The sequence below is a fragment of the Kocuria nitroreducens genome (assembly GCF_042879195.1).
GTDB classification, from domain to species: Bacteria; Actinomycetota; Actinomycetes; order Actinomycetales; family Micrococcaceae; genus Kocuria; species Kocuria nitroreducens.
The window spans coordinates 1-55,242 of sequence record NZ_JBHZTC010000006.1; the positions used below are offsets into that span (position 1 = coordinate 1).

Here is a 55,242-nt window from a genome sequence, read left to right on the forward strand (position 1 = left end):
GATCTCCTGGATGTTCTCCCCCACCACGGGCAGCGTGGCCCTCACGACGGGGTAAGCGGTGTCCGACAGCACAGTGACTCCTTCGCGAGTGCCGGCGGCGTCGACGGCGCTCTGGTCGCGTTCCGTCAAGCTAGCACCGCCCCTCGGCGCGGGACCAGACATGACGGGCGGTGCACGGCACGAAGTGGGCCAGAATGGGAGGGACGCACCGACCGGGAGAGCTGAAGGGGACCGAACCGACATGACCGAGCAGCAGCAGAGCCTCACGCACCTCCGGGCGGACGGGTCCGCGCACATGGTGGACGTCTCGGCGAAGGACGTGACCACCCGCGAGGCCACCGCGACGGCCACGCTGCGCACCCGCCCCGACGTCGTGGAGCAGGTGTTCGCCGCGGACCTCCCCAAGGGGGACGCCCTGCCGGTCGCCCGGGTGGCGGGGATCATGGCGGCCAAGAAGACCCCGGAGCTGGTCCCGCTGTGCCACCCCCTGCCGATCAGCAGGGCGACCGTGGACTTCGAGCGACTGGCGGACGGCGTGCGGATCACCGCAACGGTGCGGACCCGCGGGGTGACCGGCGTGGAGATGGAGGCGCTGACGGCAGCCTCGGTGGCCGCCCTGACGCTCTACGACATGATCAAGGCGGTGGACAAGCTCGCCGAGATCGACCGGGTCAGGGTGCTCGCGAAGTCCGGCGGCAAGTCCGGGGACTGGGCGCGGACCGACGGGGACGCCGCATGAGGAGCGCCGCCGTCATCGTCGCCTCCACCCGCGCCGCCGCCGGGGTCTACCAGGACCGGAGCGGGCGGATCGCCGCCGACTGGTTCGGCTCCCACGGCTTCGAGGTCGAAGGCCCGTTCGTGGTGGCCGACGGCGCGGACGTGCGCGCCGAGCTCGAGAGGCTGCTCGTGGCCCGCGACCCCGCGGACCGCCCCCGGGTGGTCGTCACCAGCGGGGGGACCGGTCTCGCCCCGGACGACCTCACGCCCGAGGTCACTCGCCCCTTCCTCGACCGTGAGCTGCCCGGCATCATGGAGGCACTGTGGGCGGAGGGCCGGAGGACCACGCCTCTGGCGGTGCTCAGCCGAGGGCACGCCGGGGTCAGCGGCGCCACGTTCGTGGTCAACCTGCCCGGCTCCACCGGCGGGGTCTGGGACGGGCTGAAGGTGCTCGAACCGCTCCTCGACCACATCTGCGACCAGCTCGAGGGCCACCGCGACCGCGGGCACGACCGCCCCCACCCCGACCCCCGACCGCACGAGGAGACCGACCGATGAGCACACCCGGACCGATCCGGGCGGAGACCGCCGTGGTCGGCGCCTTCGTCACCGAGGAGCCCCTGGACCACGCCCGGGCCGTGACAGCCGTGCAGGACGAGCGCACCGGCGCCGTGGTCTGCTTCAGCGGTGTCATCCGCGACCACGACGGCGGCCGCCCCGTCACCAGCCTCGACTACACCTGCCACCCCGGCGCGGACCGGGCCATCCAGGACGTGGCCGGACGGGTCGCCGAGGAGTTCCCCGGGGTGCGGATCTGGGCCGCCCACCGGATCGGCCACCTGCGCGTCGGGGACTCCGCCCTGGAGGCCGCCGTGGCCGCCGCCCACCGCAAGCTCGCCTTCGCCGCCTGTGACGCGCTCGTGGACCGGATCAAGACCGAGGTGCCCATCTGGAAGGAGCAGCGGTTCGCGGACGGCTCCACCGAGTGGGTCGGACTGGACGTCTGAGCGCCGTGGACCTGCCCCCGCTCGTCGAGCCCGCCGCGGAGCTCACCGACGCCGAGCTGCGCCGCTACGCCCGCCACCTGACCGTCCCCGAGATCGGCGAGGAGGGCCAGCGGCGGATCAAGAACGCCCGGGTGCTGTGCGTGGGCGCGGGCGGTCTCGGCTCCCCGGCCCTGCTCTACCTCGCCGCCGCGGGCGTCGGGACCCTCGGCGTCGTCGACGACGACCTCGTGGAGGCCTCCAATCTGCAGCGCCAGGTGATCCACGGCGGGACGACGCTGGGCGCGCCCAAGACCGCCTCGGCCGCCGCGCGGATCGCCGACCTCAACCCGCTGGTGCGCGTCGTGGAGCACCGCGAGCGGCTCACCGCGGGCAACGCGGAGGAGATCCTGTCCGGCTATGACCTCGTGCTGGACGGCACGGACAACTTCGAGACCCGCTACCTCGTCTCCGACGCCTGCGAGCTGGCGGGCCTTCCGCACGTCTGGGGCTCGATCCTGCGCTTCGACGGCCAGTACTCGGTGTTCTGGGGCGCGCTCGGGCCCACCTACCGCGACCTCTACCCCGTGTCCCCGGCGCCGGGGACGGTGCCCGACTGCGCCGAGGCCGGGGTGCTCGGCGTGCTGCCGGGCCTGCTGGGCACCGCCATGGCGGTCGAGGCCGTCAAGCTCGTCACCGGGATCGGCACCACGATGCTCGGCCGGGTCGCCACCTACGACGCCCTCTCGGCGCGCTGGTGGGAGATCCCGCTGTCGCCCACGCCGGGCCGTCCGGCCGTGACGGTCCTGACGGCGGCCGACGACGGTGCTCCCGCCTGCTCGGCGCCCGGCCCCGACCGGCTGCCGGAAAACGTCCCGACCGTGACGGCGCCCGAGCTCGCGCAGCTGCTGGCGGCCCGGGAGCGCGGCGCCGCGGACTTCGAGCTCGTCGACGTCCGGGAGCCCTACGAGGCCCGGCTCGCGGCGATCCCCGGTGCACGGCTGCTCCCGCTCGCGCAGTTCGAGTCCGGGGACGCCTTCGCCCGGATCGCCCCGGGTCGCCGGGTCGTGCTGCACTGCAAGGCCGGGGCGCGCTCCGAGCGGGCCCTGCACCTCCTGCGGGCCGCAGGACACGCCGACGTCGCGCACCTCGAGGGCGGGGTGCTGGCGTGGATCGAGCAGGTGGACCCGTCCCAGCAGCCCTACTGACCGATCCGCACGGCCCCTGCTGCGCGCCTCCCGGGCTACGCGGGGAGCGGACGCCCTGGCCAGGGACCGGTCCCGTCTGCCTACGGTGGGACCGTACCGTCGCCGACGAAAGGATCCACCCGTGTCCCAGAACAGCCTCTCCGCCAGCCGCGTCATCGACGCCCCCGCCGACGCCATCTTCGACGTCCTCAGCCTGCCCTCGCGCCACCAGCAGATCGACGGCTCCGGCACGGTCGTCTCCGGCGACGACCAGCGCATCCAGAAGGTCGGCCAGGTGTTCGTGATGAACATGAACGGCGAGCACATGGGCGGCGACTACGTCATGGAGAACACCGTCTCCGGCTACGACGAGAACAAGCTCCTCGCCTGGAAGCCCAAGCCGCAGGGCGCGGAGCTGGAGGGCTGGGAGTGGATCTGGGAGCTCGAGCCCCAGGGTCCCGGCGCCACGCTGGTCACCGAGACCTACTCGTGGGAGCACGCGACCCCGGAGGCCAGGAAGGCCGTGTCCTTCCCGCTCTTCGAGGAGGGCGCCCTGGAGCACTCTCTCGAGCGGCTCGCGGCGGCCGTCTCCGAGAAGTGAGCGCCTGAGCCGCCACGGCAGGACGGAGCCCGGTCACCGGTGGTGACCGGGCTCCGTCGCGCCCGCGGTCACTGCTGCCGGCGGGCGGCGCGGGCGGAGGCCGCCGCGGGATCGACCCACAGGATCTCCCACTGGTGTCCGTCGGGGTCCCGGAAGCAGCGCGAGCGCAGGAAGCCGTAGTCCTGGGCGTCGCCCTCGGCCCCGCCGGCGCGGACGGCCCGGTCCACGATGGTGTCGATCTCGTCGGGGGAGTCGACGCTGAGCGCGTTGACGACGGAGGCGTCGGCCGGGGTGCCGGGCGTCGCGGGGCCCACCAGGCGCAGGTGGCGGTCCTCGCTCAGGACCATGACGTGCTCGTCCTCGTGGATCTCGACCGTCCCGGCGCCGGTGCCCTCGAAAGCCGGGTGCAGGCGCCAGCCGAGACAGGAGTAGAACCGTTTCGATCTCTCCAGGTCCGAGACGGGAAGGGTGATGAAGTCTGTCGGTGCCATGGTGTTCCCCTTCGTGGTGCGGCGGGACCCGCCCTCAGGATGGCCCTCGGCCGGTGCATCCGCAACGGTGTGACGGAATCCTCGCCCGCGTGTCAGGATCGCATCGGAACGGCATCGGGTCGAGACCGGAATGGGTTCGCGCGCCCCGGGGTTGGAACGGGCATGCGAGTCATCGGAGTCGAGTCGTTCGGAGGGCCCGAGGCCCTCGCCGTGCACGAGGTGCCGGACCCCCACCCCGGCCCCGGGGAGGCGCGGATCCGGGTCCGGGCGGCCGCCGTCAGCCCCACGGACACCGTGCTGCGGGCCGGCGGCCAGCCGCTGGAGCACCTGCGGCCGCCGTACGTGCCGGGGATGGACGCGGCCGGGACCGTCGACGAGGTCGGGGAGGGCAGCGCCTGGCGCGTGGGGGAGGCGGTCATGGCCATCGCCCTGCCGCGCGGGGAGCACGGGGGCGCCTACGCGGAGCTCCTGGTCGCCCCCGACGACTCGATCGCCCGCCTCCCGGCGGACACGGACTTCGCCACGGCGTCCACGCTGCCCATGAACGGCCTCACGGCCCTGCAGATCCTCGAGGTGCTGGATCTGCAGCCCGAGCAGACCCTGGCCGTCACGGGGGCCGCCGGGACCCTGGGCAACTACGTGGTGGAGCTCGCCAAGCACGAGGGCCTGACCGTCGTGGCCGACGCGTCGGTCCACGACCTGGAGCTCGTGGAGAGCCTGGGCGCCGACCACGTGGTCGCCCGCGGTGACGACGTCGCGGAGCGGATCCGTGAGTTCTTCCCCGACGGGGTCGACGCCCTCGTGGACGCCGCCGTGCTCGACGAGAAGGCGGCCCCCGCCGTCCGGGACGGCGGCGGCTTCGCGACCGTGCGGCACTGGACGGGGGATCCGGGCCGCGGGATCACCATGCACCGGATCAGCGTGCCCCACGAGTACCACTCGGGCCGGAAGCTCGACCGGCTGCGCCGGTACGTGGAGGAGGGCGTGCTGTCCTTGCGCGTGGCCGCCGTCCTGCCCGCCGCGGACGCCGCCGAGGCGCACCGACGGCTCGAGGCCGGAGGCGTGCGGGGGCGGCTCGTCCTGGAGTTCTGACGCTCGGCACCCGGAGGGCCGGTCTCGGCCACCGGACCTAGAAGTGGGACCGGTACTGGTGGTCGATGCCGACCTGGTCCACCTTCCGGTGGAAGCGCATCCCGGCCAGGCCGCCCAGGATCGCCGCGAGCAGCGGGATCAGGACGGCGATCACCAGGGCGATGATGCCGCCCGTGGTCAGGGTGCCCTCACCGATCGGGATCCGGGGGAAGCTGTTGAGGTCGCGCAGCACGTTGAACTGCTCGCCCGCGACCGCGCCCAGGACCGCGAGGACGATCGCGATGAGGATCGCCCAGACCCACACGGCCACCCCCTGCTTGGCGCCGTCGAACCGGGCCATGCGCCCGGCCACGTAGCCCCCGGCGAAGTAGGCGATGAAGAGGACCAGGGCGAGGGCGATGCCGCTGACGAGGCCCACGGTGCCGGCGTCCTGGGCCACCTGCTCCGCGATCTCGCCCGGATCCGTGCTGGTCGCCACCCCCACGCCCGCGCCGATCGCGGTGAGCAGGGCGGTGAGCAGCACGGCGATGCCCGTGGCGGTCATCCAGCCGAAGAACGCCGAGCCGAACTTCACGCCCCCGAACTCCCGCTTCTCCGCGGCGACCACCTCCTGCCGCCGCCCCCGTGGGGTGGAGGCGCCCGGCCGGTCCCCCCGGGGCTCCTCGGGGACGGTCGATCCTGACGAATCCTGGCGTGCCATGGTGCTCTCCTCGTCTCCGACCATCAGCTTGCTTAACATGCTCCTCTCCTCGACCTCGGTCCGCAATGGCTGCGGCCGCCTTCCGCAGGGCGTGCGCCACGTCACCACGGGGCATAGGCTGATGCCTCCGGGCCGCCCAGCACGGCGGTCCGCGCGCTGCACGGAGGAAGGGCCACGATCATGGAGAACACTCCCGACTTCAGTCCCCGCACGGCCGTGGTGACCGGATCCGACTCCGGCATCGGGCGTGCGACCGCCGTGGCGCTCGCGGCGGCCGGCATGGACGTGGGGATCACCTGGCACCGGGACGAGCAGGGCGCCGAAAGGACGGCGGAGGAGGTCCGGTCCTACGACCGCCGGGCCGTGGTGGCGCGGCTGGACACGACGGAGCTGGAGAGCTGCGGTGCCGTCGTCGACGGCCTGGTGGAGCGGCTGGGCAGCCTGGACGTGTTCGTGAACAACTCGGGCACGGGGGCCAACGTCCCGTTCCTGGAGACGTCACTGGGCACGTGGCGCAAGGTGCTGGCCACCGATCTCGACGGCGCGTTCCTGTGCCTCCAGGCGGCGGCACGGCACATGGTGGCCGCCGGCCGGGGCGGCCGGCTGATCGCCGTCACGAGCGTCCACGAGCACGTGCCCCGGGTCGGCTCGAGCGCCTACGACGCCGCCAAGCACGGCCTCGGCGGACTCGTGAAGACCATCGCGCTGGAGCTGGGGGAGCACGGGATCACCGCGAACTCGGTGGCGCCGGGGGAGATCGCGACCCCGATGACGGGGCAGGAGGACGAGAACCCGCGGGCCACCCACCGTCCCGGCGTGCCGCTGGGCCGGCCCGGGGACGCCCGCGAGATCGCCTCGGTCATCGCGTTTCTCGCGTCCCCGGCCTCCGCCTACGTCACCGGGGCGTCCTGGGTCGTCGACGGCGGCATGGTGCAGATGGGGCCGCAGGCGGGCTCCCACCTGACGAGCGACGAGTGGCGGAAGGGCTAGCCGCTCCCGCGCCGCAGGACGACCCGGTTCCCCGGCGGACCGGAGCACCGACCGGAGCACCCGCCGGAGGGCACCGGCACGCCGCCCGTGGCCGCCCGTCCGCGCCTGCCGGTCGGGGGACGGGCCCTCACTGATCGAAGTGGGTGGCGGCCGGGCCCTGGCCGACGGTGGGGACCAGCTCCGCGGCCAGGTAGCGCAGCTTGACGTTGCGGTGGCTGGAGGCGGCCCGGAGGATGTCGAAGGCCTGCTCCTGGGAGCAGCGGTTCTGGCCCATGACGATGCCCACGGCCAGGTCGATGGCGGTGCGCGACGCCATGGCCGCCTTCAGGTCCGCCTCGGTGTCCCGGTGCTTCTCCATCCGCACCGCCAGGCGCAGCGCGCTGGACGCGGAGGCCACCTCGCGCTGGATGACCTCGATCGTCGCCGGGTCGAACTTGTGGGGGCGGTCGGCGTAGACGTCCAGGGCGGCGGCGGCCTCGCCGGCGAGCTCCAGGGGCACCCCCAGGGCGGAGCGGATGCCGTTGGCGGCGGCGGCCCGGCCGTACTCGGGCCACCGAGGGTCGGAGCGGGTGTCCGCGACGTGGACCAGCCGGTGCTCGCGGCAGGCCGTCAGGCACGGCCCGTCGCCGTAGTGGTACTGGATCTCGTCCAAAGCCTCGGCCGCGGGGCTGGAGGAGGCCACGGTGGAGGACCTCTTCGGCCGCAGCAGGGTGACCGCGCACCACACCTCGTCCCCGCCGGTGGACAGGGCCTGGGCGATGACGGCCGTGAGGCCGTCGAGGAAGGACGTGATGTCCTCGCTCTCGAGCAGCAGCTCGTGCGGGGGTGCCGCGGGCGAGCCGCCCGTCTCGTGCTCCGTCATGGTCGTCCTCCGGTGGTCGCAGCGGGCACGCGGTGCGGGTGCCGTCGGCCCTGGCCGTCGCGAGACCTCGCAGTTCTCAGGATCCATCATGCCGTGTTCCCGGGGCGTCCGCTCCCGCCGCCGGAGCGGCCGCGGGAGGGGTGAGCGGCTCCGGGGCACCCCGCGGCAGGCCGGAAAACGCACGGACCGGTGGCCGGGCCGGAAGGGGAGACCTACTCTGGACAGAGGTCGAGCAGACGGCCGTGCGGCTGATGGCATGCGACGAAGGATGCTCTCGTGGACCACAAGCTCTCCGTGCTCGTCCAGGTCGATCTGGACGGTGCCTACGTGCGCCTGGCCGTCACCGGGTGCCTGACCGAGGCCAACCAGCACGCCCTGTATCCGCTGGTGCGCCGGGCCCGGACGCTGATCCCCCCGGTGACCGTCAGCGTCGATCTCACCGCCGCGGGCCATGTCGAGGAGATCGCGGTGGACCTGCTGCGCTGGGCCGTCGACCACGACGCGGCCCCCGACGGGTCCGGTCGCGTGGAGGTGCTGGTCCCCGACGCCCTTCCTGCCCACCGGCCCGCCGCGACCTCCGTCGTGCGCCGCCTGGAGGCCTCGGGATGGGGCGGTTGACCGGGACCACCGGCCGGACCCGCAGCTGAGGGGCCCACGGACCAGGACGGGGCCGGGCTGGCCTAGAGTGGGGGCCGCAACCTCCGCCTGCGTCCGCTCCTGCACGCACCGACCCGAGAACTGAGGCCCCGGTGAGCGTTTCGTCCACCGCCGTCGCGTCCCGCACCGGACGCACGTCGGCGCTGACCGGTCTGGTGTGGCTGCTGCTGGTGGGCGTGCTGGTGCGGTCCGTGTGGCTGGTCTTCGACGGCAGCATCGACCTGGAGGTCTACCGGCTCGGCGGCATGGCCGTGGTGGACCGGCACGGGTTCGACGACGAGCTCTACGGCCCCGGGCTCAGTCAGCACGACGACGGCGGACTGCCCTTCACCTACCCGCCGTTCGCGGCGCTGCTGTTCGTGCCGCTCGCCTATCTCCCCCAGTGGCTCACCGAACTCGCCCTGGGGCTCGCCACGATGGGCCTCGCAGGGATCCTCTCGGCCGTGCTCCTGCGCTACGCGGCCGTCCGCGGCCGCCCGCTGCCCCTGCAGACCCTGCTGGGCCCGGCCACCGCCGTGGCCGCGGGCACCGCCGTGCTGCTGTGGTCGGGGCCCTGGATGCGCAACGTCGGTCTGGGGCAGATCAACGCGCTGCTCCTCGCACTGGTGCTGTACGACCTGCTGCGCACCCGCGACGACACCCTGCTGGGCAGGGTCCCCCGCGGGTTCTGGATCGGGCTGGCCGCCGGCATCAAGCTGACCCCTCTGGCGTTCGGGCTGGTGTTCCTCGTGCGCGGGCAGCTGCGGCCGATCCTCACGATGGGCCTCACGTTCGCCGCGACCGTCCTGATCGGCTTCCTGGTGCTGCCGCGGGACGCGGTGGTGTTCTGGTCCGAGGCCGTGGTCAGCGACGAACGCGTCGGCAGCACCGCGTACGTCGACAACACGTCGCTGCAGGGGGTGCTCCTCCACCTCGGCGTCCCGGGGGTGGTGGAGCCCCTGCTGCGCTGGGCGCTGATTCTCGCCATGGTCGTCGGCGTCGCCCTGCTCATCCGGGTCCTCGCCGCCCGGGGGATGATCCTCTCCGTGGTGGTGGTCAACGCCCTCGTCATGCTCTACATGTCCCCGGTCACCTGGTCCCACCACCACCTGTGGTGGGGCCTCGTGTTCACGGCGCTGTGGGTCGAGGCCTGGCCGGCGTTCCTCCGGGACGGTCCGCGCCGGTCCGCCCTGGTGCTGGGCGGGGTCGCCCTCGTGGGCCTGTACGTCGGACCGATCCGCTGGGACGCGTGGCTGCGCCCCCTGGGGGTCTCCGGGCCCGTGATCGACGCCGTGGCCGCGATGTCCTATCTCGCCCTGTTCCTGCTCCTGGCCCTGTGGGTGGTCGCGGGGCTCCGCGCGGGGGCCCGGGACGCCGGTGGCGCGGGTCGTGCCTGAGCCCGGCGCCTGGACCGGCTACGACCGCGGCAGCCGCGGCTACCGCCGGGTGCTGCTGGCCCTGCTCTGCGCCGGGGTGGCGACGTTCGCCCAGCTCTACTCCGTGCAGGGCGTGCTGCCGCTCATGGCCGCGGACCTCGGGATCGACGCCGCGAAGGCGTCCCTGGGCGTCTCCGCCGCGACCTTCGGCCTCGCCGTGGGCGTCCTGCCGTGGTCCGTGGTCTCCGACCGGTGGGGCCGGCTGCGGACCATGGTGATGGCCGTCGTGTCCGCCACGGTCCTGGGGCTCGTGATGCCCCTGGCGCCGAGCTTCGAGACGGTGGTGGCGCTGCGCTTCGCGGAGGGAGTCGCCCTGGGCGGGATCCCCGCCGTGGCCATGGCCTACCTCGCGGAGGAGCTCGACCGCCGGCACGCCGCCGTGGCCGCCGGCACCTACGTGGCGGGCACCAGCCTGGGCGGCCTCGCCGGGCGCATCATCGCCGCGCCCGTGGGCGACGCGTTCGGCTGGCGGACCGGCACGATCACGGTGAGCGTGCTCGCCGCCCTCGCCGCCGTGGTCTTCATCGTCATCGCCCCGCGCCAGCGCGGTTTCGTGCGCCAGACCGTCCGGCTCGCCGGGCCGGCCGGTCTGCTGGGGCGTCTGCGCGCCAACCTCGCCGACCGCGGTCTGTGGGTGCTCTACCTGCAGGGCTTCCTGCTCATGGGCGGGTTCGTGGCGATCTACAACTACCTGGGCTTCCACCTCGGCGAGGAGCCGTTCGGGGTGTCCCAGACCGTGGTGAGCCTCCTGTTCCTCGCCTACCTCTCGGGCACCTGGTCCTCCGGGACCGCTGGACGGATCGCGGCGGCCCACGGGCGCCGGGTGGTACTGGCGAGCAGCGGGATCGTCATGCTCGCCGGGCTGCTGGCCACGCTCGTCCCGTCGATCCCCGTGATCGTGCTGGGGCTGCTGCTGTTCACCGCCGGCTTCTTCGCCGCGCACGCCGTGGCCTCCGGGTGGGTGCCGGTGCGCTCCCGCACCGGCAAGGCGCAGGCCTCGTCCCTCTACACGCTCTTCTACTACGCCGGCTCGTCCGTGCTGGGCACGGCCGGCGGGGTCTTCTACACGGCTGTCGGCTGGGGCGGGGCCGTCGGTTTCGTGGCGGCCCTCGTGGTCCTCGCCGTGCTCCTGGTGCTCACGGTCCTGCGGGAGCCCGAGCCGGCCTGAGCGCCCCGCTGGGGGAGCGGGCTCAGTCCTCGGTGCCGCCCCACTGCAGGGGGAGCACCTCGAAGGAGCTCGCGAGCGGCACTCCGAGCCGCTCGCCCACGGCGGCGGCGTTGCCCCGCAGGAAGGCGTCCGGGTCGAAGTCGGTCCAGCCCAGGCCCTCGAGGTAGGCGCGGTGGGCGCGCAGGGACTCCACGCCGGCGTCGAAGGTCTCCGTGACGTCCGCCGCGTGCCGGGCACCGGGCGAGGCCGCCGCCCACACCGCCAGCACGTCGGGCCACGGCTGCAGGCCCTCCTCGACCTGCTCCGCGAAGACCCACCGGTTGCCGGCGTCCCGCACGGCGTCCAGGGTGGCCCGGCCCGTGGCGATGTGGTCCGCCTGGTTCAGGTTGGTGGCGTTGTCCCAGGTGTCGCGGAAGTTGTTGGTGATCACCACGTCCGGGCGGTGCCGGCGGACCACCTCCGCGATCCGCCGCCGCAGCGCGACCCCGTACTCGAGCACCCCGTCCGGCTGGTGCAGGAACTCCACCTGCTCCACGCCCACGATCCGGCACGACTCCCGCTGCTCCGCCTCCCGGAGCGGCCCGCACTGCTGCGGCTCGAGCCCGTCGATGCCGGCCTCCCCGCTCGTGACGAGGCAGTAGACCACGTCCTTGCCCTGTCCGGTCCAGCGGGCCACGGCCGCGGCGGCGCCGAACTCCATGTCGTCCGGGTGCGCGACCACCACCAGGGCGCGCTGCCAGTTCTCGTCGACGTGCGTGAGCGGAGTCTCAGTCATGGTCCCCATCATGGCCCCGGCGCCACGGACCGGCAACGCGACGGCCCTGCCGGTGCCGACAGGCCGGGAGGACGCGCCGTCCCCGCAGGAGCGGTGGTGCAGCTCAGCGGCCGGGGGCGGCGGGCACGACCGGCAGCGTCTCCGTCCGCGCCTCCGCCGGCGACACCGGCTCCGCGGCCTCGGCCGGGGCCTGGTCCGCGACCCGGGCCGTGACCTCGTGCGCCACCTCGTCCGGGCGCCGTCCGCGGTCCCGGACCGCGCCCGCGAGCTGCCACAGTGCGTAGCCGAACAGGGCCGCGGCGACCAGCAGGACCCCGCCGCGCTTCTGCTCCGCGTCCAGGAGCGTGGCGGCGTAGCCGGCCCAGGGCACGTGGTATTTCACCAGGCCGCGCAGCTGGGTGGCGGTGACCGGGTCCGCGTCCGGGGCGGCGTTGGCGTCGCCCTGGGTCGTGAAGCTGCGCCGTCCCTCGCCGTCCACGGCGACGCCCACGATCCGGTGGGTGACCAGGGTCGGATCGTCCGGACGGGGCATGAACGTCACGACGTCCCCGGTGCTCAGCCCCGCGGCGTCGTCCTCGCCCTCGAGAGGGGCGACCACGACCTGGCTGCCGGTCGGGACGGTCGGCCCCATCGAGCCGGAGAGCACCGTCAGCGGCACCCAGCCCAGGGCGAGCGGCACGACGACGACGGCGAGCAGCAGCGCGGCCACCGCGGTCAGGGCGATCACGAGCAGCGGATGGACGGTCTTGCGGAGCGCGGTGCTCATGACGGGAGTCCTTCACAGTTGATGTGGCCGCTTCCGCCCGGAGTCTTGATCCTCCACGCGTAGGCGCTGTCCACGTGGGGGGTGCCTCCGGTGGCGAACACGGCCCGGACGAGAACCTCGTGATCCTGGCTGGGGCGGAGGTGCGACGGCTTCAGCAGGTCGGAGGCGGTGACCTGAGCCGTTCGCGCCGCGCCGTCCCGCACGGTCTGCACCTGTGTGGGCGCCCCGGTGGTGCCGGCTGGGCGCACCCAGATCTGCCACTCGGTGACGGCCGGAACGCCGGAGCGCTCGGTCCATTCCCACCGGAGCAGCGCGGCGCTCTTGTCCGCACCGCACTGCGCCGCGTCCTGCACCACCGGGCGGGCCGCAGCGGTCGCGGGCGGTTGCTCCACCGGCGGCTGTTCCACGGCCGGCAGCTCCACCGTGAACGGCGCCGTCCAGGAGCGGGTCGTCGACCACGTGCCGTCCCCGAGGGAGGCTGCCTCCACCTGGGTGACGACCTGCAGCACCTGCCCGTCCAGCGGACGCAGCGCGTCCTCGGCGACGGCGTCGGTCGAGACGGTCAGGCACATTCCGGCGGGCCGGTCCCGATCCAGGGGCGCCCAGGTTCCGCCGCCGACGGCCACCGGGGCGGGCCCGCCCGGCGCGACAGCCGTCCACTGCGCCGGGGACTCCGCGGCGGCGCAGTCCGCGCCGGCGCGGTAGGCGAAGCGCATGCCCTGCGGCGGAGCCACGGACCCCCCGCTGGAGTCCAGGAGGGCGACCTGCAGCGGCCGGTACCGGACGCCGAACCCGGAGGTGTTGGTGAGGGTCGCCGAGTCCTGGACGCCGCCGACCTCGAAGCCGACCCGGCCCGTGGTCAGGGCGGGCACCGCGGCCTGTGCGGAGGCGGACCAGCGCGCCTGGGTCCCGCCGTTCGGGGTCGTGAGAACGATGGCGGCCAGCAGGACGAGGACGCCGAGCACGTAGGCCGTGGGGGTGCGGTACTGGCGCAAGGTAACTCCTGGGGGATCAGTTCTGGGTGAGGGCGACCGTGAGGGAGCCCGGGTCGACGGCTGCGCCCTGGGCAGAGGGGTCCGGGGAGACCTCGTAGGTGACGGTGACGTCGTAGGCCGCGCCGTCGTGGGCCGCGGTCACCGTCCACGAGGACGGCCCGGGACCGGGGGACGCCGGCAGCACTCCGGAGGCCGGCACCAGCTCGACGCGCGGCACGACCGCACTGCCGGCCGGCACGCCGGGATCGACCGTGAGGGTCGCGGTGAGGTTCGTGCCCTCGACGTCGAGGGTCGCCCGGCTCGTGACGACGACGGCGTCGCCGGCGGCCAGTGCGGACAGGGTGGCCGCCGCTCCGGTGAGGTCGGTGGCCTCGCGCCGGACCGCACCCGTGACCGGATCGAAGTCGGCGTGGTGGAGGGTCGCCCGTGCGGGCTCCAGCGCCACGTCGAGGGCGCCGGTGCTGACGGCCTGCGTCTCGAGCGGAGCCACGTCGGACCAGCGGGCGGCCGTGCCGAGACCGTTGCCGAGCAGCGTGAGGGCCAGGAGCGAGGCCGCGGCGGCGGCGAGGGTGCGGCCGGCGGTCGAGGGTCGGGGTCGGTCGGTGCGCGTCATGGGAGCCTCTGAGGGATGAGACGGAGCGAGACGGGGTGCGAGGGGTGGAGCGCCCCGGTGCGGCGTCGTCGCCGCACCGGGGTCTTCCGGAACCTTCCGGGGCCGATCGGCCCCGCGCGGTCACTGTTGGGCGAGGACGAGCTTGGTGCCGCTCAGCGACTTGGACACGTTCTCGCCGTCGTTGCCGGTGGTCTTGTCCGCGTCCCAGGTGAACGTGGCGACGGCCTTTACGACATCCCCGTTGTCCCTCTCGGTGATCGGGTAGGAGTCCTCGGCTGACTTGTCGCCACTGGTCAGGGAGACGTTGTAAGTCACGTAGCCGGCCCGTTCGAGTGCGTCGATCTCCTGCTGGAGCTGTGCCGGGAGCTGCAGCTTCAGGGACCCGTTCAGGTTGTCGCCCTTCGCGATCACCTTGGTGGCGGCGTGGAGCGCGATGGTGTCACCGGGAACCATCCGGTACTTGGCCGGATCGATGGTGTTCCCGGCACCGTCCTTCCAGGACACGGTCGTGCTCTCCATGGAGAGCTCTCCGGCCGTGACGATGTCTCCCGAGGCAATGGCCTGCTCCTCGGACCACTTCGAGAAGGTGCCGCCACCGGCGGCGAGGAGGCCGACGGCCACGGCGCCGGCCAGGACGGCCTTGCCGGCGCGCCGGTTCTTGCCACCCTGCGCGGGGGACTCGGACAGGTGGGTCTGCGATGCAGTGTTCATGGTTCCGCCTTCGAGCGAGAGAGGGGTGAGAGAAAGGAACGTGCGGGATCGGTGCGCGTGTCGTGCCGGGCATCCGGTGGGGTGTCCGCGGAGGCGGCGGTGACCCGGTCTCCTCCGGATGACGGAGGGACGGGGAGCCCGCTGCGACGGCCGCGCCTCGGCGCGCCGGCCCGGGGAACCGCAGTGGATCGCCCGGGGAGTTCGCCGGCAGCCCTGCCGCCGAATTCCCTTGACACGTCAACCCTAGACAAAAGTCTATGAATTCGAACAGGCTTGTCCTGTCCCCACTTCACCTGACGTTACTACCCGGTAATGTCCCCGGTTCGGCCTGCATCGAGGGTGGCCCTAGGATGCCGGGGAGGCCTCCCGCCCGGAGGGGCCGGGACCGGAGGACCGCCATGACCCGTGCTTCCCAGCGGCGCCGCGTGCACCGGTACACCGCCGACGGCGACGGGACCGGGCGGGCGGACACCCTGGCCGGCGAGGAGCCCCTGGAGATCCGGCTCGACGGGAGCCCGTTCACCGTGACCATGCGCACGCCCGGCCACGACTTCGACCTCGTGGCCGGATTCCTCGTCTCCGAGGGCGTGGTGCGCGCGCCGTCCGAGATCGTGCAGATGGACTACCGCAGCGGCATCGGCCCGGACGGGCAGCGGACCTACAACGTGGTGGAGGTGCGGCTCGCGCCCGGGGTCGCCCTGCCGGACACCTCCATGGAGCGGCACGTCTACACGTCGTCGTCGTGCGGGGTCTGCGGCACGGCGTCCATCGAGGCCGTCACCAAGGTCTCCTCCTTCGACCCGGCCGCGGACCGGACCCCGCTGTCCGTGCCCGCGCTCCTCGCCCTGCCGGACCGGCTGCGCACCGGGCAGAAGCTGTTCTCCACGACCGGGGGCGTCCACGCCGCGGGCCTCTTCCGTTTCCCGGACGGTCCGGCCAGGACCGGCGAAGGGGCCGCTGAGGGTGCCGGTTCCGGAGAGCCGGAGCTGCTGTGCGTGCGCGAGGACGTGGGCCGGCACAACGCCGTGGACAAGGTGGTGGGCTGGGCGCTGCGCGAGAACCTCCTGCCCCTGAGCTCCACCGTCCTGCAGGTCTCGGGCCGCGCCTCGTTCGAACTGGTGCAGAAGGCGTACATGGCCGGCATCCCGGCGCTCGCGGCCGTCTCGGCGCCCTCGGCCCTCGCCGTGGACCTCGCGGACCAGGCGGGTCTCACCCTGCTCGGTTTCAGCCGTGGGACCTCGTTCAACGCCTACGCCCACCGGGAGCGCCTCGTCCCCTGAGCGGGCAAGGGAGCGCCCCGGTGCTGGCTACGATGGGGTCATGAAGCCCTTCCTGCTGCTCGCCACCCGCGCCGAGGACGACGTCGCGGACGAGGAGTACGAGACCATCTGCCGCTTCAGCGGCCTGCAGGAGAGCCACCTCCACCGGGTGAGGCTGGAGGCCGGGCCCATGCCGCCGATCGACCTCGAGCGCTACTCCGGGGTCATCATCGGCGGATCCCCGTTCAACTCCTCCGATCCGCCGCAGCTGAAGTCCGAGGTGCAGCGACGGGCCGAGTCGGAGATGCGGGGCCTGCTCGACGAGGTCGTCGCCCGGGACTTCCCCTTCCTCGGCGCCTGCTACGGCGTCGGCACCCTGGGCACGCACCAGGGCGGGATCGTGGACCGCACCCGCGGCGAGGAGATCGGCGTCATCGAGGTCACCCTCACCGAGGAAGGGCGGCAGGACCCGCTGCTCCGGGAGTTCCCGCCCGCGTTCCACGGGTTCGTGGGGCACAAGGAGGGCACGCGCACCCTGGCGCCCGCCGCCGTCCTGCTGGCGACCGGCACGGGGTGCCCCGTCCAGATGTTCCGGGTCAAGCAGAACCTCTACGCGACCCAGTTCCACCCGGAGCTCGACGCCCCCGCGCTGCTCAACCGGATCGAGGCGTACAAGGAGCACGGGTACTTCCCGCTCGCCGAGGCCGAGGACGTCAAGGACCGCGTCCGCACGGGGCCGCCCGTGACCGAGCCCGCGAAGATCCTCGCCGCGTTCGTGGACCGCTACGTCCGGTGAGTCCCCGGCGGACCGGGGCTCGCACCCCCGAACTGTCGCGTGTCCGGAAAAGGCGGCGGCGGATACCGTGGGAGGCATGACCACGCGCACCGCCCCCTGGAGGCAGGGATCCCTCGACGACCAGCCCTCGGGCCCCGGTCCCCGACTCCTGCCGTACCACCGGCTCGGCCACGCCGACCCCGACCACCGGTGGTGGAAGCCGCTCGTGGAGCTGCTGCTCTTCGGGGCCTTCTACCTGGTGCTGACCATCGTGTTCGGCATCGTGTGGGCCGTGGGGCTCATGGCCGTGCGCGGCGAGGAGGCCCTGGACGAGGTCTTCCTCGGGGGCACGGAGCTGGACATCATGGACCCGGCGATCTTCTTCATGCTGTTCTTCTCCCTGGTCCTCATGATCCCGGCGCTCCTCGCGGCCCGGGCCATCATGGGCCCCCGGCCCCTCGGGCTGCTGCTGTCCGTGACGGGGCGGCTGCGCTGGGCCTTCCTCGGCCGGTGCCTCCTCGTGGCCCTGGCGATCTACGTGGTGGGCCACGCTGCCGCCGCCCTCGCGGAGTACGCCCTGCTCGGCTCGCTGACCGCCCCGCAGCCGGTGGAGGGCTTCTGGTGGCTGATCGCGATGATCGTGCTGGTGGTCCCGCTGCAGTGCGCGGCGGAGGAGCTCGTCTTCCGGGGCTACCTGATGCAGACCGTGGGACGGTGGCTGCGCCGGCCCGTGTTCGCGATCCTGCTGCCGGTGCCCCTGTTCACGTTCGGGCACCTGTACGACACCTGGGGGCTGCTGGCGGTGGCGGTCATGGCGGTCGTCGCCGGCTACCTGACCTGGCGCACCGGCGGACTCGAGGCGGCGATCGCCCTGCACGTGGTCAACAACGTGATCGCCACGCTCTTCGGGGCCCTCGGCCTGTCCGACCCCGATGCCGAGGAGTCGACCTGGGTGGCCCTCGCCATCTCGGCGGTCATGCAGCTGCTCTTCGCGTGGCTCGTGGTCCGCGGCGCGCGCCGGCGCGGCGTGGAGGTGACCCGGACCGTGCACCCGCCTCGGCCGCCCGTCCTCCTCGCGTCCGGCCCCGGACCCGGCCGGACGGGCCACGAGACCGGTGCCTGGGTGTGCCCGGGCCCGCCGGCCTGTCCCGGCCACTGGGCGGGTCAGGTGCCCGGACCCGCGCCCCAGCCCCTTTCGTAGACTGACCGCATGGAACCGAGCACCGCTGTCGACCCCCGGTCCGCCGTCGAGGACCTCGGCCGCTACGTGATGGAGTCGCCGAGCTCCTTCCACGCCGCGCACGCCGCCGCCGCCCGGCTGGAGCAGGCGGGCTTCGTCCGCCTCGACGAGACGGAGGACTGGGCCCGGGCCGGCGTCCGCGGGCGGCGCTACGTGCTGCGCGACGGGGCTGTCATCGCGTGGGCCACCCCCGCGGAGGTCCCGCCGGCGGCGGGGTTCCGGATCCTCGGCGCGCACACCGACTCGCCGGGCTTCAAGCTCAAGCCGAGGCCCACCAGCACGGCCCACAGCTGGCACCAGGCCGGGGTCGAGACCTACGGGGGAGCGCTGCTGAACTCGTGGCTGGACCGCGAGCTGCGCCTGGCGGGCCGGCTCGTGGTCCGCGGGGCGGACGGCGCCCCGGTCGAGCACCTGACCGCCACCGGCCCCGTGGCCCGCATCCCGCAGCTCGCCATCCACCTGGACCGCGACGCCAACCAGGGCCTGCAGCTCGACCGGCAGCAGCACGTGCAGCCGGTCTGGGGCGTGGGGCAGCCGGAGGACGCGGACGTCCTCGCGCTGCTGGCCGAGCACGCGGACGGCAGGTTCGTGGACCCCGCCCGGATCGTCGGCTACGACGTGGTGCTGGCGGACGCGCAGCCCCCCTCCGTGTTCGGGCGGGGCGGGACGCTGTTCGCCTCCGGGCGGCTGGACAACCTGTCCTCCGTGCACGCCGGGCTGAGCGCCCTGGCCCGCGAGGCGGAGACGGTCGAGCAGGGCCGGCACATCGCGGTGCTCGCCGCGTTCGACCACGAGGAGATCGGCTCCCGCACCCGCTCCGGCGCGGCGGGGCCGTTCCTCGAGGACGTGCTGGTGCGCATCGCCGAGGGCCTGGGCCGTTCTGCCGCCGAGCACCGGCGCTCCCTGGCCGGGTCCGTGTGCCTGTCCGCCGACGCCGGGCACCTGGTGCACCCCAACTACCAGGGCCACCACGACCCCGTGAACCGGCCGGTGCCGGGGGCCGGGCCACTCCTGAAGATCAACGCGGACCAGCACTACGCCACGGACGCCGTGGGCGCCGGGATCTGGGCCGAGGCCTGCGCGCGCGCCGGTGTGGGCTACCAGGAGTTCGTCTCCAACAACCGGGTGCCGTGCGGGTCCACGATCGGGCCCATCACCGCCGCCCGGCTGGGCGTGCGCACCATCGACGTCGGCATCGGCCTGCTGTCGATGCACTCCGCCCGGGAACTGTGCCACGTGGACGACGTCGCGGCCCTCGGGGCCGTCGTGGGAGCCTTCTGGACCCCTTGACCGGCCGGTCCCGCCGCGCGGTCCCCGTCCGGTGCTCCGCCACGCCGAAGGGGCGCGTCCGGACGAGGATCGGGTGACGATCCGTCCGGACGCGCCCCTTCGGCGGTGCCCTGCCGCAGGAGGCGCCCCCTGGTGGGGGCCCGGACTCAGCCGGAGACGGCGCCGACCGCGACCCGCTCGGCCGGGAACTGCGGCATGGCGATGTCGGCCATCCGGGCGAGCACCCGCACGACCTGGCAGGAGTAGCCGAACTCGTTGTCGTACCAGACGTAGAGCACCAGCGAGCTGCCGTTGACGATGGTCGCGAGACCGTCGACGACGCCCGCGCGGCGGGAGCCCACGAAGTCGGTGGACACGATCTCGGGGGAGTCGGTGTAGTCGATCTGCTTGCGCAGGGACGAGTTCAGGGAGATGTCCTTCAGGTACTCGTTGACCGCGTCCTTGGACTCCGGGGCCCGGTCGAGCTGCAGGTTGAGGATGGCCATCGACACGTCCGGGGTGGGGACGCGGATGGCGTTGCCCGTCAGCTTCCCGGCCATCTCCGGCAACGCCTTGGCCACGGCCTTCGCCGCGCCGGTCTCGGTGATGACCATGTTCAGGGCGGCGGAGCGGCCCCTCCGGTCGCCCTTGTGCCAGTTGTCGATGAGGTTCTGGTCGTTGGTGTAGGAGTGCACGGTCTCCACGTGGCCCTGCGCGATGCCGTACTTCTCGTGGAGCACCTTGACCACGGGGGTGATCGCGTTGGTGGTGCAGGACGCGGCGGACAGGATGGTGTCCTCCGGCGTGATGACGTCGTCGTTGACGCCGCACACGATGTTCTTCAGGTCGCCCTTGCCCGGCGCCGTGAGCAGCACCTTGGCCACGCCCTTGGACTGCAGGTGCTTGGACAGGCCGGTCTCGTCGCGCCACACGCCCGTGTTGTCCACGACGATCGCGTTGTCGATCCCGTAGGCGGTGTAGTCGATCTCGGCCGGGTCGCCGGCGTAGATGAACTTGATCGCCACGCCGTTGGCCGTGATGACGTCGTTCTCCTCGTCCACGTGGATCGTCCCGTCGAACCTGCCGTGCACCGAGTCGCGGCGCAGGAGGGAGGCGCGCTTGACCAGGTCGTTGCCCGGCTTCTTGCGCACCACGACGGCGCGCAGGTTCAGGCCGGTGCCGTCGTTGCGGTTGATCAGGATCCGGGCGAGGAGGCGGCCGATGCGGCCGAACCCGTAGAGGACCACGTCCTGGGTCTCCGGGAAGTTCTGCTCCCTGCGGTCCACGACGGGGGCGAGCTCGTCCCGCAGGAACGCCTCGAGGTCCTGGTCCGAGGCCTGGGCGAGCCGGTTGAGCTTGCCGAGGTCCACGGCGCAGGTGCCGAGGTTCAGCCCGGACATGGCCTCGAGGAGGCGGGTCGTGTCCTCGATCGGCAGCTCCTGGCCGTCGATGCGGCGGGCGAAGCGGTGGGCCTTGATGATCTGCGTGACGGACTTGTGGACCAGCGAGCGGCCGTAGACCGTCGGCACGACCTTGTTCTCACGGTGCAGGCGTCCGACCAGGGGAACGATGGCCTCGGCGAGTGCCTCGCGGTCGGACCAGCTTTCAGGAGTGCTCAAGAGTGACTCTCTTCCTCGGCCGGGGACGTCATCGTGTCCGGCCGTGACGTGCCGCGCCTCGTTGCGCGATCGGGTGCGCGCTCCGCTGTGGTTCACGCAGGACGCCGCACTCCATTCTAGGGGCACCCGGGCGCGGGAAGGGCTTCCGTGACAGGCCCGGTGGACCGGTCGGGCGCCCGGGACGGCTGACCGGCGGGTGCTACCGTGAGGACATGCTGACGGTCATCGGTGAAGCGCTCGTCGACGTGGTCTCGAAGCGCGGCCAGGAGCCCCGAGCGCACGCCGGGGGAAGCCCCATGAACGTGGCCGTGGGCCTGGCCCGGCTCGGCCACGAGGTGCAGTTCCTCGGCCGCTACGGCGAGGACGAGTACGGCACGCAGGTCGAGGCGCACCTGCGGGACAACGGCGTCCTCCTGCCCTTCGAGGCCGACGCGCGTCCCACGTCCGTGGCGGAGGCCGTGATCGGGGACGACGGCGCCGCGACCTACGACTTCCAGCTCGACTGGTCCCTCGACCTCTCGGACGAGCAGCTGGGCGAGCTGCTCCGGGACACCTCCCTGCTGCACGTCGGCTCGATCGGCGCGATGCTCGAGCCCGGCGCCTCGAGGGTCCTGCACGCCGTGGAGCAGGCCCACCGCTCGGCCCTGATCTCGTACGACCCCAACTGCCGGCCGTCCATCATCCCCGACTCCTCGGACGCGCGGGCCCGGGCCGAGCAGCTCGTGGCCCTCGCCGACGTCGTGAAGGCGTCGGACGAGGACCTCCTGTGGCTCTACCCCCACCGCAGCGTCGAGGAGAGCGCCGGCGCCTGGCTCAAGGCCGGCGCGGAGCTCGTCGTCGTCACCCGGGGGCCCCTGGGACCCTGGGCCCGCACCCGCGCGACCGGTCCGCGCGGGGTGGAGGTGCCCGCCGCCCGCACCACGGTCGTGGACACCGTGGGGGCCGGGGACTCCTTCATGGCCGCGCTGCTCGCCTGGCTCACCGACCACGGCTACACGGGCGCGCCGGCCCGCGAGCGGATCGACAACCTGGACGAGGAGCAGGTGGGCGAGCTGCTGCGCTACGCCGCCGCGGCGGCCGGCGTCACGGTCTCCCGCGCCGGCGCCGACCTGCCCCGCAAGGACGAGCTGCCCGTGCCCTGACCCGCCCGTCCCGATCCGCGCTCCGACCCGTTCTTCACTCCACCCACCCGACCCGAAGGAGAGCCCGTGCTCGACCGCGACCCGTACGCAGACCTGCCCGACCTGCCGAGCTTCACCCTCACCTCGGAGGACGTCTCCGACGGCGGACCGCTCGCCCAGCCCCAGCTCTCGGGCATCATGGGCGCCGGCGGCCAGGACGTGTCCCCGCAGCTGAACTGGTCCGGGGCCCCGGAAGGCACGAAGAGCTACGTGGTCACGGTCTTCGACCCGGACGCCCCCACTCCCAGCGGCTTCTGGCACTGGTGCCTGTCCAACATCCCCGCCGACGTCACGTCCCTCGAGCGCGGCGCGGCGACCGACCCGCCGGCCGGGGCGGTCAAGCACCGCAACGACGGGGGCACCGACGAGTACGTGGGCGCCGCTCCGCCCCCCGGCCACGGGGCGCACCGCTACGTCGTGTGCGTGACCGCGGTGGCCGAGGAGCAGATCGAGGTCGACGAGACCGCAAGCCCCGCCGTCGTGAACTTCCAGCTGTTCAGCTCCGGGATCGCCCGCGCCTGCCTCACCGGGATCCACGAGGCGTAGGTGGCAGAACACCCGTGAGCCCGACTCCGGAGGTTCCCGGGGCGGCGCCGATCAGGATGATCGCCAGCGACCTCGACGGCACCGTCCTGGGGCACGACTTCCGCTTCCGCCCGCGCACCGTCGACGCGATCCGGGCTGCTCAGGACACCGGCATCCACGTGGTGTTCGTGACGGGCCGGCCCATGCGCTGGCTCGACCCCCTGCGCGAGCAGCTCGGCCACGAGGGCGTGGTCATCTGCTCGAACGGGGCCGTGGTCTACGACCTCAGCGCCGACCTGGTCGTGGAGTCGAGCCTGTTCCCGGCCCGGGACGCCTTCGCGGTCATGGACGAGGTCGCGGCCCGGCACCCCGGCACGCTGTTCGCGGCGGAGACGCTCGAGGGCGTCTTCACGGACCACGGGTGGGCCCGGACCGACCGGATGGAGATCGGCGCCCCCCTGGTCGGGGCGCTGCGGGACCGGGTGCCGGAGGACCGGGGGCTCGTGAAGTTCCTGGCCAAGCTGGACACCGCCGAACCGCAGGAGTACGTCCGGGCGCTCACCGAGCTCGTGGCCGGGCGGCTGTCCGTGACGCACTCCGTGGCGGCGGCCCCGCTCGTGGAGATGGGTCAGAAGGGGCTCACCAAGGCGCGCACCCTCGAGCAGTACGCCGCCCAGCGCGGCATCCGCCCGCACGAGGTGATGGCCTTCGGCGACATGCCCAACGACCTCGAGATGCTCACCTGGGCCGCGCACGGGTACGCGATGGCCAGCGGGCACCCCGCGGTCGCGCGCGCCGTCGGCCGCGTGGCCCCGCCCTTCGAGGAGGACGGGGTGGCCCAGGTGATCGAGGGGCTGCTGCGCCGCGGCCGACCCGGTGCGTCATGGGCGGGACAATCCGCTACCACGGGGTAACAATAGGAGGGTGGACCCTTCAGCGCGCCGGCGCGGCACCCCCGCAGCCCTGGCCCACCGCGGTTTCTGCCGGGACGGGGCCGAGAACACCCTCGACGCGTTCCGCGCGGCCCGGGACCTCGGCTACGAGTGGATCGAGACTGACGTCAACACGACGGCCGACGGCGTGGTCCTGTCCTTCCACGACGAGACCCTCGATCGCGTCACCGGTGGCACCGGGAGGGTCTCGTCGCTGACCTGGGCGCAGATCGGGGCCGAGCGCGTCGCCGGGGCCGGGCGCATCCCGCGCTTCTCGGACCTGCTGACGGAGCTCCCCGAGCTGAAGTTCAACGTGGACGTCAAGGACGAGGCGTCCGTGGCGGCCCTGCCGGCGCTGCTCCACGAGCTCGGCGCCGCGGACCGGGTGCGGGTGACCTCCTTCTCCGAGAGCCGCCGGCGCCGCACGCTGCGGCGGATCCGCGAGCTCGACGGCCGGACCGTGCCCACGTCCTCCGGCAAGGAGGGGATGCGCCTGCTGCTCGTGTGCTCATGGCTGGGCGGGCCCAGCTGGCGTCTCGCCCGGCGGGCGGCCGCCCGGTGGATCGAGCCGTTCGACACCGTGCAGATCCCCCGCTGCTACCGGATGCGGGGCGGGGCGGAGGTCCAGCTCGTGACCCCCCGCTTCCTGGGCTTCGCCCACCGGCACGGCATCGACGTGCACGTGTGGACCGTCAACGAGACCGCCGAGATGACGGAGCTGCTCGAGCTCGGGGTCGACGGGATCGTCACCGACCGCGCCGACCTGCTCGCCGCGGTCCTCGCGCAGCGGGGACAGTGGCCGCCCTCGGGCGTGTGAGCCATGACACGGCGTCCGTGCCCGTGGCAAGGTGGGAGCCATGACCGACACCGCCACGACCGGCACCGCGCAGCACGTCCTGACCGAGGTCCGCAACGGCACCGGGCACGTCGTGCTCAACCGGCCCCGCCAGCTCAACGCGCTGACCGCGCAGATGTACCGGGATCTCAAGGCCGCGCTCGACGCGTGGCGGGACGACGACGCCGTGCGTCACGTGCTCGTCACCTCGGCCTCTCCGCGGGCGTGGTGCGCCGGCGGCGACATCCGGGAGGTCCGCGACGCCGTGCTCGGCGGGCGGACGGAGGAGGCCACCGGGGTGTTCGCCGTCGAGTACGCCCTCGACTGCCTGATCGCGGACTACCCGAAGCCCTACGTGGCGCTCATGAACGGGATCTGCATGGGCGGCGGCATGGGCATCTCCGTGCACGGGTCCCACCGCGTGGTGGGACCGTCGACGGTCATGGCGATGCCCGAGACGAAGATCGGCTTCTTCACGGACATCGGCGCCTCCTGGTTCCTGCCGCGCGTCTCGAGGCCGGACCGCCGCGGGGAGCAGGGCCTGGCCGTGGGCCGCTGGCTCGCCCTCGGCGGGCAGCGGGTCAGCGGCGCGGACGCCGTCGCCCTCGGGCTGGCCGACGTCCTCGTGGCGGACGAGGACTTCGAGGCCCTCGCCGGGGCCGTCGTGGAGGAGGGCCCGGAGGACGCGCTGGTCCGTTTCGCGCGCGAGCCCGAGCCGTCCTCCGTGGTGGCGCGGTGGGACCGGATCGAGGAGCGCTACGGCGCCCCGACCCTCGAGGAGATCGTCGCCGCCGCACCGGAGGACCTCGCGGGGATGAGCCCCTCCTCGCTGGTGCGCACCTTCGAGCTGCTCGAGCGCGGGGCGGCCGACGAGGGCGTGCGCTCCTGCCTCGAGCGGGAGCTGCGCCTCGCCGCGGACACGATCGCGAGGCCCGACTTCTCCGAGGGCGTGCGGGCGGTCCTCGTGGACAAGGACAACCAGCCGGCCTGGGAGCACGCCTCCATCACGGACGTCGACGTCGAGGCCGTGCGGGCCGTGCTCGACGAGAAGCTGCCGCTGCCACTCTGACCGGGCGGCACGTGTCCGGTCCGCTCAGCGGCGGGACGGGTGCTTCCCGTTGTCGCTGACCACCACGGGGGGCGGACCCGGGCGGTCACCGGTCTCGGTGGGCCGGTCCACGAACCGGCGGTAGCCGAGGTACAGCACCACGACCAGCGCCACGGTGACCACGGCGAACGCGGCGACGGTGTCCTGCGAGATCAGGCTGCGGACCACGCTGTGGAACAGCGTGAACAGGCCTCCGAGCAGCACGCCGTGGGCGAGCACCGGTCTGCGCCGTTCCACAGCCAGGCTCACGGCCACCAGCACGAGGGAGGCGGCCAGGGCGAACAGGCCGACGTCGCGGCTGTGCCGCATGGACTCTTCCTCCCACGCCTCCCGCTCGCGCTCGTGCGACGCCCACTGCTGCTGCTCCTCCGGGGCGAGCTCGCGGGACTCCCGCGCCATCGCGATCGCCGGGGGCGGCGCGGGCTCCTCCGGGCCGGGGTGGACCGTGGCGACGCCGAGACCCACGAATAGGGCCAGCAGCAGCCCCAGGAAAAACGTGTAGACGGACCGCAGGATCCTGCCGCCGGTGCGGTCCTCAGCGCTGCCCTTCCTGCGGTCCTTCATGCGGCGTGCTCCGTTCTCCCGCCCGTGCGGGACGTCCGTCCGGGGCGCCCGGGACACGGCCGGCCGCCGGGGCGTGCTCACATTGTGGGTCGGGCCAGGGGCGTTGTCCACGGCCGTCACCTGGCCCCCGGGCCTTCCACGGCGTTCCCCGCCTGCCTACGCTGGAGTCCTCCACCGCGGTCCGCGGGACCCGAGGGCGTGGGCGGAGCCGGGGGAGCACCGGAGGGGCGGTGGGCCGCGCGCCCGCCGGAGAGGCGGTGGGGACCATGGTGGTCTTCGAGAACAGGGTCGAGGCCGGGCGGCAGCTGGGAAAGCGCCTGAGGTCCCTGCGCGCGCAGGACGTGGTGGTGCTGGGTCTGCCCCGCGGCGGGGTGCCCGTGGCCCACGAGGTGGCCCACATCCTCGACGCGCCGCTGGACGTCATCGTGGTGCGCAAACTGGGGGTCCCCTCCCAGCCGGAGCTGGCCATGGGCGCCATCGGGGAGGAGGGCGCCCGCGTGCTCGACGAGCGGACCCTGCAGTACTTCGGGGTGACGGACGCACAGCTCGAGCAGATCGAGGCGCGGGAGCGGGCCGTGCTCGAGGCCCGGACGGCGCGCTTCCGGGAGGGCCGGGAACGGGTCGATCTCACCGGGCGGACCGCACTGGTCGTCGACGACGGCATCGCCACCGGCTCCACGGCCCGCGTGGCCTGCCGGATCGCCCGCCAGCTGGGTGCCGCGCGCGTGATGCTGGCCGTCCCGGTGGCCCCGCAGGAGGCCCTGGGCCGGGTGGTCGAGGCTGACGAGGTGGTCTGCCTCGCAACCCCTCCGTACTTCACGGCCGTCGGCTACCACTACCGGGACTTCTCCGCCACGGAGGACGACGAGGTGGTGGCGCTGCTCGACGCCGCCCGGCGCCGCCACCAGCCGGAGCTGCCCCCGCCGTCCCGCCCGGGGCAGACCGCGCACGGGTTTCCGGTCGACGCCGACGTGCGCATCCCGGCCGGCGCAGAGCAGCTGGCGGCGCACCTGCACCTGCCGGGGCCCGGCGCCGGGGTGGTCGTCTTCGCCCACGGCAGCGGCAGCAGCCGGCACAGCCCGCGGAACCAGTACGTGGCCTCCGTGCTGCAGCAGGCAGGGCTCGGCACCCTGCTGCTCGACCTGCTCACGCCAGGGGAGGAGACGGACCGCGGCAACGTCTTCGACATCGGCCTGCTCGCCGAGCGGCTGCTCCTGGCCACGGCCTGGCTGCGCGAGCAGCCGGGATCCGCGGCGTCCCCGGTCGGGTACTTCGGGGCGAGCACGGGCGCCGGCGCCGCCCTGTGGGCCGCGGCCGAGCCCGGCGCGTCGATCGCGGCCGTGGTCTCCCGCGGCGGCCGCCCCGACCTGGCGGACGAGCGGCTGCGCTCGGTGCAGGCGCCCACCCTGATGATCGTCGGCAGCGAGGACTCCGAGGTGCTCGGCCTCAACCGGTGGGCGCAGGAGTCGATGCACTGTCCCACCAGGCTGGCGGTCGTGGAGGGCGCCACGCACCTCTTCGAGGAGCCCGGCACGCTCGCCGAGGCCGCCGGTCTGGCCCGGGACTGGTTCCTGCGCCACCTCCACCCGGCCGGGGAGCGCGGCGACGGGACGGCCCGGTGAGCCCGCGAGGGCGCGGGCCCGCTCGGGAGGCCGGGATCCTCGCGGAGATCCGCTCCCTCGCGCAGCCGCTGGAGGGGGCGCAGGATCTCGACCCGCTCGTCGAGCGCTGCGCCGGCGCCCGGTTCGTGTGCGTGGGGGAGGCGTCCCACGGCACGCACGAGTACTACCGGTGGCGGGCGCTGCTCAGCCGCCGGCTCATCGAGGAGCACGGCTTCACCTGGATCGGGGTCGAGGGGGACTGGCCGGACTGCTGGCGGCTCAACCGGTGGGTGCGCGGCGAGGCGGACCAGGACCTCGACGCGCGCGGCGTCCTCGCGGGCTTCGGGCGCTGGCCCACGTGGATGTGGGCGAACGAGGAGGTCGCCGAGTTCCTCGACTGGCTCCGGGAGGAGAACGCCCGACGGGCCGGCCACGAGCAGGTGGGCTTCTACGGCCTGGACGTCTACTCGCTGTGGGACTCGCTGCGGGAGATCATCGGCTGGCTCGAGGCCACCGCCCCCGAGGCTCTGCCCGCCGCGCTGCAGGCGTGGCAGTGCTTCGTCCCCTTCCACGAGGACCCGCACCGGTACGCGCGGCGGACGCGGATCGTGCCCGAGGGGTGCGAGGCCGACGTCGTCGCCCTCCTGGCCGAGGTGCGCCGGCGCGCCATGGACCGGATGGCCGGGGACCCCGCCGCGTTCGACGCCGCCCTCAACGCCATGGTCGCGGTCGACGCCGAGCGCTACTACCGGACCATGGTGCGCGGCGACCGGCAGTCCTGGAACGTGCGGGACGAGCACATGGCGGACACCGCCGGCCTGCTCTCCCGCCACCACGGGCCCGGCGCCAAGGGCCTGGTGTGGGAGCACAACTCCCACGTGGGGGACGCCCGGGCCACCGACATGTTCGACGCCGGGCTGGTCAACGTGGGCCAGCTGCTGCGCGAGCGCCACGCCGCGCACGAGGTGGTGCTCGTGGGTCTCGCCTCCTGGGCCGGCACGGTGGTCGCGGCGGAGTCGTGGGGCGCGGCCGAGGAGGTCGTCGCCGTCCCGGAGGCGCGTCCCGGCAGCCACGAGGACCTCCTGCACCGGGCCCTGGAGGAGGCCTCGCTGCTCGTCTTCGGCCGCGACCGCTCCGGGCCCTGGCTCTCCGGGAGGTTCGGCCACCGGGCCATCGGGGTGGTGTACCACCCGTGGCGCGAGGCGGGCAACTACGTCCCCACCCGCATGGGAGAGCGCTACGACGCACTGCTGTGGTTCGGGACGACCGCCGCACTGAGGCCCCTGCACCACGAGGGCCCGCCCGAGGAGCCCGAGCTGGAGACCGAGCCGACAGGCTTCTGAGGCGTCCAGGCGGGGCAGAGCGCCGGACGGCGGCGGACCCGTGGGATGCCGCGCTCATCGCCCTGTCACACCTGCGGATCCAGTGCTCCGCGGGGCCGTCGGCGCGTGCCCTCGTCATCATGCGTCCCGGACCCCGCGGCTCTTACGCGTCCGGTCGGGGGTGTCTACGCTGGAAGGGTCGAGGCGGACCGCACCCGTCCTCCCGGCCGGCCGGGCCGACGCCCCCGGTCCCGCCGCGGAGCGGGTGCCACGGGAAGGAGTCAGGTCATGGCCGGATTGATGCGCAGGGAGGGCCTGGAGATGCTCGAGCCCATCCGACGCCTCCTGGAGGGGGACGTCGAGGCGTCCTGGCCGCGTGTGGAGGAGTACCGGGACGGTGACACCGTGGTGATCCGGGCGGAGCTGCCCGGCATCGATCCCGAGCAGGACGTGGAGCTCACCGTGGCCGACGACGTGCTCCACCTGCGGGCCGAGCGCAGGGAGCGGACCGAGCACAAGGACAAGGGCAGCTACCGCTCCGAGTTCCGCTACGGCTCGTTCTCCCGCACCCTGCCACTGCCCGCCGGGTGCCTGGACGAGGACATCAGCGCCGCCTACCGTGACGGCGTGCTCGAGGTCCGCGTCCCCGTCGCCGGGTACGTCGAGCCGCCGGCGACCAAGAAGATCCAGGTGACCCGCGGCTGAGCAGGCCGCGCGCCACCCGTGCGACGGCGGGCGGACCGGGTCGTTCCCTCCCTCCGGCGGTCACGCAGGTTCCGGGACCGAGGGGCCGTTGTGACGTACCTCGCCGGGTCCTATCGTGGAGGCAGGTGGACCGGCAGGCCCGCCGGGAACAAGGGGGAACACCATGGGCGATTCCTCGTCCGGAGACCGGATCGTCGTGGGGGTCGACGGCTCCGGCTCGTCCAAGGCCGCCCTCCGGGAGGGAGTGCGGCTCGCCGAGGCCCTGGGCGCCCCGCTCGAGGCCATCATGTGCTGGGAGGACCCACTGCTCTACGAGAGCTATCGCGTGGTGGACCCCGAGGAGTTCCGCCGCGGCAGCGAGCAGCTGTTCGAGAGCACGCTCGCCGAGGTGTTCGGGGAGCAGCGCCCGGCGAACCTGACCGCCCGGCTCCTGCGCGGGCAGGCCGCCGCCCGGCTCATCGAGGAGAGCGAGCAGGCCCGGATGCTGGTGGTGGGGCGGCGGGGCACGGGCGGGGTGCTCGGGATGATCCTCGGCTCCGTCTCCTCGGCCCTCGTCTCCCACGCCAAGTGCCCCGTCCTCGTGGTGCGGCACTGAGCAGTCCGCCGGGTTCCTGGTGGAGGGAACGCGCCCGGGCACGGCCCGCGGGCGCCGGAACGAAGGAGTTCGACCATGGACGCCCCATCGCAGCAGCGGATCCTCGTCGGCATCGACGGATCGGAGTCCTCGAAGGAGGCCCTCCGCACGGGGGACAGGATCGCCCGGGCCCTGGACGTCCCGCTGGTCGCCCTCATGTTCTGGCAGGGACCGCCCCTCTACGAGGGCTGGGCGACCGTCGACCCTGACAGGCCGCCGGCCGGCAGCGAGGAGCAGCTCCGGTCGACGGTCGCCGACGTGTTCGGTGCGGACATTCCGGCGCACGTGCGCGCCGAGCTGCTCCACGGGCGGGCCGCGGCCCGTCTCGTCGAGGAGAGCGAGGACGCCCTGATGCTGGTGCTCGGCCGACGCGGCCACGGCGGCCTGCGCGGCTCGGCCCTGGGCTCCGTCTCCAACGCGTGCATCGCCCACGCCCACTGCCCGGTGCTGGTCGTCCGGCACTGACCGGCCGGCGCCGGCCACCCGGCGCGGGCCACGCGGCACCGACAGGCCGGCTCCAGGCAGCCGGCCCGGACAAGGAGGTTCGGTCATGAGTGCACCGACGGACCAGCGGATCCTCGTGGGGATCGACGGCTCGGAGTCCTCGATGGAGGCCCTGCGGCTCGCGGCGAGACTCGCGGAGGCCCTCGACGCCCCGGTGGAGGCGATCGCGTGCGCGGGGGACCCCACCGTGCTGGACGCCGAGCTCCTCGTCGACGAGGAGGCGCTGCGCGCCAACCACGAGCGGATCCTCGCGCGCACGGTCGCGGCCGTCTTCGGGGAGGACGTCCCCGGCCGCCTGACCACCACGGTCACGCACGGCCGCCCGGCCGGGCGGCTCATCGCGGAGAGCGAGACCGCGCAGCTGCTCGTGCTCGGCCGGCGCGGCCGCGGCGGGCTGCTCGGCTCGGCCCTGGGCTCGGTGTCCCACGCGTGCATCTCCTACGCCCACTGCCCGGTGCTCGTGGTCCGGCACTGAAGCGGCCCGCGTCCCCGGCACGGCTCGCTCCGGGGGCGGCGTCCAGGTCAGCTTCTCCGGGCCGGCAGGTCCGCGACGGCGTCCTCCTCCACGCAGGCGTCGGCGCCGATCCGCCAGATCTGGGCGGCGTCCAGGCACACCTCGATGCACCCGGCCTCGGCCGCCCGCTCCTCGCGCGTGAGCTCGGGGGCGGCGGGGTGCGCCATCAGGGCTCAGCTGATCGTGCTCACGAGGTGACCTCCCTCTGAGGGGGCCGGTACGGGTCGGTTCAGCCCGCGAGGCGGGGCTCCGGGGCGGCCACCGACCCTGCGCCCCCGCGTGCGGGTTCGGGGGCTCCTGGGCGGCGCCGGGCGCCCCTCCAGCCGGCGAGCCGGGTCACGGCGCCGTGGCCGGGCAGCTCGGCGGGGAGCACGAAGTCGACGGCGGGCGTGCCGCGCACGGCGTCCTCGTGCTCCGCGGCCCAGCGCAGCAGATCCACGGCGGCCGGCTCGACGTGGTGGGCGGTGGTGAGGTCCACGACCACGGCGATGCCAGGCACCAGGGTGCGGGCCCGGCGCACCAGGGGGCACAGGGCCCGGTGGTTGAGCTCGGTGACGCAGCCGCTGACCACTAGTCTGATGTGCCTGCCGTCGAGGTCGACCTGGACGAGGACGGACGGTTTGTGGTGCATGTTCTCTCCCCTGCAGCTCGTGGTGCGCGGCCGGCTGCTCGGCCCTCCCGCAATCCACGCTAGGGGAAAGGAGGCGTGGGTCCTCGGGAATGGTGGCCTCTCGTCGGCACATTTCGTCTACCGACGAGTAGCAGGACGCCCCGCGGACTCAGCCCAGGGGGGAGGGCAGCCGCGTGGTGTCGGGGGCGAGCGGGTCGCTGCTCACCGTCCCCCGCACGCGGGCCACGGCCGACATGAGGTGGTAGACCACGAGCGTGGCCGCCGTGCCGAGGGCGATGCCCGCGAACTGCAGCCCGGAGGCCTCCCACGTGTAGTCGGCGACCCCGATGATCATGGCCACCGCGGCGGTGGTGAGGTTGACCGGGTTCGAGAAGTCCACGCGGTTCTGCACCCAGATCCGCACGCCGAGCATGCCGATCATCCCGTACAGCACCGTGGCGGCCCCGCCCAGGACCCCCGCGGGAACGGTGGCCACTGCGGCGCCGAAGACCGGGAAGACGCTCAGCAGGATCGCCACGACGGCGGCGACCCAGTAGGCCGCCGTCGAGTAGACGCGCGTGGCCGCCATGACGCCGATGTTCTCGGCGTAGGTCGTGGTGCCCGAGCCGCCGCCCGAGCCGGCGATCACGGTGGCCAGCCCGTCGGACATGATCGCGCGCCCCATGTACGGGTCGAGGTCGTCGCCGGTCATGAGGGCCACGGACTTCACGTGCCCGATGTTCTCGGCCACCAGCACGAGGATGACGGGGACGAACAGGCCCATCAGGGGAAGGTGGAACTCGGGGGTCTGGAACGGGGGCAGCCCGAAGAGCCCCTGCGCCTGCCACGCGGCGCCGACCGCGGCGAAGTCCACCTCGCCCCGGACCACTGCCGTCAGGTAGCCGATCAGCACGCCGAGCAGGATCGACAGCCGGCCGGGCAGGCCGCGGAAGACCACCGAGATCAGCACGATGGACGCCAGGGTCACGAACCCGGTGACCGGGGCGGCCATGAAGTTGTCCTTCGCGGACGGCGCCAGGTTGAACCCGATGAGCGCCACGATGGTGCCCGTGACCAGCGGAGGCATGAGCTTCTGGAGCCAGGCCGTGCCCGCGACCTGCACCACCAGGCCGATGAGGAACAGCGCCGCGCCCGCCATGAGGACGCCGCCCAGCGCGCCACCGGGGCCGTACTGGTTCATCGAGGCGGTGATGGGGGCGATGAACGCGAAGGACGAGCCGAGGTAGGACGGCACCCGGCCGGCGGTGACCACCAGGAAGAGGATCGTGCCCACGCCGGAGAAGAACAGCGTGGTGGAGGGCGGGAAGCCCGTGATCAGCGGCACCAGGAACGTGGCGCCGAACATGGCGACCACGTGCTGCGCGCCGATGGTGACCGTGCGGGGCCAGGTGAGCCGCTCCCGCGGCCTGACGACCTCCCCGGCGGTGACGGTGCGGCCGTCGCCGTGGAGGCGCCAGCCGAGGCCGAGGCGGGTGGCGATGGTGCGTCCGGGCACGGGGGAACTCATGCGGGTCTCCTCGACGGCGGGGTGGAGGCCCGGATCCGGGCCTCCACCACTGTACTCGGTGCCTCCGCGGGGCGGAGAGGGGGACCCGGGCCCGGCGTCCGGGCGGTGTCGGACGACGTCCATATGATCAGCACGGTGATGGAAACTATGATGGGGCGCGATCAGCCGCACCGTCCGGACAGGAGTCGACACATGCGTCAGCCACAGCCACGAGGGCCGCTCGGAGAGGACCTCCTCGCGGTGCTCCAGGAGGAGCCCGGCACCCCCGGGGCCGAGGCGCGGGCCGGGGCGTTGCCGGCGGCGGCCCGTGCCGCCGTGTCCCGCGCGGACGGCGTGCTCGCCGACGACGACGTCCAGCTCAGCCTGTTCGTCCTCCACTGCCTGCACTACCAGGGCGTCGACGGGGTCGACGACCGCTGGGAGAGCGACCCCGAGCTGCTGCGCGCGCGGGAGGTCCTCTCCGGCGCGCTCGAGGCGCAGCTGCGCGCGGAGCTGCCCGCCGACACCGTGCCCGGCACGCCGCAGTCGGTCGCCGACGCCCTGTTCGCCATGGCCGCCGACGACGACGGGCCCAGCCTGGCACGCCACCTCTCCGGCCGGGCGGACGGCGAGCAGGCACGGGAGTTCCTGCAGCTCAAGTCCGTCTACCAGCTCATGGAGGGCGATCCGCACACCTGGGGCATCCCGCGGCTGAGCGGCCGGGCCAAGGCCGGGCTGATCGAGATCCAGGTCGACGAGTACGGCGGCGGCAACGCCCTGCGCATGCACTCGGCGCTGTTCGCGGCCGGGATGCGCGAGGCGGGCCTCGACGACTCCTACGGCAGCGCCGTGGACCGGGTGCCCGCCGAGTGGCTCGCCGGGATCAACACCGTCACGATGTTCGGTCTGCACCGACGGCTGCGCGGCGCCGTGGTGGGGCACCTGGCGATGTACGAGATGACGTCCTCCGTGCCCTCCAAGTTCCTGGCGCGCGGCTTCCACCGCCTGGGGCTGCCCGCCGCGGCCGCGTTCTACGACGAGCACGTCGAGGCCGACGCCGCCCACGAGCAGATCGCGGCCCGGGACATGGCCGGGGGCCTCGTGGTCGAGGACACCGCCGTCGCCGCGGACGTCTTCTTCGGCGCGCGCTGCGTCCTGCACCTGGACGCGCTCGCCGCCCACCAGGCGCTCGCGCGGTGGGAGGCGGGGGAGTCCGCGCTGCGCCCGGCCACGGCGGAGCCGTCCCGGCGCGGCGCCGCGGAGCTCGTCCGGTGAGCGCGGAGCACCGTTCCGGGGACTCCGTGCCGGGCCCCGCCCCCGGTCCGGCACCTCTCCCCGACTCCGGGTCCGGTGAGCCGGTGACGATCACCGTGTGCCCCGACGGCCCGCTGCTGGTGCGCGGAGGCTACGAACTGCTGGACGGCGACGACCGGCCCATCGACCCGGGGCGCGCCACCGTGGCGCTGTGCCGCTGCGGGGCGTCGTCCATCAAGCCGTTCTGCGACGGCTCGCACAAGCGGGCCCGCTTCCGGGCCCGCTGAGGCTCAGCGGCGCGGGCCCGGTTCGCGCAGCAGCCACTGCGCGAGCTGGTCGAGCGCCATGCCCAGCAGGCCGATGACGAGGATCACCACGAGCATCTCGTCGTAGGCCAGCCGGTCACGGGCGTTGAGGATCTCGTAGCCCAGGCCGCTGCTGACCCCGAGCATCTCGGCCGGGACGATGACCACCCAGGAGATCCCCAGGGCCAGCCGCACCCCGGTCATGACGAACGGCCGGATGCTGGGCAACACCACGGTGCGCAGCCGCTCGACCGGGGTGGCCCCGAGCGTCTCGGCGACCCGCAGGTGCAGCGGGTCCAGGGCCTTGACGCCGGCGGCCGTGTTCATCGTGATCGGCCAGACCGCGGCGGCGGCCACGAGGAAGACGACCGGGGCGTTGCCCACCCCCAGCAGCGCCACGGCCACCGGCGCCCAGGACAGCGGGGAGACCATCCGCAGGAACTGCACCACCGGGGCGCTGGTCCACCGGAAACGATGGTAGGAGCCGATGAGCAGGCCCAGCGGAACGCCCAGGCCCGTGGCGACGGCCAGCCCGCACAGCAGGCGCCACAGGCTCGTCAGACCGTCCTGGACCACCACCCCCCGCTCGATCAGCGAGGCCACGGCGCCGGGCATGCGCTCCGGCTGGAAGGAGGCGACCATGGTGTTCGCCCCGGCCGCGGCGTGGGTGAACGCCCACCACACGGCGATCGTGACCAGCACCCCGAAGACTCCCCAGGCCGGGCCGGTCCAGCGGGACCCGGAGCGCCGGGTCGTCCGCACCGGAGCGGACCCGGCCGGTCCGGTCCGGGACGGGTCGGCGCGGGCGACGTCGTCGAGGTCGGTGGGGGTCCCCGGGGCGTCCTGCGGGGCTGGGTGCGGCGCGCTCATGCGCTGATCTCCTCGGTCCGGGTGGTGCTGTTCAGGCCGAAGGCGCCGAGGCCGCCGGCCTTCTCGATGCTGCGGATCACGAGCCTGTCGTCGACGAGCTCGCGGTGGACGAGCGCCGGGTCCAGTCCGTCGAGGAACCCCGCCGGCGCGTCGACGACGGTGTCCTGCATGGCGCGCACCAGTTCCTCGGTGAAGCTCGCGTACGGGTAGGGGCGGAAGTCCAGGCGCTCGCCGTGCCAGCCCGGGTGCTGGAGCGCGTCCTCGTGCTCGGCTGCGGAGTAGGTCAGGGCCTGCTCGATCACGGGCCGGGGCTGAGGAAGGTAGCCGGCGGCCAGCAGCGCCGCGGTCTCGGGGCGGTTCTGCCGGGCCCAGGCCTGCGCCCGGACGAGGGCGTCCATGAAACCTGCGGCGTGCGCGGGACGGTTGCGGAGGAGCTCGCCGCGCATCATGGTCACGCAGCACGCGTGGTCGCGCCACACGTCGCCGAGGAACCGGTGGATGTGCCCCACCTGCCGCGCCTCGGCGGCGGCGTTGAACGGGTCGGCCACCACGTACCCGCCGATGACGCCGTTGTTCAGCGCGGGGAGCATGTCCGAGGGGGCCATGGGCAGCAGGGACACCGTCCGCCGCGCCCGGGACGGACCTTCCCGCATCACCGGGGTCAGGCCCGCGGCGCGCAGCAGCTTCTGGACCACCACGTTGTGCACGGACCACCACGCCGGGATCGCCACGGACTCCCCGGCCAGGTCGGCAACCTCGGCCACGTCCGGACGGACCGTCAGCGCGGAGCCGTTGGTGTGGTTCCACGCGGTGATGCGCACGTCGGCCCGCAGCCCGTAGCGCATGTACAGGGCCATGGGCATCAGCAGGTGGATCGCGTCCACCTTGCCCGCCACGAACGCCTCGGACAGCGACGACCAGCTGCGGAAGAGCACGGGGTCGGCCACCGGGACGGCGGCGTCGTCGTAGTACCCGTTGGCGTGGGCGACCAGCAGGGGAGAGGCGTCCGTGATCGGGAGGTACCCGATCCGCAGGGGGCGCCCGGGGTCGGCCGCGCCGCGGGCGTCCTGCTGGCTGCCCGCGTAGAGGGAGCCCGCGCCCCAGCCGAGTCCGGTGAGGGCCGCGGCCCCCGCCCCGGCCCGCAGCAGGACCCGCCGGCTCGGTCCGCCGGCGCTCATATGACCCAGTTCCCGAGGCCGTCGTCGGCCCCGCGGTAGTGGGCCAGGATCTGCTCGGCCGTCGTGCCGTCCTGCGCCGGGACCCACTGCTGCCGGAACCCGCGCGGACCGGCGAAGAAGCCGATCCGGTCGCCGAGGGTGATGGCCTCGTCGACGTCGTGGGTCACCAGGAAGATCGTCAGGTCGAGCTCGGTCGCCAGGGCGCGCAGCCACAGCTGGAGGTCCTTGCGGGTCGCCGGGTCCAGGGCGCTGAACGGCTCGTCGAGCAGCAGCACGTCGGGGCGCACCGCGAGCGCGCGGCCCACCGACACGCGCTGGGCCTGCCCGCCGGAGAGCTCCTGCACGGGGGTGTGGGCGAGCGGGCCGAGGCCGAGGATCTCGAGCAGGTCGTCCACGCGGGAGTCCTCGAAGCGGTCGCGGTTGCGCCGGTACCGGCCGCCGAGGGCGATGTTCTGGCGCACCGACAGCCAGGGGAACAGCCCGGGGTCCTGGAAGACGACGGCGAAGCGCTCGTCGGCGTTCCCGAACTCGATGCTGCCCCCGTCCAGGGGCTCGAGCCCGGCGATCGCCCGCAGCAGCGTCGACTTCCCGGATCCGCTGGGACCCAGCACCGCGAAGGTCTCGCCGTTGCGCAGGGTCAGGTCCACTCCGTCGAGGGCGGGGGCGGAGGATCCCGGATAGCTCTTGCGCAGCCCGCGGACGGTGAGTGCGGGCCGGGAAGCGGGGACGGCGCGGCTCAGGCCAGGTTCTGCAGCACCCACCGCAGGTGTCCTTCCGTGGGGGACTGGACGGGCAGGAACGCGGCCTCGCGGGCCCGGCGCGCCGTGGGGGAGGACATGGCGTAGCCGCGCCCGCCCACGACCTTGCCCTCGATCCGGGTGGCCCGGCCCGTGAGCAGCGCGGCGTCCAGCCGGAGGGAGAACAGCTCCCGGGGGCCGGTCTCCCGGGGCGCCTCCGCGAGGCGCAGCAGGTCGGCGCGCAGGCGCCGGTGTTCGGCGGTGGCCTCCTCGAGCTCCTCCCGGAACACCTCGGCGACGCCCTGCATGGCCTCGTGCGCGGCTGTCAGCGCGGCGGCCGAGAGGCCGAGGCAGAACGCGCTCTGCAGCAGCAGGAACGGGCCGCGGACGGCCGCCAGGAAGGACGGGACGTCCTCGCTCAGCAGGTCCTCGGCGGGGTCGACGGCCACGTCCTCGAGGACGAGCACGCCCGAGGCCGTCGCGTTGAGCGCCATCAGGTTCTCGAGCAGCCGCACCGTGACGCCGGGCGCCGACACCCGGGTCCGGACCACCACGCGCGTGCCGTCCTCCCGGACGGCGGGCAGCACCACGACGCCCTCGGGGTAAAGGTTGGAGGCCCAGGGGACGGTGCCGTCGAGGACCGGTCCCGATGCGCCGGCGCTCAGCGTCACGGGGATCTCCCCGATGCCGGCCGCGTCCTTGAAGGCCGGCGCCATCGCCGAGCAGCCGGGCACGGCCCCGGACCGCACGTCAGCGGGGATCTGCGTCCCCGTGGCCGCGAGGTACTCGACGGTCGCCCGGTGGGCCCACAGGGAGAACGCCGTGGCGGTGCACTCGGTGGCGAGGTCGAACACGACGGCGGCCTGCGGGGCCAGAGACCCGGTCAGGCCGAGGTCCAGAAGCCCCCGGGCGCCCAGCTCGCGCAGGGTCTCCAGCGGGGAGGCCGCGGCCGTGTCGACGTCGCGGGCCCGGGCCGCGGCGGTGCGGCGGACGAGGTCGTGGTCCGGGTAGTCGACGAGCGGGGCGAGCAGCGGCCGGTCCTCGGGGGCCGGCCCGCCGGCCGGGGACGGGGAGCGAGTGGACTGGGTCATGGTGGTCCGTTCTGCCGGGGGAGTGCGGGGCGGGGCCGGTCCGCACGGCGGGCGGGCCCGGGGCGGGAAGCACGACACGGCGGCCCCCGGTTCGGGGGACCGCCGTGTCGTCGAGTGCTGCGGCCCCTCAGACGTTGAGCTTGAACAGCCGGTCGAACGGGGTGCCCACGGCCTGGCGGGCGCGCTCCACGGAGGCCTCGTCGGGGGCATTGTAGAAGCACAGGCACTTGGCGGTGTCCTCGCGCACGTAGGTGCGCAGGAAGGAGACCTCGGGGACCTCGGCGTACTTCGGGGAGTTGGCTTTCTTGCGCGCCAGGTACTGCTCCATGGTGATCTCGGCGGGGATGTCCCACTCCACCAGGAACTGGGCGTCGCCCTTGAGCTTCTTGATGTCGTCGAGCTCGGCGCCCACGAGGCGGACGGCGTCGGGGCCGGTGACCTCCGCGGCGGCGTCCCCGGCGGCGGTGCGGACCGTCTGGGCGAGATCCTCCGCGCTGTCGGCCTCGACGATCACGAACACCCGTCCGTGGTCGGCCGTGACCTGGGATTCGATGAACTCGGCGCCTGCCGCGGAGACGGTCTCGGAGACCGTGGCGATGAGCTGGGTCACGGCGTCCTTGGACGCGGAGGCGGGAACGATCTCGAGCAGGTGGAGAGACATGGAGTTCCTTCCGGAAGGGGCGGGGCCGCGACGTCGGAGCCGCTCGGGCACTGGTTCCAGGCTAGGCTCCCGACTCCGGGGCGTCCCGATGATCGTCACACTGTGAAACATTGGGATTCCCCGCTGGTTCTGCTCACTTCCAGGACCGGTCCGGTGGAAAATGCGTCCCGTCCGTCCCGGGACGGCCGCCCCTGGCGCCGTGGACCCGGGCCGCTAGCCTGGTGGCGTGCGCGCGGAAGAACTGAACCGGTCCGTCCAGGACTGCCTCAAGACGGTCTGGCTGGCCCAGGAGTGGTCCTCGGACGCCGTGACCACCACCGGGCTGGCCCAGCGGCTGGGACTGTCCCCGTCCACCGTGTCGGAGGCCGTCAAGAAGCTCACGGCCCAGGGGCTGCTGAGCCGGCCGGTCCACGGTGGCATCGTCCTCACCGCCCGCGGACGGGACGTCGCCGTCCAGATGGTGCGGCGCCACCGGATCCTCGAGGCGTTCCTCACCGGACACCTCGGCTACTCCTGGGACGAGGTGCACGAGGAGGCCGAGGTCCTCGAGCACGCCGTGAGCGAGAAGTTCGTCGCCCGGCTGGACTCCCTCCTGGGCCATCCCGAGCGGGACCCGCACGGCGACCCGATCCCGCGGCAGGACGGCACCGTGCCGACCGCCCCGGCCGTGCTCCTCGCCGACGTCCCACCGGGCAGTCCCGTGGTGGTGGCCCGGGTCTCGGACGCGGATCCGGGCGTGCTGCGCCGGCTCGGCACCGCCGGCATCCGGCCCGGGACGGAGCTCGTGCTCGGCGAGCACCGGTCCCGCGCGGTGCCCGTGGTGGTGGACGGGGACGTCGTCGAGGTCGACGTCCTCGCCGCGGAGGCGGTCTGGGTCCTGCCCCGGGACCGGCCCGGACCGCCTCCGGGCCCCGTCAGGAGATGACGCCGTCCACCAGCGCCTTGGCCTCCTGCTGGACCTGCTGCAGGTGCTCCTCGCCGAGGAACGACTCCGCGTAGATCTTGTAGACGTCCTCCGTGCCGGACGGCCGGGCCGCGAACCACGCGTTCTTCGTGCTGACCTTCAGCCCGCCGATCGCTGCGCCGTTGCCGGGGGCGTTGGTCAGCTTCGCCGTGATCTGCTCACCGGCCAGGGTGTCCGCCTCCACCTGGGCCGGGGAGAGCTTCTTCAGGGCGGCCTTCTGCTCCCGGCTCGCCGGGGCGTCGATGCGCTGGTACACGGGGGCGCCGAACTCCTGGGTGAGCTCCGCGTAGCGCTGGGACGGGGTCTTCCCGGTGCGGGCCGTGATCTCGGAGGCCAGCAGGGCCAGGATGATCCCGTCCTTGTCGGTGGACCACACGGAGCCGTCCCGGCGCAGGAAGGACGCGCCCGCGGACTCCTCGCCGCCGAAGCCGATCGAGCCGTCCATCAGCCCGGGCACGAACCACTTGAAGCCCACCGGCACCTCCACGAGCTCGCGGCCCAGGGAGGCCGCCACCCGGTCGATGATCGAGGAGGACACCAGCGTCTTGCCGACCCCGGCGTCCGGGGACCAGCCCGTGCGCTCGCGGAAGAGGTAGTCGATCGCCACCGCCAGGTAGTGGTTGGGGTTCATCAGGCCCGCGTCCGGGGTCACGATCCCGTGGCGGTCCGTGTCGGCGTCGTTGCCGGTGGCGATGTCGTACTTGTCCCGGTTGCCGATGAGCGAGGCCATGGCGGACGGGGAGGAGCAGTCCATCCGGATCTTCTCGTCCCAGTCGAGGGTCATGAACGCCCACTGCGGGTCCACGGCCGGGTTCACCACGGTCATGTTCAACCCGAAGCGCTGGGCGATCTCGCCCCAGTAGGCCACGGAGGCCGAGCCCATGGGGTCCGCGCCGATGTGCAGGCCGGAGTCGCGGATCACGTCCAGGTCGACGACCTCCGGCAGCGTCCGCACGTACTCCTCAAGGAAGTCGTAGCCGCCGGTGGTCTCCGCGGCGCGCGCCTGCGCCAGCGGGACCCTGCGGACCCCGGACATGCCGTTCTCGAGGAACTGGTTGGCGCGCTGGGCGATCCACTCGGTGGCGTCGGAGTCCGCCGGGCCGCCGTTGGGCGGGTTGTACTTGAAGCCGCCGTCGCCGGGCGGGTTGTGCGAGGGGGTGATGACGATCCCGTCGGCCATTCCCTCCGCCCGGCCCGTGTTGTGAGTCAGGATCGCGTGGGACAGCGCCGGGGTGGGCACGTAGCCGTCGCGGGAGTCCAGCAGGACGGTGACGCCGTTGGCGGCCAGCACCTCGAGGGCGGTGTCCTGCGCGGGCCCGGACAGGGCGTGGGTGTCCTTCCCCATGAACAGCGGGCCCGTGATCCGCTGGCCGGCGCGGTACTCCACGATGGCCTGCGTGATCGCCGCGATGTGCTGCTCGTTGAACGACGCCTTGAGGGACGAGCCCCGGTGCCCGGACGTGCCGAACGCCACGCGCTGGTCCGGGTCGGACGGGTCGGGCGCGACGTCGGTGTAGGCGTCGAGGAGTTTGCCGAGGTCGACGAGGTCACTGGGTTGGGCGACGGTGCCCGCACGGTTGGTCATGGCGCCCAACCTACCGCCGGGCGGCGGGTGCGTGGGGGCTGGCACGCGATCGGGTCGCCAGGTTTCGTGGTCCGTGCCGGGCGGGAGGTCCGCGCGGGGGGCTGGAGGAATCGTGGCCGGTGGGACAGGATGAGGGCATCAGACAGGGCAGGACCGAACGAGGAGGCCGGCACCATGAGCGACGCACCCGACGAGACCACCGAGGGCTCGGGCAAGGGCCCGGAGGGCACCGTCCCGGACAACGACCAGGGCATCGGGCTGACCACCGACGAGAACGCCACCGGTTTCGAGCCGGAGGAGGACCCCGAGGCGGCCACCGACCCGGACGACCCCGACGCGGAGGAGGAGGCCCTGGGCCACTCCTAGGCCGCGGGGCGGGGGCCGGTGAGGCCCTGGTCCTCGAGCTGGGCGACGACGGCGAGCAGTTGCGCCTCCGCGCTCGGACGGCCGATGAGCTGGACGCCCATGGGCACGACCGGCCCGTCGTCCGCGGCACGGGCCCACAGCGTCGGGACGGTCACGGCGGGCAGGCCCACGACGTTCACGATCGAGGTCCACGGCGTGTATCCGCACTGGCGCCGGTAGTCCTGGTCGGCGCCCGCGGCGTCCGCGAGGTCGTAGCCCTCCCAGTACCAGCCCAGCGGTCGCGGCGTCATGGCGAGCGCAGGCGTCAGGACCACGTCCCAGGCGCCGTACGCACGCACCACGTCCTGCTCGATGCGGCGCAGGACGCTCACGGCCCGCGCCAGCTCGACCGCCGACCGGCGCAGGGCGCGGGCCCGGAAGGCCCCCGCGAGGCCGGCCAGTCTCCCCGCCTGGTCGTCGTCCAGCGGGGCCGTGCCCATCGACGTGGTCCACACATCGAAGAAGGCCCCGGGGTACTCGGGGTCGTAGGACAGCTCGGCCTCCTCGACCTCGTGCCCGGCGGCCCGCAGCCGGGCGACGCCCGCGTCGAGGGCGGCGCGAGCCTCCGGGGCGACCTCGATGTCCTGCACGGCGTCGAACGGGGAGCCGGTGCTCACCCCGATCCGCAGCGGCCGGTCCCCCCACGGGAGGTCGCCCCGCCGCGCCGCGCGCACGCCCTCGAGGAACGACGACTGCGGGGCGGCGCGGACCGCCCGCCGCACCACGTTGCCGTGCGCCGGGCCGGGGGCGGGGGAGCACAGGACGTCGAGCAGCAGTGCCGCGTCCTCGGCCGTGCGGGCGAGGGGTCCGTTCACCACGAGCTGGGCGGCGTCCGCCTGCGCGTCCGCGGTGGGCACCCGGCCGCGGTTGGGCTTGAGCCCGACGAGCCCGCAGACCGCCGCCGGGATGCGCACCGATCCTCCGCCGTCGGAGCCCGGCGCCACCGGGAGCAGTCCCGCCGCCACGGCCGCCGCCTGGCCGCCCGACGAGCCGCCGGCCCCCGTCGACGGGTCGTGCGGGTTCCGGGCCGGCGGGGCCACGAGGTTCTCGGAGTAGCAGTTGAGGCCGAACTCGGGCACCTGGGTCTTGCCCAGGAGCACCGCACCGGACGCGCTGAGCACGGCCGCGAGGTCGTCGTCGGTCTCCGCCACGGGCGCACCGCCGCGCCGCCCGGCCACGGCGGCGGAACCGTAGGTGGTGGGCATTCCCGCGACGTCGTGCAGGTCCTTCACCGCGAGCGGCACCCCGTGCAGCGGGCCGCGCGCGGCCCCGGCGGGCAGGGCGTCGAGCGCGCGTGCCCGGTCGAGGGCGAGGTGCGCCGCCACGTGGACGAACGCCCCCAGCGCCGGATTGCGATCCTCGATCCTGACCAGGAAGTGCTCGGCGGTCTCGACCGCGCTCAGCTCGCCGCGCGCGAGCGCGTCGCGCAGCTGCACGGCGCTGAGGTCTCCGATCGGGGTCACGGTGGCTCCTGTCCGGGGTCGTGCGGCACCCGTCCGGGGCCCGCGGGGCGCTGAGCCCAGGCTAGTAGGCTGGCAGCTGTCCGGTCGCCCCCGGTTCCTCGACCCCGCAGGAGGTCTCCGTGCCGACAGCCCGTGCGCCCCGTCCCGCGGTGAGCCGCGCGGCGACGGCGGCCGTCCTGCTCCTGGCCCTCACCGGCTGCTCCTCCTCCGCCGACGGGGACGCCGCGGCCGGCGCCGGGCAGGACGACGCGCCGGCGTCCACCGCCCCGAGCTCCCCCACGACCTCCGGCAACGCCTCGAGCGCCCCCACGACTTCCGGCGACGCCTCGACCGCCACCGTCCAGGAGACGTGCGCCCGCGTGCTCGAGACCGTGCGCACCGCCCCGCAGCAGCTGCGGGAGGATCCCGCCGGACTGTTCGCTGAGGTCGACGAGCTCGCCGCCACCGCCCCGGACGAGGTCTCCGGGCAGCTCACCTCGGTCCGGGAGGCCGTCGCAGGCTTCCGGCGGGGCGAGCGCTCCTTCTTCGGCGTGGTCCAGGAGGTCAGAGGTCTGCAGGAGCGCTGCTCCGGCTGACGTCCGGCACAGGGAGGAGTCGCGTTCGGCGCTCCCCGGCCGCGACACCGAGGGGCCCGCCCGGACGGACGAAGTCCGTCCGGGCGGGCCCCTCGGCGGGGTGGAGCGGGTGGTCGGCGGCCCGGCCGGGGCGCGGCCGGGCGCGGGCGCCGCTACGCCGCGGCGTTGCGGACGGCCTGCGCGAGCACCCGCAGGCCGTCGCGCAGCAGCTCCTCGCCGATGACGAGCGGGGGCAGCAGGCGCACGATGTTGCCGAAGGATCCGCAGGTCAGGACGATGACGCCCTGAGCGAGGCACTCCGCGGCGATGGCCTTGGCGGCGTCGGCGTCGGGCTCCGTGCCGCCGCGCCGGACGAACTCGAGCGCCATCATGGCGCCGCGGCCGCGGATCTCGCCCACGATCCCGGTCTCCTCGGCCACCGGGGCCAGTTCTTCGCGGATGATCTCCTCGACCCGGCGGGCGCGGGCGACGAGGTCCCACTCCTGGATGGTCTCCAGGGCGCCGAGGGCGGCGGCGCAGGCCACGGGGTTGCCGCCGTAGGTGCCGCCGAGGCCGCCGGCGTGGACGGAGTCCATGATCTCGGCGCGGCCGACCACGCCGGACAGCGGCATGCCGCCGGCCACGCCCTTGGCCACGGTGATCAGGTCGGGGACGACGCCCTCGTGGTCCACGGCGAACCACTCGCCGGTGCGCGCGATGCCGGACTGCACCTCGTCGACGACGAACACGGCGCCGTGCTCGGTGCACCACTCGGACAGCGCCGGCAGGAATCCGTCGGCCGGCACGATGAACCCGCCCTCGCCCTGGATGGGCTCGATCACGACGGCGGCCACGTTCTCCGCGCCGACCTGCTTCTCCACCTGGAGCAGCGCGCGGCGGGCGGCCTCGGCGCCGGTCATGCCGTCGGGGTCCCGGAAGGGGTAGGACACGGGCACGCGGTAGACCTCGCCGGCGAACGGGCCGAAGCCCTGCTTGTAGGGCATGACCTTGGCGGTCATCGCGAGCGTCATGTTCGTGCGGCCGTGGTAGGCGTGGTCGAACACGACGACGGCCTGGCGGCCGGTGTGCACGCGAGAGATCTTCACGGCGTTCTCGACGGCCTCGGAGCCGGAGTTGAACAGCGCCGCCTTCTTCGGGTGGTCGCCGGGGGAGAGCTCGGCGAGCTTCTCCGCGACGGCCACGTAGCCCTCGTAGGGGGTGACCATGAAGCAGGTGTGCGTGAAGTGCGCCACGGCCTCCTGCACCTTGGCGACCACGGCGGGGGCGGAGGCGCCCACGGTGGTCACGGCGATGCCGGCGCCGAGGTCGACGAGCTGGTTGCCGTCGACGTCGAGCACGATCCCGCCGTCGACGTCAGCGGCGTAGGCGGGCACGGAGGACGCGACTCCGGAGGCGACGGCCGCGGCACGCCGCTCGGACAGCTCGCGGGACTTGGGGCCCGGGAGGGCGTCGTCGACGCGACGGACCTGCTCGAGCCGGTACTGGATCTCGGTCACGACGAGATCTCCTTTCGGTGGGACGGGACGGTGGGTGTCAGACGGTGGGGACGAGGACGCCGAGCGGGCGCGCTCCGGCACGGGACGGCGGTCGCCGCAGCTGCCTGCGACGACCGCCGTCCCGGGGCCGGGATCGCGGGTCAGGTCCTCAGGCGGGGGTGCCGGTACCGGGGTTGGGGACGTTGGCCCAAGGGTTCTCCACGCCGATGTACTGGGTGGTGGTGTACTCGGCCAGGCCCTCGGCCCCGCCCTCCCTACCCAGCCCGGACTGCTTGACCCCGCCGAAGGGGGCGGCCGCATTCGAGATCACCCCGACGTTGAGGCCCATGAGGCCGAACTCGATGCGGTCCCCGATCCGCAGGCCGCGGGAGATGTTCTCGGTGAACACGTAGGAGGCCAGCCCGTACTCGGTGGCATTCGCCAGCGCCACGGCCTCGTCCTCGTCTCTGAACGTCACGACGGGGGCGACGGGGCCGAAGATCTCCTCGGTCACCGCCCGGGCGTCGGTGGGGACGTCGCGCAGCAGGGTGGGCTCGAAGAAGTAGCCGGGCCCGTCCACGCGCTTGCCCCCCACGACGACCTTCGCCCCGCGCGCCACGGCGTCGGTGACGAACTCCTCGACGGAGTCCCTAGCCTTGGCCTCGACCATCGGGCCCACGGACACCCCGTCGTCCACACCGTTGCCCACGGTCAGCGCCGACATCTTGGCGGCCATCTTCGCCACGAACTCGTCCACCACGTCCTCGTGGACGAGCAGCCGGTTGGCGGCCGTGCAGGCCTCGCCCATGTTGCGCATCTTCGCGGCCATGGCACCGGTCACGGCCTTGTCCACATCGGCGTCCTCGAAGACGATCAGCGGCCCGTTGCCGCCGAGCTCCATGGAGGTGCGCAGCACGTTGTCGGTGGCGGTCTTCATCAGCTGCTTGCCCACCGGGGTGGAGCCGGTGAAGGAGACCTTGCGCAGGCGCGGGTCGGCCATGATCGGCTCGGACACGTCAGAGGCGGAGGCGGAGGAGACCACGTTGAGCACTCCGGCCGGCAGGCCCGCGTCCAGCATGAGCTGGGCGAAGTACTGGGAGGTGAGCGGGGTCAGCCGGGCGGGCTTGAGCACCATGGTGCACCCGGCGGCCACGGCCGGGGCGACCTTGCGGGTGGCCATCGCCAGCGGGAAGTTCCACGGGGTGATCAGCAGGCACGGGCCCACGGGCTTGTGCGTGACCAGCATCCGCAGGTTGCCCTCGGGGGACTCCAGGTAGCGGCCGTAGTCGCGCACGGCCTCCTCGGCGAACCAGCGCAGGAACTCCCCGCCGTACTTCACCTCCCCGGCCGCCTCGGCCAGCGGCTTGCCCATCTCCAGGGTCATCAGCAGGGCGAGGTCATCGGCCCGGGCCTGCACCAGGTCGAAGGCCCGGCGCAGGATCTCCGACCGGACCCTCGCCGGGGTGCGGGCCCAGGACTTCTGAGCCTCGGCGGCGGCGTCCATCGCGGCCTGGGAGTCCGCCCGGGTGGCCGAGGCCATCGTGGCCAGTACCTGCCCGGTGGCCGGGTTCTCCACCTCGAAGGTCCCCCCGTCCGAGGCGGCCCGCCACGCACCGTTGATCAGCAGCCCCGTGGGGGTGGCGGCCAGGACCGCCTCGATGCGGTCCTTCATGCCGGGGCCCGCGGGGGCCTTGTCCGTGATGCTCATGTATCAGCCTCTCTGGTCGACGCGGCCACGCCACCGGGCGCCGGTGGCCTGCGCTGCGTCAAGGGATTCGTCGGACGGGCGGGCGACAGCACTGGGCCCGCCCGTCCATCGTAGGACTCCGGGCGGGCTCCCCCGCGGGGACGTCGTCACCGTGTGACGTGGAACCGGGGCGGAGCTCGTGTCGAGGGGCCGCCGCGGTTCCCCGACTGCTCCAGGCTAGCGCCCGGAGAGCCCAGCAGGATGCTGAATTCTTGTGGGAGTACTGTGCATGTTGAACAAGGAAGGGTGACGCCGGGCTACGGCGCCGAGCGGTCGGGACGGTCGGACAGGCGCAGGGCGATCCACAGCTCAGCGCGCAGCTGCGGGTCGTCCACGGACCGGCCGAGCGCCTCCTCGATCTCCTGCAGCCGCTGCTGCAGGGTGTTGCGGTGGATGCCCAGGGCCTCGGCCGTCCCGCTCCGGTTGCCGTTGTGCGCGAGGAACGTGCGCAGCAGGGACAGCCGCCCGGGCCGGTCGACGGGCCGCAGCAGCTGCCGCGCCCAGGCCCGGGCGGTCTCGGGCGGCAGCAGTCCGGCGATGCCGCCCGCCACGAGGTCGTCCCACGTGCCGACGCGCTGACGGTCCGTGGTGCGCTCCAGGGCCTCGCGGGCCTCTCGGTCGCTCGCGTGCGTCTCGTGCACGGCCGACGGGCCGCCGATGCCGGCCCGCAGCCCGGAGGCCTCGACGGCGGCACGCACCTCGGCCAGCTGTTCCGGAAGGTCCTCCAGCAGCACCGCAGCGGTCTGCTCGCCGTCGGGCTCCGTGGCAGGTGCCCCGACGAGCAGGGGTCTCGTGCCGTGGGTGGTGCGCGACTCGAGGCGTCGCACTCCGTCCTGGAGCTCCTCGGCGCCGCCGCGCAGACGGGCCACCCGCACCCGGGGCGCCGTCGACCACGTCGTGTCGTCCGCCACCCCCAGCAGCGCGTCCGCCGACCGCACCTCGCCGTTGAGCAGGAGGGCGAGGGCTCCCGCACGGACGCGGCGCCGGAACAGCGCCTGCTCCGCGGCGCGCTCCGCGTGCAGCGAGAGCAGGGCCACGGCGGTGGCGATCACGCCGGTCCGGACGGGGTCGACCGGACGGGGCAGCACCACCACGAGGTAGCTCTGGGGGACGCCGTCCACCCCGAGGGGATGGACGACCACCGCGCCCGCCGGGCCGGACTCGCTCAGCGAACCGCGCAGCCCGGCCGGGCGCAGCCGGTCGAGGAGCTCGGGGAGCGTCCGGCCCGCGGGCAGCTCGGGCAGCCCGGGGCCGGAGCGCTCCACGATCCGGGCGTCCGCCCCGCAGACGCCCGCCCATCCGCCGCCGAGCACCGACACCAGCGTGCGGACCACGCGGGCCGGACCGTCGCGCCCCACGGCCGCCCGCGTCAGGCTCCGCTGCTCCGACAGCATCGTCTCGAGGGCGGTGCGCGCCTCGGCCGCCCGCATCTCGGCCGCGGCGCGGATGATGCCCAGGAAGGGCGTGTGCTCGGGCACCCTGAACAGGGTCAGTCCGGCGTCCCGGCACGCGGCGACGAGAGCGTCCGGCACGCGGAGGTAGGACAGCTGCCCGCCCACGCCCAGGCCCAGCGCCACGACGCCCCGGTCCGTGAGCCGGTGAACGTACTCCGTCCAGGAGTGCGCCCGGGCGGAGGTGTGGATGCCGGTCAGCAGGAGGACCTCGCCGCCCTCGAGGTACGGGGTGGGGTCGGCGAGCTCGCTCGTCACCACCCAGGTCACCGGCAGGTCGGTGGCCGCCTCGACGACGGGCTCCAGTCCGAGCCCGGGAAGGCCGAGCACCTGGGCGACCGTGACCATGGGCAGTCCTCCTCTTCCTCGGCGCGCCGGGGACAGCCTAGGGCAGCGATGCCCGGCGCGGCGGCCGCCTCAGCTCCGCTGCCTGCGGCGCTCGACCTCGGCGACGAGCCGGTGCTCGGCGTCGGGGCCCGGCTGGATCCCGGTGGGGATGCGCAGCAGGAACACGAGCCCGAGCAGCCACCACAGCCCGAAGATCGTCCAGGCGGGCGCGCTCAGGAAGGCCGGCATCCCGGGCAGGTACAGGCTGATCAGCGCGAGGCACAGCACGACCGAGAGCACGCCGATCGCCGTGCCGCCGTGGCCGCGGCCGCCGATCCGGAAGGGACGTTCCATGCCCGGCTCGCGACGGCGCAGGAGCACGAAGACCACGGACACCAGGGCGTAGGCGATCACGATGGACGGAGAGCCGGAGTCGACGAGCCAGCCGAGCATCTCCGCACCGAAGAACGGCGCGACGAAGGACACGGCGCCCACGAAGAGCAACGCGTTGGCCGGGGTGCCGTACTTCGGGTGCAGGCGGCCGAACCACCGCGGCACCATCCGGGAGTTGCCGAGCGCCCACAGCAGGCGGGACGCGCCCATGAGGAGGGAGTTCCAGGAGGTCAGGATGCCGGCGAGGCCGCCGGCGATGAGCAGGTTGGCCACGACCGTGCTGTCGAAGGCGGAGCCCATGGCGTCGGCCACGGCGATGTCCGCACCGGAGAGGTCCTCGGCGGACATGGACGCAGAGGTGGTGAGCACGACCATCACGTACCAGCCGGCGGCGAGCAGCACGGAGACGATGATGGTGCCGCCGAGCTTCTTCGGCGGCAGGTGCATCTCCTCCGACACCTGGGGGATGACGTCGAAGCCGACGAACAGGAACGGGACGGTCACGAGCACGAGGAAGAAGCCCGCGGTGCCGGGGGTGAAGAACGGTTCCATGGTGGCCGCGGAGCCCTTCGTGAAGGCGCCGAAGAGCATCATGATCCCCACGATCAGCAGGAAGAGGATCACGAACATCTGCACCATGGAGGCGTGCTTGACCCCGCGGATGTTGATCCCGGTGATGAGGAGGGCCGTCAGCGACCCCACCAGCGCCCAGGTCAGGTTCACCTCGAAGCCGGCCACCGTCCACAGCGGGATCTGGCTCAGGCCCGGGAAGATGTACTGCGCGGTGCGGGGCACCGCGACGGCCTCGAAGGCCACGATGGTGATGTAGCCGCCCGTGATGGCCCAGGAGCCCACGAACGCCCAGCGCGCGCCCATGCCGCGCAGGAGGTAGTTGTGCTCCCCGCCCGCGTAGGGCATGGCGGAGACGAGCTCGCCGTAGACGAGGCCGACGACGACCATGATGAGCCCGCCGCTGACGAGGGCCAGCACGGCGCCCATGGTCCCGGCCTCGGCGAGCCAGTCACCGGTGAGGATGACCCAGCCGAAGCCGATCATCGCGCCGAAGCCGAGGGCGATCGCGTCGAGGCGCCCGAGGACCTTCTTGAAGCCGTGGTCCTCGCGGTCCGGTGCCTCGGGCCCCGTGCTGCGGGGTTCGGTGGTGCTCATGGGAGTTCTTCCTTCTGTCGAGGGCACCGCGACGAGGTGCCTGGTCGGAACCGCCGCACGGCACTCCCGGCGACGAGAGCACAATCTATACGCGTTTGTTCCGTTCCTGTGCGCCACCTGGGCGCCCGGGCCTCCCACGGCGCCCACGAGCCGGATCAGGCGGTGGAGCGCAGCCGTTCCAGCGCGTACCCCCACCCGATGCGCTCCTGCTCCAGCCGGAGATCGCCGCCGTCACGCAGCAGACGGAGCGACTGCTCCTCCTGCAGGGTGAGCAGGGGGAACGGCCCACGGGCCGGTCTGGGCTCGGTGCCGCACAGGTCCCGGTGCGCCTCGAGCGTGGCCGCGTCCATCAGCACCGACGAGGCGTCGACCCCCGCCGTCCGGAAGCGGTGCAGGATGCTCAGCCCGTGCGAGTCCAGGTCACCCCAGTACTGCAGGCGCCCCGTCCGGAACCACGGCACCCGTGCCAGATCGCCGGGGGCGTAGCCGCCGCCGTGCACCGCCACGGTCCCCGGCAGGTCCGGCAGCGCGAGCAGGGTCTGCAGGTTCTCCAGCACCAGGACCCGCTCGGGCGCGACCGGCAGTCGGATCAGTTCCCGGTCGGGGAGGGCCAGGTCCGTGACCCCGGCCGGCCGCAGCACCGGGTCGAGGAAGCGCACCCGGCGATAGGCAGGAGGCTCCAGCAGCGGCTGGAAGTCCTCTGCGCCGCCCACGGCGCGGCGCAGCCGGTTCACCAGGCGCTTGTGGCTCTCGACCCACTTGGTGTCCACGCCGCGGACCGGCAGCTGCCGCGCCCACAACCCGTCGGTCTCGTTGGCCTCCAGCCACCGCAGGACGGCGATCGCGCGTTCCAGGTCCGCCGCCGGAAGCCTCACCAGGTCGGTCAGCACCGACTGGACCGCAGGCCCCAGGGACGCCTGCGCAGCCGGCCACTCGCTTCGGAACCGGTCCACGGCCCGCACGGCCCGGTCCCAGTGCGATGTCTGCCCGGCGAACCGGGCCACGGCCTCGGGCCCGTCCAGGACGAGCCGGTCAGGGAGGGTCTGCGCCCCTGCGCTGGCCCACCGGCGAGTGGCCCACTGCACGGAGACTCCGGTGGCGGACGCACGTCCGGCGTCGACCGCGGCCCAGGCCTGCGCCCACCGGCGGGCGTCGTCCCACGCCCCGTCCAGCAGCTGCTTCTCAGTGGGCGGATCGAGCGGGATCTCCAGGGCAGTGGCCGGGTCGTCGCCCACGGCCCACGCCCGCCAGTTCCGGTCGTAGCGGGTGCGCACCTTGCGGCGGACCTCCTCGGGCGACTTCACGGGCGCGTGCCCCGAGCCCCGGAACCCCCGGACCTGGAAATCTCGGCTCCGGAACCGCCGGGTTCCAGCGGCACGTGGCTCAGGTGGGAGCGCTGGTGGTCCTCGCAGGACACGTAGACCACCCCGCCGATGTAGTGCTCGAGCACCTGCAGCAGCTTCAGCGGGGTGGCCAGCACCATGTGGAAGCCGAACTCCTGGAACACGTCCATGGCCATCCGGGTGAACCGGTGGTCGGCCTTGTCGAAGGCCTCGTCCAGGATCACGGTCCCGAACCGGGGCACGTCCTCGTCGTCCTCGGTCAGCTGGTAGCGCAGAGCCGCCGCCATGCAGAAGATGACGAGTTTCTGCCGCTGCCCGCCGGAGAGCCCGGAGCTGGAGTCGTGGACGTTGACCACCGCGCCGTCCGGGTCCAGCTCCAGCCCCACGAACGCGACGTGCAGGCGGGTGTCGAGCACGTGCGCGCGCCACCGCCGGTCGCCGGGGTCCTCCGAGCCCAGCCGGTCGATCACGCGGCTCATCACGGCGAACTGCCGTTCCGCCGTCGTGGCGTCGGCGAGGCCGATGACCTCCTGGTTGATCTGTCTGAGGTCGTCGAGGAACTCGGTGACCTCCCGGCTGCGGGCGTCGCGCACCTCGATCCGCAGGAACCGGTCGACGTCGAAGGGAGACCGGGCCAGCGACTCGTTGACGGGCGCGATCCGCTGCCGGACCTCGCGGGAGGCGTTGCGGACGGTGGAGGCGAGCACCCCGATGTTGCGCTGGGACTGGGCCCGCCAGAGCTCGGTGAACCGTTCCTCGTGCCGCGGCAGATTGTCCTGGACCAGCCGGTGCAGCACGGCCTCGTAGCCGGCGTGGTCCTCGACGGTCGGCGTCAGGTCGGCCACCACGGCCGGCCAGCGGCGGCGGAACTCGTCGGCGTGCCGCTCGAAGGCCGCACGGGCGGTGTGCACGGTGTCGGACTGCTCCCGCTGCTCCCGGGCAACGGTGCGCTCCACCTGCGCGCGCACCTGGTCCACGGTGTCCACACCCAGCTCCTGGTCCCCTCCCGCGAAGTGCGCCTCGAGGTCCTTGAGGACTTGGCGTTCCGGCAGGGCCCCGGGGGACGACGACGGTGCCATCCGCTCGAGCACCGACCGCAACCGGTCGATGCGGGCCTGGACGGTGGCGCGGGCCTGCTCCGCCGCCCCCTCGGCCCCCCGCAGCCTCTGCAGTTCGGCGGCGCGCTCGGCTGCCCGCTGGACGGCCGCGGCGAGGTCGGTGTTGCCGGTGACCAGCTCGTCGCGGCGCTCCTGGTCGGCCGTGAGCAGGCGCTCGGCGCGCGCTTCGTCGAGCTCGGACCATTGGATCGTTGTCACCCGGGCCAGGAGGCTCTGCCGCAGGGCCAGGGTCCGGGTGCGGGTGTAGGCCTCGGAGAGCCGCTGCTGGTGCTCCTCCTGAGCGCGGCGGGCCGTCTCCAGCTCCTCCTCCAGCCGGCGGCGCCTGGCCTGGTTGTCGAAGCCGAGCACCCACCGGCTGCGGTCGTCGACCCGGAACCGGTCGTCCTTCTCGTGGCGCCCGCGCGGGTGGCGCACCTGGCCGGCGCGGGTGACCATCCGGTCGTGCTCGCCGGCCACCCAGAACTGCCCGACCGTGTCGACGCACACGAAGTCGTAGCGTTCTGCGAGCTGCTGCTCGAGCCAAGCGCGGAAGGCCGGGGCCGGAGCGATGTCGATGCGCCCGGCCACGGACCGCCCCGAGGCCGGCCGCGCCTGGGCCGGGACGGGGTGCGGAACCCGCTGGTAGACCAGGCGCAGGCCGAGGTGCTGGCCGTCGACCAGCTCGGCCAGGGCTGCGTAGTGCTCCTCCGGCACGAGCAGCGTTGTGGACAGCGGGCGCAGCACGCGCTCGATCGCCCCGGTCCACCCGGCGTGCTCGGACCGGACCTGGAGCAGCTCCCCGGCGAACGGCAGGTCCTCGGGGGACAGCCCGAGCTGCTCGGTCAGGGCGCGGCGCAGCCGCAGGGTCCTGTGGTCGAAGTTGGAGCGGCTCGTGCGCGCGGCCTCCAGCTCCCGCTCCAGCCGCTCGACCTCGGCGCGGGCGTCGGTGTTCGCGCCGACGGCGGCTCCGAGGGCCTCCTGGACCCCGGTCTCGGCCGGGGACTCCGTGGTCTCCCGCGCCGCGAGGGTCTGCAGCGCCAGGAGGTCCTGCTCCGTGTCCACCGGGTCCAGGGCGACGCCGTCGAGCTGGGCGTTGAGGTCGGCGCGTTCGCGGCGCACGGTCTCCAGCTGCGCGCGGCGCAGCGCGATGGTCGTCTCGATCTCCTGGACGTCCCGGCCGCCGGCGTCGTCCCGCAGCTGCTCCGCGGCCCGCAGCGCGGCCTCACCGTCCGTCCGGGCGCGTCCGGTCGCGACCACGCGGTGGTCCGTCCCGGTGAGTTCGGCCTCCTGAAGGGCCAGCTCCGCGGCGGCCAGTTCGCGTGCGGTGCGGACCGCGTACTCCGGCAGGTGCTCCAGGACCCGGTCCAGGTGGTCGCGGCGGCGGACGGCGGACTGGAACCGCTCGGCGGGCTCCTGCATGACGGTCAGCACCTCGATCTGGTGACGGGCCGTGACAACGGCGTCGTGCGCGTCCCGCAGCTCGTGGAAGTCGGCCACGGCCTTCTTCGCCAGGCCGAATGTCGCGGGTTCGTCCAGCATGAACTCGCGCAGGAGCCCGTCGAGGCTGGACAGGTTCTTTGCCGACTGTGTCTTGTGCATCAGGTGCACGGCCTGCTCGCCCGGCACCCCCAGCAGCCGTGTGTAGCGGGTCAGGAACGCCGAGTGCTTGGGGGTCACCAGGTTCTCCGCACCGGCCGTGGCGGCCTGCAGGTTCCGCTGGTCGATGC

At 73.7% G+C, this 55,242-nt stretch carries 56 protein-coding genes (1 of these 56 only partly in view); 30 read left to right on the top strand and 26 right to left on the bottom strand.

All coding sequences use genetic code 11. The features are described 5' to 3' along the window. Positions 1-241: 241 nt before the first annotated feature. The 5 genes from moaC (at position 242) to ACFYE1_RS05125 (ending at position 3,488) form a co-directional block, all read left to right on the top strand. Positions 242-739, top strand: a complete 498-nt coding sequence (gene moaC, locus ACFYE1_RS05105) for a cyclic pyranopterin monophosphate synthase MoaC (RefSeq protein WP_387740658.1) — start codon at positions 242-244, stop codon at positions 737-739. Continuing rightward, the gene (locus tag ACFYE1_RS05110) at positions 736-1,275 is read left to right on the top strand and encodes a MogA/MoaB family molybdenum cofactor biosynthesis protein (protein ID WP_387740660.1); all 540 of its coding nucleotides are present in this window, start codon (positions 736-738) and stop codon (positions 1,273-1,275) included. Before moaC ends, ACFYE1_RS05110 begins: the two co-directional genes overlap by 4 nt. Further along, complete coding sequence (locus ACFYE1_RS05115; RefSeq protein WP_387740662.1) at positions 1,272-1,724, top strand: molybdenum cofactor biosynthesis protein MoaE; 453 nt, start codon at positions 1,272-1,274, stop codon at positions 1,722-1,724. The genes ACFYE1_RS05110 and ACFYE1_RS05115 overlap by 4 nt, the downstream gene beginning before the upstream one ends. 5 nt (positions 1,725-1,729) lie before the next feature. Beyond that, the gene (moeB, locus tag ACFYE1_RS05120) at positions 1,730-2,908 is read left to right on the top strand and encodes a molybdopterin-synthase adenylyltransferase MoeB (RefSeq protein ID WP_387740663.1); all 1,179 of its coding nucleotides are present in this window, start codon (positions 1,730-1,732) and stop codon (positions 2,906-2,908) included. Between the two features lie 121 nt (positions 2,909-3,029). Beyond that, on the top strand, positions 3,030-3,488 hold the full coding sequence (locus tag ACFYE1_RS05125; RefSeq protein ID WP_387740665.1) for an SRPBCC family protein: 459 nt from the start codon (positions 3,030-3,032) through the stop codon (positions 3,486-3,488). Between the two features lie 68 nt (positions 3,489-3,556). Here the strand turns inward: ACFYE1_RS05125 and ACFYE1_RS05130 are convergent, their stop codons facing one another. After that, positions 3,557-3,979: a VOC family protein gene (locus ACFYE1_RS05130; RefSeq protein WP_387740667.1), complete on the bottom strand. Its 423-nt coding sequence runs from the start codon at positions 3,977-3,979 to the stop codon at positions 3,557-3,559. A 162-nt stretch (positions 3,980-4,141) separates the two neighbouring features. Here ACFYE1_RS05130 and ACFYE1_RS05135 point away from each other — a divergent pair, with 162 nt between their 5' ends. Then, the gene (locus tag ACFYE1_RS05135; RefSeq protein ID WP_387740668.1) at positions 4,142-5,071 is read left to right on the top strand and encodes an NADP-dependent oxidoreductase; all 930 of its coding nucleotides are present in this window, start codon (positions 4,142-4,144) and stop codon (positions 5,069-5,071) included. 37 nt (positions 5,072-5,108) lie between these two features. Here ACFYE1_RS05135 and ACFYE1_RS05140 read toward each other — a convergent pair whose 3' ends face one another. After that, complete coding sequence (locus tag ACFYE1_RS05140) at positions 5,109-5,810, bottom strand: hypothetical protein (RefSeq protein WP_387740670.1); 702 nt, start codon at positions 5,808-5,810, stop codon at positions 5,109-5,111. Positions 5,811-5,951: 141 nt separating this feature from the next. On the opposite strand from ACFYE1_RS05140, the gene ACFYE1_RS05145 reads away from it, so the two are divergent. Further along, positions 5,952-6,761: an SDR family oxidoreductase gene (locus ACFYE1_RS05145; protein WP_387740672.1), complete on the top strand. Its 810-nt coding sequence runs from the start codon at positions 5,952-5,954 to the stop codon at positions 6,759-6,761. A 127-nt stretch (positions 6,762-6,888) separates the two neighbouring features. On the opposite strand, the gene ACFYE1_RS05150 is transcribed toward ACFYE1_RS05145, so the two are convergent. Continuing rightward, positions 6,889-7,623: a GAF and ANTAR domain-containing protein gene (locus ACFYE1_RS05150; RefSeq protein ID WP_387740674.1), complete on the bottom strand. Its 735-nt coding sequence runs from the start codon at positions 7,621-7,623 to the stop codon at positions 6,889-6,891. A 276-nt stretch (positions 7,624-7,899) separates the two neighbouring features. On the opposite strand from ACFYE1_RS05150, the gene ACFYE1_RS05155 reads away from it, so the two are divergent. From ACFYE1_RS05155 to ACFYE1_RS05165, 3 genes are all read left to right on the top strand, one after another. Continuing rightward, on the top strand, positions 7,900-8,241 hold the full coding sequence (locus ACFYE1_RS05155; RefSeq protein ID WP_387740676.1) for a hypothetical protein: 342 nt from the start codon (positions 7,900-7,902) through the stop codon (positions 8,239-8,241). Positions 8,242-8,372: 131 nt separating this feature from the next. Further along, positions 8,373-9,656, top strand: coding sequence for a glycosyltransferase 87 family protein (locus ACFYE1_RS05160; protein WP_387740678.1), 1,284 nt, complete (start codon positions 8,373-8,375; stop codon positions 9,654-9,656). After that, positions 9,649-10,863, top strand: a complete 1,215-nt coding sequence (locus tag ACFYE1_RS05165) for an MFS transporter (RefSeq protein WP_387740680.1) — start codon at positions 9,649-9,651, stop codon at positions 10,861-10,863. Before ACFYE1_RS05160 ends, ACFYE1_RS05165 begins: the two co-directional genes overlap by 8 nt. Positions 10,864-10,885: 22 nt before the next feature. On the opposite strand, the gene ACFYE1_RS05170 is transcribed toward ACFYE1_RS05165, so the two are convergent. The 5 genes from ACFYE1_RS05170 to ACFYE1_RS05190 form a co-directional block, all read right to left on the bottom strand. Then, a complete protein-coding gene (locus ACFYE1_RS05170) occupies positions 10,886-11,638 on the bottom strand; it encodes a PIG-L deacetylase family protein (protein ID WP_387740682.1) in 753 nt (250 codons plus the stop codon). Between the two features lie 103 nt (positions 11,639-11,741). Then, on the bottom strand, positions 11,742-12,404 hold the full coding sequence (locus tag ACFYE1_RS05175; protein ID WP_387740684.1) for a signal peptidase I: 663 nt from the start codon (positions 12,402-12,404) through the stop codon (positions 11,742-11,744). Further along, positions 12,401-13,399 (bottom strand): hypothetical protein, encoded by a 999-nt coding sequence (locus ACFYE1_RS05180; RefSeq protein ID WP_387740686.1) that lies wholly within the window; start codon positions 13,397-13,399, stop codon positions 12,401-12,403. Before ACFYE1_RS05180 ends, ACFYE1_RS05175 begins: the two co-directional genes overlap by 4 nt. 16 nt (positions 13,400-13,415) lie before the next feature. Next, entirely contained in the window at positions 13,416-14,012 is a 597-nt protein-coding gene (locus tag ACFYE1_RS05185; RefSeq protein WP_387740688.1) for a hypothetical protein, read from the bottom strand. A 120-nt stretch (positions 14,013-14,132) separates the two neighbouring features. Next, positions 14,133-14,723, bottom strand: coding sequence for an alternate-type signal peptide domain-containing protein (locus tag ACFYE1_RS05190; protein WP_387740690.1), 591 nt, complete (start codon positions 14,721-14,723; stop codon positions 14,133-14,135). Between the two features lie 398 nt (positions 14,724-15,121). Here ACFYE1_RS05190 and fdhD point away from each other — a divergent pair, with 398 nt between their 5' ends. The 4 genes from fdhD to ACFYE1_RS05210 all read left to right on the top strand — a co-directional run bounded on the left by fdhD (position 15,122) and on the right by ACFYE1_RS05210 (position 19,287). Further along, positions 15,122-16,003: a formate dehydrogenase accessory sulfurtransferase FdhD gene (gene fdhD / locus ACFYE1_RS05195; protein ID WP_387740692.1), complete on the top strand. Its 882-nt coding sequence runs from the start codon at positions 15,122-15,124 to the stop codon at positions 16,001-16,003. A gap of 40 nt (positions 16,004-16,043) precedes the next feature. Then, positions 16,044-16,778: a glutamine amidotransferase gene (locus ACFYE1_RS05200; protein WP_387740694.1), complete on the top strand. Its 735-nt coding sequence runs from the start codon at positions 16,044-16,046 to the stop codon at positions 16,776-16,778. A 76-nt stretch (positions 16,779-16,854) separates the two neighbouring features. Further along, positions 16,855-17,958 carry a CPBP family intramembrane glutamic endopeptidase gene (locus ACFYE1_RS05205; protein WP_387740696.1) on the top strand — a complete coding sequence of 368 codons (1,104 nt, stop codon included), beginning with the start codon at positions 16,855-16,857 and terminating at the stop codon, positions 17,956-17,958. A 9-nt stretch (positions 17,959-17,967) separates the two neighbouring features. Beyond that, the gene (locus tag ACFYE1_RS05210) at positions 17,968-19,287 is read left to right on the top strand and encodes a M18 family aminopeptidase (RefSeq protein ID WP_387740698.1); all 1,320 of its coding nucleotides are present in this window, start codon (positions 17,968-17,970) and stop codon (positions 19,285-19,287) included. 146 nt (positions 19,288-19,433) lie between these two features. Here the strand turns inward: ACFYE1_RS05210 and ACFYE1_RS05215 are convergent, their stop codons facing one another. Next, entirely contained in the window at positions 19,434-20,885 is a 1,452-nt protein-coding gene (locus ACFYE1_RS05215; RefSeq protein ID WP_387740700.1) for a glyceraldehyde-3-phosphate dehydrogenase, read from the bottom strand. Between the two features lie 212 nt (positions 20,886-21,097). Between ACFYE1_RS05215 and ACFYE1_RS05220 the strand changes: the two genes are divergently transcribed. From ACFYE1_RS05220 to ACFYE1_RS05240, 5 genes are all read left to right on the top strand, one after another. Then, positions 21,098-22,027, top strand: coding sequence for a carbohydrate kinase family protein (locus ACFYE1_RS05220; RefSeq protein ID WP_387740702.1), 930 nt, complete (start codon positions 21,098-21,100; stop codon positions 22,025-22,027). A gap of 66 nt (positions 22,028-22,093) precedes the next feature. Beyond that, a complete protein-coding gene (locus ACFYE1_RS05225; protein ID WP_387740704.1) occupies positions 22,094-22,612 on the top strand; it encodes a YbhB/YbcL family Raf kinase inhibitor-like protein in 519 nt (172 codons plus the stop codon). A 14-nt stretch (positions 22,613-22,626) separates the two neighbouring features. Then, on the top strand, positions 22,627-23,505 hold the full coding sequence (locus ACFYE1_RS05230) for an HAD-IIB family hydrolase (protein ID WP_387740706.1): 879 nt from the start codon (positions 22,627-22,629) through the stop codon (positions 23,503-23,505). A 10-nt stretch (positions 23,506-23,515) separates the two neighbouring features. Next, positions 23,516-24,340, top strand: a complete 825-nt coding sequence (locus ACFYE1_RS05235) for a glycerophosphodiester phosphodiesterase family protein (protein ID WP_387740708.1) — start codon at positions 23,516-23,518, stop codon at positions 24,338-24,340. Positions 24,341-24,380: 40 nt separating this feature from the next. After that, complete coding sequence (locus ACFYE1_RS05240) at positions 24,381-25,427, top strand: enoyl-CoA hydratase/isomerase family protein (RefSeq protein ID WP_387740710.1); 1,047 nt, start codon at positions 24,381-24,383, stop codon at positions 25,425-25,427. A 24-nt stretch (positions 25,428-25,451) separates the two neighbouring features. On the opposite strand, the gene ACFYE1_RS05245 is transcribed toward ACFYE1_RS05240, so the two are convergent. Next, a complete protein-coding gene (locus tag ACFYE1_RS05245) occupies positions 25,452-26,030 on the bottom strand; it encodes a hypothetical protein (protein WP_387740712.1) in 579 nt (192 codons plus the stop codon). Positions 26,031-26,260: 230 nt separating this feature from the next. Here ACFYE1_RS05245 and ACFYE1_RS05250 point away from each other — a divergent pair, with 230 nt between their 5' ends. The 6 genes from ACFYE1_RS05250 (at position 26,261) to ACFYE1_RS05275 (ending at position 31,271) form a co-directional block, all read left to right on the top strand. Further along, positions 26,261-27,652 carry a phosphoribosyltransferase family protein gene (locus tag ACFYE1_RS05250; protein ID WP_387740714.1) on the top strand — a complete coding sequence of 464 codons (1,392 nt, stop codon included), beginning with the start codon at positions 26,261-26,263 and terminating at the stop codon, positions 27,650-27,652. Then, positions 27,649-28,974 (top strand): erythromycin esterase family protein, encoded by a 1,326-nt coding sequence (locus ACFYE1_RS05255; protein WP_387740715.1) that lies wholly within the window; start codon positions 27,649-27,651, stop codon positions 28,972-28,974. Before ACFYE1_RS05250 ends, ACFYE1_RS05255 begins: the two co-directional genes overlap by 4 nt. Before the next feature lie 267 nt (positions 28,975-29,241). Then, entirely contained in the window at positions 29,242-29,658 is a 417-nt protein-coding gene (locus tag ACFYE1_RS05260) for an Hsp20/alpha crystallin family protein (RefSeq protein ID WP_387740717.1), read from the top strand. A 163-nt stretch (positions 29,659-29,821) separates the two neighbouring features. After that, positions 29,822-30,253, top strand: coding sequence for a universal stress protein (locus tag ACFYE1_RS05265; protein ID WP_387740719.1), 432 nt, complete (start codon positions 29,822-29,824; stop codon positions 30,251-30,253). 75 nt (positions 30,254-30,328) lie between these two features. Further along, a complete protein-coding gene (locus tag ACFYE1_RS05270; protein ID WP_387740721.1) occupies positions 30,329-30,757 on the top strand; it encodes a universal stress protein in 429 nt (142 codons plus the stop codon). 85 nt (positions 30,758-30,842) lie between these two features. After that, positions 30,843-31,271: a universal stress protein gene (locus ACFYE1_RS05275; RefSeq protein WP_387740722.1), complete on the top strand. Its 429-nt coding sequence runs from the start codon at positions 30,843-30,845 to the stop codon at positions 31,269-31,271. 47 nt (positions 31,272-31,318) lie between these two features. Here ACFYE1_RS05275 and ACFYE1_RS05280 read toward each other — a convergent pair whose 3' ends face one another. The 3 genes from ACFYE1_RS05280 to ACFYE1_RS05290 form a co-directional block, all read right to left on the bottom strand. Next, a complete protein-coding gene (locus ACFYE1_RS05280; RefSeq protein ID WP_387740724.1) occupies positions 31,319-31,477 on the bottom strand; it encodes a hypothetical protein in 159 nt (52 codons plus the stop codon). Between the two features lie 62 nt (positions 31,478-31,539). After that, positions 31,540-31,941 carry a hypothetical protein gene (locus tag ACFYE1_RS05285; protein WP_387740726.1) on the bottom strand — a complete coding sequence of 134 codons (402 nt, stop codon included), beginning with the start codon at positions 31,939-31,941 and terminating at the stop codon, positions 31,540-31,542. A 148-nt stretch (positions 31,942-32,089) separates the two neighbouring features. Continuing rightward, complete coding sequence (locus ACFYE1_RS05290) at positions 32,090-33,448, bottom strand: uracil-xanthine permease family protein (protein ID WP_387740727.1); 1,359 nt, start codon at positions 33,446-33,448, stop codon at positions 32,090-32,092. Between the two features lie 192 nt (positions 33,449-33,640). Here ACFYE1_RS05290 and ACFYE1_RS05295 point away from each other — a divergent pair, with 192 nt between their 5' ends. Further along, on the top strand, positions 33,641-34,702 hold the full coding sequence (locus tag ACFYE1_RS05295) for an iron-containing redox enzyme family protein (protein WP_387740729.1): 1,062 nt from the start codon (positions 33,641-33,643) through the stop codon (positions 34,700-34,702). After that, positions 34,699-34,968: a CDGSH iron-sulfur domain-containing protein gene (locus ACFYE1_RS05300; protein ID WP_387740731.1), complete on the top strand. Its 270-nt coding sequence runs from the start codon at positions 34,699-34,701 to the stop codon at positions 34,966-34,968. The genes ACFYE1_RS05295 and ACFYE1_RS05300 overlap by 4 nt, the downstream gene beginning before the upstream one ends. A gap of 3 nt (positions 34,969-34,971) precedes the next feature. Here ACFYE1_RS05300 and ACFYE1_RS05305 read toward each other — a convergent pair whose 3' ends face one another. The 5 genes from ACFYE1_RS05305 to ACFYE1_RS05325 form a co-directional block, all read right to left on the bottom strand. Further along, positions 34,972-35,856, bottom strand: a complete 885-nt coding sequence (locus ACFYE1_RS05305) for an ABC transporter permease (protein ID WP_387740733.1) — start codon at positions 35,854-35,856, stop codon at positions 34,972-34,974. After that, a complete protein-coding gene (locus ACFYE1_RS05310; RefSeq protein ID WP_387740735.1) occupies positions 35,853-37,034 on the bottom strand; it encodes an ABC transporter substrate-binding protein in 1,182 nt (393 codons plus the stop codon). Before ACFYE1_RS05310 ends, ACFYE1_RS05305 begins: the two co-directional genes overlap by 4 nt. After that, positions 37,031-37,795, bottom strand: coding sequence for an ABC transporter ATP-binding protein (locus ACFYE1_RS05315; RefSeq protein WP_387740737.1), 765 nt, complete (start codon positions 37,793-37,795; stop codon positions 37,031-37,033). The genes ACFYE1_RS05310 and ACFYE1_RS05315 overlap by 4 nt, the downstream gene beginning before the upstream one ends. Further along, positions 37,771-38,862, bottom strand: coding sequence for an acyl-CoA dehydrogenase (locus ACFYE1_RS05320; RefSeq protein WP_387740738.1), 1,092 nt, complete (start codon positions 38,860-38,862; stop codon positions 37,771-37,773). Before ACFYE1_RS05320 ends, ACFYE1_RS05315 begins: the two co-directional genes overlap by 25 nt. 127 nt (positions 38,863-38,989) lie before the next feature. After that, positions 38,990-39,523 carry a DUF4242 domain-containing protein gene (locus tag ACFYE1_RS05325; RefSeq protein WP_344120357.1) on the bottom strand — a complete coding sequence of 178 codons (534 nt, stop codon included), beginning with the start codon at positions 39,521-39,523 and terminating at the stop codon, positions 38,990-38,992. A 226-nt stretch (positions 39,524-39,749) separates the two neighbouring features. Between ACFYE1_RS05325 and ACFYE1_RS05330 the strand changes: the two genes are divergently transcribed. Then, positions 39,750-40,448, top strand: a complete 699-nt coding sequence (locus tag ACFYE1_RS05330; RefSeq protein ID WP_387740740.1) for a metal-dependent transcriptional regulator — start codon at positions 39,750-39,752, stop codon at positions 40,446-40,448. Here the strand turns inward: ACFYE1_RS05330 and pgm are convergent. Beyond that, positions 40,438-42,072, bottom strand: coding sequence for a phosphoglucomutase (alpha-D-glucose-1,6-bisphosphate-dependent) (gene pgm, locus ACFYE1_RS05335; protein WP_387740742.1), 1,635 nt, complete (start codon positions 42,070-42,072; stop codon positions 40,438-40,440). The two genes, ACFYE1_RS05330 and pgm, sit on opposite strands and share 11 nt — an antisense overlap. 174 nt (positions 42,073-42,246) lie before the next feature. Between pgm and ACFYE1_RS05340 the strand changes: the two genes are divergently transcribed. Next, the gene (locus tag ACFYE1_RS05340) at positions 42,247-42,438 is read left to right on the top strand and encodes a hypothetical protein (protein WP_387740743.1); all 192 of its coding nucleotides are present in this window, start codon (positions 42,247-42,249) and stop codon (positions 42,436-42,438) included. Here the strand turns inward: ACFYE1_RS05340 and ACFYE1_RS05345 are convergent. Continuing rightward, positions 42,435-43,940: an amidase gene (locus ACFYE1_RS05345; RefSeq protein ID WP_387740745.1), complete on the bottom strand. Its 1,506-nt coding sequence runs from the start codon at positions 43,938-43,940 to the stop codon at positions 42,435-42,437. The two genes, ACFYE1_RS05340 and ACFYE1_RS05345, sit on opposite strands and share 4 nt — an antisense overlap. Positions 43,941-44,059: 119 nt before the next feature. Between ACFYE1_RS05345 and ACFYE1_RS05350 the strand changes: the two genes are divergently transcribed. Beyond that, the gene (locus ACFYE1_RS05350; RefSeq protein ID WP_387740747.1) at positions 44,060-44,515 is read left to right on the top strand and encodes a hypothetical protein; all 456 of its coding nucleotides are present in this window, start codon (positions 44,060-44,062) and stop codon (positions 44,513-44,515) included. Positions 44,516-44,667: 152 nt separating this feature from the next. Here the strand turns inward: ACFYE1_RS05350 and gabT are convergent, their stop codons facing one another. From gabT to ACFYE1_RS05380, 6 genes are all read right to left on the bottom strand, one after another. Further along, entirely contained in the window at positions 44,668-46,011 is a 1,344-nt protein-coding gene (gabT, locus tag ACFYE1_RS05355) for a 4-aminobutyrate--2-oxoglutarate transaminase (protein WP_387740749.1), read from the bottom strand. A 148-nt stretch (positions 46,012-46,159) separates the two neighbouring features. Continuing rightward, complete coding sequence (locus ACFYE1_RS05360) at positions 46,160-47,698, bottom strand: NAD-dependent succinate-semialdehyde dehydrogenase (RefSeq protein WP_387740751.1); 1,539 nt, start codon at positions 47,696-47,698, stop codon at positions 46,160-46,162. 296 nt (positions 47,699-47,994) lie between these two features. Continuing rightward, positions 47,995-49,536 (bottom strand): PucR family transcriptional regulator, encoded by a 1,542-nt coding sequence (locus ACFYE1_RS05365; RefSeq protein WP_387740753.1) that lies wholly within the window; start codon positions 49,534-49,536, stop codon positions 47,995-47,997. A 69-nt stretch (positions 49,537-49,605) separates the two neighbouring features. Beyond that, complete coding sequence (locus tag ACFYE1_RS05370; protein WP_387740755.1) at positions 49,606-51,075, bottom strand: APC family permease; 1,470 nt, start codon at positions 51,073-51,075, stop codon at positions 49,606-49,608. A gap of 155 nt (positions 51,076-51,230) precedes the next feature. Continuing rightward, positions 51,231-52,379: a Wadjet anti-phage system protein JetD domain-containing protein gene (locus ACFYE1_RS05375; RefSeq protein WP_387740757.1), complete on the bottom strand. Its 1,149-nt coding sequence runs from the start codon at positions 52,377-52,379 to the stop codon at positions 51,231-51,233. Next, a protein-coding gene (locus ACFYE1_RS05380) for an ATP-binding protein (RefSeq protein WP_387740759.1) crosses the window boundary here: on the bottom strand, positions 52,376-55,242 show its 3' portion. 592 nt of this gene lie beyond the right edge of the window; only the last 2,867 of its 3,459 coding nucleotides appear in the window; its start codon lies off the right edge, out of view; it ends in the stop codon at positions 52,376-52,378. The genes ACFYE1_RS05375 and ACFYE1_RS05380 overlap by 4 nt, the downstream gene beginning before the upstream one ends.

Bases quoted from the DNA above. Each gene is read 5' to 3' on its own strand.
- ACFYE1_RS05145 (WP_387740672.1), top strand. From the start codon at position 5,952: ATGGAGAACACTCCCGACTTCAGTCCCCGCACGGCCGTGGTGACCGGA.
- ACFYE1_RS05135 (WP_387740668.1), top strand. From the start codon at position 4,142: ATGCGAGTCATCGGAGTCGAGTCGTTCGGAGGGCCCGAGGCCCTCGCC.
- ACFYE1_RS05185 (WP_387740688.1), bottom strand. From the start codon at position 14,012: ATGACGCGCACCGACCGACCCCGACCCTCGACCGCCGGCCGCACCCTC.
- ACFYE1_RS05340 (WP_387740743.1), top strand. From the start codon at position 42,247: ATGAGCGACGCACCCGACGAGACCACCGAGGGCTCGGGCAAGGGCCCG.
- ACFYE1_RS05210 (WP_387740698.1), top strand. From the start codon at position 17,968: ATGGAACCGAGCACCGCTGTCGACCCCCGGTCCGCCGTCGAGGACCTC.
- ACFYE1_RS05200 (WP_387740694.1), top strand. From the start codon at position 16,044: ATGAAGCCCTTCCTGCTGCTCGCCACCCGCGCCGAGGACGACGTCGCG.
- ACFYE1_RS05305 (WP_387740733.1), bottom strand. From the start codon at position 35,856: ATGAGCGCGCCGCACCCAGCCCCGCAGGACGCCCCGGGGACCCCCACC.
- ACFYE1_RS05175 (WP_387740684.1), bottom strand. From the start codon at position 12,404: ATGAGCACCGCGCTCCGCAAGACCGTCCATCCGCTGCTCGTGATCGCC.
- ACFYE1_RS05360 (WP_387740751.1), bottom strand. From the start codon at position 47,698: ATGAGCATCACGGACAAGGCCCCCGCGGGCCCCGGCATGAAGGACCGC.
- ACFYE1_RS05295 (WP_387740729.1), top strand. From the start codon at position 33,641: ATGCGTCAGCCACAGCCACGAGGGCCGCTCGGAGAGGACCTCCTCGCG.
- moaC (WP_387740658.1), top strand. From the start codon at position 242: ATGACCGAGCAGCAGCAGAGCCTCACGCACCTCCGGGCGGACGGGTCC.
- ACFYE1_RS05310 (WP_387740735.1), bottom strand. From the start codon at position 37,034: ATGAGCGCCGGCGGACCGAGCCGGCGGGTCCTGCTGCGGGCCGGGGCG.
- fdhD (WP_387740692.1), top strand. From the start codon at position 15,122: ATGACCCGTGCTTCCCAGCGGCGCCGCGTGCACCGGTACACCGCCGAC.
- ACFYE1_RS05220 (WP_387740702.1), top strand. From the start codon at position 21,098: ATGCTGACGGTCATCGGTGAAGCGCTCGTCGACGTGGTCTCGAAGCGC.
- ACFYE1_RS05205 (WP_387740696.1), top strand. From the start codon at position 16,855: ATGACCACGCGCACCGCCCCCTGGAGGCAGGGATCCCTCGACGACCAG.
- ACFYE1_RS05190 (WP_387740690.1), bottom strand. From the start codon at position 14,723: ATGAACACTGCATCGCAGACCCACCTGTCCGAGTCCCCCGCGCAGGGT.
- ACFYE1_RS05285 (WP_387740726.1), bottom strand. From the start codon at position 31,941: ATGCACCACAAACCGTCCGTCCTCGTCCAGGTCGACCTCGACGGCAGG.
- ACFYE1_RS05320 (WP_387740738.1), bottom strand. From the start codon at position 38,862: ATGACCCAGTCCACTCGCTCCCCGTCCCCGGCCGGCGGGCCGGCCCCC.
- ACFYE1_RS05265 (WP_387740719.1), top strand. From the start codon at position 29,822: ATGGGCGATTCCTCGTCCGGAGACCGGATCGTCGTGGGGGTCGACGGC.
- ACFYE1_RS05140 (WP_387740670.1), bottom strand. From the start codon at position 5,810: ATGTTAAGCAAGCTGATGGTCGGAGACGAGGAGAGCACCATGGCACGC.
- ACFYE1_RS05110 (WP_387740660.1), top strand. From the start codon at position 736: ATGAGGAGCGCCGCCGTCATCGTCGCCTCCACCCGCGCCGCCGCCGGG.
- ACFYE1_RS05240 (WP_387740710.1), top strand. From the start codon at position 24,381: ATGACCGACACCGCCACGACCGGCACCGCGCAGCACGTCCTGACCGAG.
- pgm (WP_387740742.1), bottom strand. From the start codon at position 42,072: ATGACCAACCGTGCGGGCACCGTCGCCCAACCCAGTGACCTCGTCGAC.
- ACFYE1_RS05325 (WP_344120357.1), bottom strand. From the start codon at position 39,523: ATGTCTCTCCACCTGCTCGAGATCGTTCCCGCCTCCGCGTCCAAGGAC.
- ACFYE1_RS05280 (WP_387740724.1), bottom strand. From the start codon at position 31,477: ATGGCGCACCCCGCCGCCCCCGAGCTCACGCGCGAGGAGCGGGCGGCC.
- ACFYE1_RS05150 (WP_387740674.1), bottom strand. From the start codon at position 7,623: ATGACGGAGCACGAGACGGGCGGCTCGCCCGCGGCACCCCCGCACGAG.
- ACFYE1_RS05260 (WP_387740717.1), top strand. From the start codon at position 29,242: ATGGCCGGATTGATGCGCAGGGAGGGCCTGGAGATGCTCGAGCCCATC.
- ACFYE1_RS05370 (WP_387740755.1), bottom strand. From the start codon at position 51,075: ATGAGCACCACCGAACCCCGCAGCACGGGGCCCGAGGCACCGGACCGC.
- ACFYE1_RS05130 (WP_387740667.1), bottom strand. From the start codon at position 3,979: ATGGCACCGACAGACTTCATCACCCTTCCCGTCTCGGACCTGGAGAGA.
- ACFYE1_RS05365 (WP_387740753.1), bottom strand. From the start codon at position 49,536: ATGGTCACGGTCGCCCAGGTGCTCGGCCTTCCCGGGCTCGGACTGGAG.
- ACFYE1_RS05290 (WP_387740727.1), bottom strand. From the start codon at position 33,448: ATGAGTTCCCCCGTGCCCGGACGCACCATCGCCACCCGCCTCGGCCTC.
- ACFYE1_RS05245 (WP_387740712.1), bottom strand. From the start codon at position 26,030: ATGAAGGACCGCAGGAAGGGCAGCGCTGAGGACCGCACCGGCGGCAGG.
- ACFYE1_RS05275 (WP_387740722.1), top strand. From the start codon at position 30,843: ATGAGTGCACCGACGGACCAGCGGATCCTCGTGGGGATCGACGGCTCG.
- ACFYE1_RS05270 (WP_387740721.1), top strand. From the start codon at position 30,329: ATGGACGCCCCATCGCAGCAGCGGATCCTCGTCGGCATCGACGGATCG.
- ACFYE1_RS05115 (WP_387740662.1), top strand. From the start codon at position 1,272: ATGAGCACACCCGGACCGATCCGGGCGGAGACCGCCGTGGTCGGCGCC.
- ACFYE1_RS05170 (WP_387740682.1), bottom strand. From the start codon at position 11,638: ATGACTGAGACTCCGCTCACGCACGTCGACGAGAACTGGCAGCGCGCC.